Below are 56,581 nucleotides of genomic sequence, written 5' to 3'. Positions count from 1 at the left end.
TACAAGGTCTAATGAGGAGATATTTATGAATGGTTAAAGTATATAGGAATTTAATTCAAAAATAGAGTGGTCTTAAGTTTAATACCTCAATGTGTATCACAATATCCATATTCTTTGTGGGGGAGTCTGGAGATTGAGTAGATATTCTTGTTCAGAATGTATCAGCCGATGGTTCTACGATTCTTAAGCCACGAAGAGTTCAGATAGTACAACGGCATGTCTCTTTTGACTATCTGGCAACCGGCAGTGTGTTCTCTCACGCATCACAAAAGCAGCAGGCATAAAAAAACCCGCTTGCGCGGGCTTTTTCACAAAGCTTCAGCAAATTGGCGATTAAGCCAGTTTGTTGATCTGTGCAGTCAGGTTAGCCTTATGACGTGCAGCTTTGTTTTTGTGGATCAGACCTTTAGCAGCCTGACGGTCCACGATCGGTTGCATTTCGTTAAATGCTTTCTGTGCAGCAGCTTTGTCGCCAGCTTCGATAGCTGCGTATACTTTCTTGATGAAAGTACGCATCATAGAGCGACGGCTTGCGTTGTGCTTACGAGCCTTTTCAGACTGAATGGCGCGCTTCTTAGCTGATTTGATATTAGCCAAGGTCCAACTCCCAAATGTGTTCTATATGGACAATTCAAAGGCCGAGGAATATGCCCTTTTAGCCTTCTTTTGTCAATGGATTTGTGCAAATAAGCGCCGTTAATGTGCCGGCACTCGTTACGTAGTGATGGCGCAGGATTCTACCAGCTTGCGGGGTGTGAATACAGCTTTTCCGCGATAAAAATTGCAGCAGGCGGTCAGTTTCTTCCCGTGATTTGCGCCATGGCAATGAAAAGCCACTTCTTTCTGATTTCGGTACTCAATCGCCGGTTAACCTTGACCGCTGTACAAGGTATACTCGGACGATTTTCACTGTTTTGAGCCAGACATGAAGCTGATACGCGGCATACATAATCTCAGCCAGGCCCCGCAAGAAGGGTGTGTGCTGACTATTGGTAATTTCGACGGCGTGCATCGCGGTCATCGCGCGCTGTTACAGGGCTTGCAGGAAGAAGGGCGCAAGCGCAACTTACCGGTGATGGTGATGCTTTTTGAACCTCAACCACTGGAACTGTTTGCTACCGATAAAGCCCCGGCAAGACTGACCCGGCTGCGGGAAAAACTGCGTTACCTTGCAGAGTGTGGCGTTGATTACGTGCTGTGCGTGCGTTTCGACAGGCGTTTTGCGGCGTTAACCGCGCAAAATTTCATCAGCGATCTTTTGGTGAAGCATTTGCGCGTAAAATTTCTTGCCGTAGGTGATGATTTCCGCTTTGGCGCTGGTCGTGAAGGCGATTTCTTGTTATTACAGAAAGCTGGCATGGAATACGGCTTCGATATCACCAGTACGCAAACTTTTTGCGAAGGTGGTGTGCGTATCAGCAGCACCGCCGTGCGTCAGGCGCTGGCTGATGACAATCTGGCTCTGGCAGAAAGTTTACTGGGGCACCCGTTTGCCATCTCCGGGCGTGTAGTCCACGGTGATGAATTAGGGCGCACTATAGGTTTCCCGACGGCGAATGTACCGCTACGCCGTCAGGTTTCCCCGGTGAAAGGGGTTTATGCGGTAGAAGTGCTGGGCCTCGGTGAAAAGCCGTTACCCGGCGTGGCAAACATCGGAACACGCCCAACGGTTGCCGGTATTCGCCAGCAGCTGGAAGTGCATTTGTTAGATGTTGCAATGGACCTTTACGGTCGCCATATACAAGTAGTGCTGCGTAAAAAAATACGCAATGAGCAGCGATTTGCGTCGCTGGACGAACTGAAAGCGCAGATTGCGCGTGATGAATTAACCGCCCGCGAATTTTTTGGGCTAACAAAACCGGCTTAAGCCTGTTATGTAATCAAACCGAAACACGGAACCGAGAATCTGATGAGTGACTATAAATCAACCCTGAATTTGCCGGAAACAGGGTTCCCGATGCGTGGCGATCTCGCCAAGCGCGAACCGGGAATGCTGGCGCGTTGGACTGATGATGATCTGTACGGCATCATCCGTGCGGCTAAAAAAGGCAAAAAAACCTTCATTCTGCATGATGGCCCTCCTTATGCGAATGGCAGCATTCATATTGGTCACTCGGTTAACAAGATTCTGAAAGACATTATCGTGAAGTCCAAAGGGCTTTCCGGTTATGACTCGCCGTATGTGCCTGGCTGGGACTGCCACGGTCTGCCGATCGAGCTGAAAGTAGAGCAAGAATACGGTAAGCCGGGTGAGAAATTCACCGCCGCCGAGTTCCGCGCCAAGTGCCGCGAATACGCGGCGACCCAGGTTGACGGTCAACGCAAAGACTTTATCCGTCTGGGCGTGCTGGGCGACTGGTCGCACCCGTATCTGACTATGGACTTCAAAACTGAAGCCAACATCATCCGCGCGCTGGGCAAAATCATCGGCAATGGTCACCTGCACAAAGGCGCGAAGCCGGTGCACTGGTGCGTAGACTGCCGTTCTGCACTGGCAGAAGCGGAAGTTGAGTATTACGACAAAACTTCTCCGTCCATTGACGTCGCTTTCCAGGCGGTCGATCAGGATGCGCTGAAAGCGAAATTTGGCGTAAGCAACGTTAACGGCCCAATCTCGCTGGTGATCTGGACCACTACGCCGTGGACTTTGCCTGCGAACCGCGCAATCTCTATTGCACCTGATTTCGACTATGCGCTGGTGCAGATCGACGGTCAGGCCGCGATTCTGGCGAAAGATCTGGTTGAAAGCGTAATGCAGCGTATCGGCGTGACCGATTACACCATTCTCGGCACGGTAAAAGGTGCAGAGCTTGAGCTGCTGCGCTTTACCCATCCGTTTATGGGCTTCGACGTTCCGGCAATCCTCGGCGATCACGTTACCCTGGATGCCGGTACCGGTGCCGTTCACACCGCGCCTGGCCACGGCCCGGACGACTATGTGATCGGTCAGAAATACGGCCTGGAAACCGCTAACCCGGTTGGCCCGGACGGCACTTATCTGCCGGGCACTTATCCGACGCTGGATGGCGTGAACGTCTTCAAAGCGAACGACATCGTCGTTGCGCTGCTGCAGGAAAAAGGCGCGCTGCTGCACGTTGAGAAAATGCAGCACAGCTATCCGTGCTGCTGGCGTCACAAAACGCCGATCATCTTCCGCGCGACACCGCAGTGGTTCGTCAGCATGGATCAGAAAGGTCTGCGTGCGCAGTCACTGAAAGAGATCAAAGGCGTGCAGTGGATCCCGGACTGGGGCCAGGCGCGTATCGAGTCGATGGTTGCTAACCGTCCTGACTGGTGTATCTCCCGTCAGCGCACCTGGGGCGTACCGATGTCACTGTTCGTGCACAAAGACACGGAAGAGCTGCATCCGCGTACCCTCGAACTGATGGAAGAAGTGGCTAAACGCGTTGAAGTTGACGGCATCCAGGCGTGGTGGGATCTCGATGCGAAAGAGATCCTCGGCGACGAAGCTGACCAGTATGTGAAAGTGCCGGATACTCTCGACGTATGGTTTGACTCCGGATCTACCCACTCTTCTGTTGTTGACGTGCGTCCGGAATTTGCCGGTCACGCAGCGGACATGTATCTGGAAGGTTCTGACCAGCACCGTGGTTGGTTCATGTCTTCCCTAATGATCTCCACCGCGATGAAAGGCAAAGCGCCGTATCGTCAGGTACTGACCCACGGCTTTACCGTGGATGGTCAGGGTCGCAAGATGTCTAAATCCATCGGCAACACCGTTTCGCCGCAGGATGTGATGAACAAACTGGGCGCGGATATTCTGCGTCTGTGGGTGGCATCAACCGACTACACCGGTGAAATGGCCGTTTCTGACGAGATCCTGAAACGTGCTGCCGATAGCTATCGTCGTATCCGTAACACCGCGCGCTTCCTGCTGGCAAACCTGAATGGTTTTGATCCAGCAAAAGATATGGTGAAACCGGAAGAGATGGTGGTACTGGATCGCTGGGCCGTAGGTTGTGCGAAAGCGGCACAGGAAGACATCCTCAAGGCGTACGAAGCATACGATTTCCACGAAGTGGTACAGCGTCTGATGCGCTTCTGCTCCGTTGAGATGGGTTCCTTCTACCTCGACATCATCAAAGACCGTCAGTACACCGCCAAAGCGGATAGCGTGGCGCGTCGTAGCTGCCAGACTGCGCTGTATCACATCGCTGAAGCGCTGGTGCGCTGGATGGCACCAATCCTCTCCTTCACCGCTGATGAAGTGTGGGGCTATCTGCCGGGCGAACGTGAAAAATACGTCTTCACCGGTGAGTGGTACGAAGGCCTGTTTGGTCTGGCAGACAGTGAAGCAATGAACGATGCGTTCTGGGACGAGCTGTTGAAAGTGCGTGGCGAAGTGAACAAAGTCATTGAGCAAGCGCGTGCCGACAAGAAAGTGGGTGGCTCGCTGGAAGCGGCAGTAACCTTGTATGCAGAACCGGAACTGGCGGCGAAACTGACCGCGCTGGGCGATGAATTACGATTTGTCCTGTTGACCTCCGGCGCTACCGTTGCAGACTATAACGACGCACCTGCTGATGCTCAGCAGAGCGAAGTACTCAAAGGGCTGAAAGTCGCGTTGAGTAAAGCCGAAGGTGAGAAGTGCCCACGCTGCTGGCACTACACCCAGGATGTCGGCAAGGTGGCGGAACACGCAGAAATCTGCGGCCGCTGTGTCAGCAACGTCGCCGGTGACGGTGAAAAACGTAAGTTTGCCTGATGAGTCAATCGATCTGTTCAACAGGGCTACGCTGGCTGTGGCTGGTGGTAGTCGTGCTGATTATCGATCTGGGCAGCAAATACCTGATCCTCCAGAACTTTGCTCTGGGGGATACGGTCCCGCTGTTCCCGTCGCTTAATCTGCATTATGCGCGTAACTATGGCGCGGCGTTTAGTTTCCTTGCCGATAGCGGCGGCTGGCAGCGTTGGTTCTTTGCCGGTATTGCGATTGGTATTAGCGTGCTCCTGGCAGTGATGATGTATCGCTCGAAGGCCACGCAGAAGCTAAACAATATCGCTTACGCGCTGATTATTGGCGGCGCGCTGGGCAACCTGTTCGACCGCCTGTGGCACGGCTTCGTTGTCGATATGATCGACTTCTACGTCGGCGACTGGCACTTCGCCACCTTCAACCTTGCCGATACTGCCATTTGTGTCGGTGCGGCACTGATCGTGCTGGAAGGGTTTTTACCTTCCAAAGCGAAAAAACAATAATAAACCCTGCCGGATGCGGCCTACAGATTGCTACGAAATCGTAGGCCGCATCCGGCAAAAATCCTCAAAAATAAGAGCAAACCTTCATGTCTGAATCTGTACAGAGCAATAGCGCCGTCCTGGTGCACTTCACGCTAAAACTCGACGATGGCACCACCGCCGAGTCTACTCGCAACAACGGTAAACCGGCGCTGTTCCGCCTGGGCGATGCTTCTCTTTCTGAAGGGCTGGAGCAACACCTGCTGGGGCTGAAAGTGGGCGACAAAACCACCTTCTCGCTGGAGCCAGATGCGGCGTTTGGCGTGCCGTCACCGGACCTGATTCAGTACTTCTCCCGCCGTGAATTTATGGATGCAGGCGAGCCAGAAATTGGCGCAATCATGCTTTTTACCGCAATGGATGGCAGTGAGATGCCTGGTGTGATCCGCGAAATTAACGGCGACTCCATTACCGTTGATTTCAACCATCCGCTGGCCGGGCAGACCGTTCATTTTGATATTGAAGTGCTGGAAATCGATCCGGCACTGGAGGCGTAACATGCAGATCCTGTTGGCCAACCCGCGTGGTTTTTGTGCCGGGGTAGACCGCGCTATCAGCATTGTTGAAAACGCGCTGGCCATTTACGGCGCACCGATATATGTCCGTCACGAAGTGGTGCATAACCGCTACGTGGTCGATAGCTTGCGCGAGCGTGGGGCTATCTTTATTGAGCAGATTAGCGAAGTGCCGGACGGCGCGATCCTGATTTTCTCCGCACACGGTGTTTCTCAGGCGGTTCGTAACGAAGCGAAAAGCCGCGATTTGACGGTGTTTGATGCCACCTGTCCGCTGGTGACCAAAGTGCATATGGAAGTTGCCCGCGCCAGTCGCCGTGGCGAAGAATCTATTCTCATCGGCCACGCCGGGCACCCGGAAGTGGAAGGGACGATGGGGCAGTACAGCAACCCCGAAGGGGGAATGTATCTGGTCGAATCGCCAGACGATGTGTGGAAACTGACGGTCAAAAACGAAGAGAAGCTCTCCTTTATGACCCAAACCACGCTGTCGGTGGATGATACGTCTGATGTGATCGACGCGCTGCGTAAACGCTTCCCGAAAATTGTCGGTCCGCGCAAAGATGACATCTGCTACGCCACGACTAACCGTCAGGAAGCGGTACGCGCCCTGGCAGAACAGGCGGAAGTTGTGTTGGTGGTCGGTTCGAAAAACTCCTCCAACTCCAACCGTCTGGCGGAGCTGGCCCAGCGTATGGGCAAACACGCGTTTTTGATTGACGATGCGAAAGATATCCAGGAAGAGTGGGTGAAAGAGGTTAAATGCGTCGGCGTGACTGCGGGCGCATCGGCTCCGGATATTCTGGTGCAGAATGTGGTGGCACGTTTGCAGCAGTTGGGTGGTGGTGAAGCCATTCCGCTGGAAGGCCGTGAAGAAAATATTGTTTTCGAAGTGCCGAAAGAGCTGCGTGTCGATATTCGTGAAGTCGATTAAGTCATTAGCAGCCTAAGTTATGCGAAAATGCCGGTCTTGTTACCGGCATTTTTTATGAAGAAAACATGCGTTTACCTATCTTCCTCGATACTGACCCCGGCATTGACGATGCCGTCGCCATTGCCGCCGCGATTTTTGCCCCCGAACTCGACCTGCAACTGATGACCACCGTCGCGGGTAATGTCTCGGTTGAGAAAACTACCCGCAATGCCCTGCAACTGCTGCATTTCTGGAATGCGGAGATTCCGCTCGCCCAGGGAGCCGCTGTGCCGCTGGTACGCGCACCGCGTGATGCAGCATCTGTGCACGGCGAATCGGGAATGGCTGGCTACGACTTTGTTGAGCACAACCGAAAGCCACTCGGGATACCGGCGTTTCTGGCGATTCGGGATGCCCTGATGCGTGCACCAGAGCCCGTTACCCTGGTGGCCATCGGCCCGTTAACCAATATTGCGCTGTTACTTTTACAATGCCCGGAATGTAAACCGTATATTCGTCGTCTGGTGATCATGGGCGGTTCTGCTGGTCGCGGCAACTGTACACCAAATGCCGAGTTTAATATCGCTGCCGATCCAGAAGCGGCTGCCTGTGTCTTCCGTAGCGGCATCGAAATTGTCATGTGCGGTCTGGATGTCACCAATCAGGCAATATTAACCCCTGACTATCTCGCTACTTTACCGGAGTTGAATCGCACCGGAAAAATGCTCCACGCCCTGTTTAGCCACTACCGTAGCGGCAGTATGCAAAGCGGTCTGCGAATGCACGATCTCTGCGCCATCGCCTGGCTGGTGCGCCCGGACTTATTCACCCTCAAGCCGTGTTTTGTCGCGGTAGAAACTCAAGGCGAATTTACCTCAGGCACGACGGTGGTTGATATCGACGGTTGCCTGGGCAAACCAGCCAATGTACAGGTGGCATTGGATCTGAATGTAAAAGGCTTCCAACAGTGGGTGGCTGAGGTGCTGGCTCTGGTGCCGTAACCTGTCACATGTTATCGGCATGCAGTCATTCATCGACTCATGCCTTTCACTGATATCCCTCCCTGTTTATCATTAATTTCTAATTATCAGCGTTTTTGGCTGGCGGCGTAGCGATGCGCTGGTTACTCTGAAAACGGTCTATGCAAATTAACAAAAGAGAATAGCTATGCATGATGCAAACATCCGCGTTGCCATCGCGGGAGCCGGGGGGCGTATGGGCCGCCAGTTGATTCAGGCGGCACTGGCATTAGAAGGCGTGCAGCTGGGCGCGGCGCTGGAGCGCGAAGGATCTTCTTTACTGGGCAGCGACGCCGGTGAGCTGGCTGGTGCAGGGAAAACAGGCGTTACCGTGCAAAGCAGTCTTGATGCGATAAAAGATGATTTTGATGTGTTTATCGATTTTACCCGTCCGGAAGGTACGCTGAACCATCTCGCTTTTTGTCGGCAGCATGGCAAAGGGATGGTGATCGGCACTACGGGGTTTGACGAAGCCGGTAAACAGGCAATTCGTGACGCCGCCGCCGATATTGCGATTGTCTTTGCCGCCAATTTTAGCGTTGGCGTTAACGTCATGCTTAAGCTGCTGGAGAAAGCAGCCAAAGTGATGGGTGACTACACCGATATCGAAATTATTGAAGCACATCATAGACATAAAGTTGATGCGCCGTCAGGCACCGCACTGGCAATGGGAGAGGCGATCGCCCACGCCCTTGATAAAGATCTGAAAGATTGCGCGGTCTACAGTCGTGAAGGCCATACCGGTGAACGTGTGCCTGGTACCATTGGTTTTGCCACCGTGCGTGCAGGTGACATCGTTGGCGAACATACCGCGATGTTTGCCGATATTGGCGAGCGTCTGGAGATCACCCATAAGGCGTCCAGCCGCATGACATTTGCTAACGGTGCGGTAAGATCGGCTTTGTGGTTGAGTGGTAAGGAAAGTGGTCTTTTTGATATGCGAGATGTGCTTGATCTCAATAATTTGTAACCACAAAATGTTTATTATGATGCAAAAGTAACACATTTAATTTATTAATTATAAAGGGCTTTAATTTTTAGCCCTTTTATTTTTGGTGTTATGCTTTTAAATTTTCTATAACTGCCAAAAATTACATGTTTCGTCTTCTATTTTTGTTGTTTTAATGTAAATTTTGACCATTTGGTCCACTTTTTCCTGCTCGTTTTTATTTCATGCAATCTTCTTGCTGCGCAAGCGTTTTCCAGAACAGGTTAGATGATGTTTTTGTCGCTTAATGCCTGTAAAACATGCATGAGCCACAAAATAATATAAAAAATCCTGCCATTAAGTTGACTTTTAGCGCCCATATCTCCAGAATGCCGCCGTTTGCCAGAAATTCGTCGGTAAGCAGATTTGCATTGATTTACGTCATCACTGTGAATTAATATGCAAATAAAGTGAGTGAATATTCTATGGAGGTGTTTTGATTAAGTCAGCGCTATTGGTTCTGGAAGACGGAACCCAGTTTCACGGTCGGGCCATAGGGGCAACAGGTTCGGCGGTTGGGGAAGTCGTTTTCAATACTTCAATGACCGGTTATCAAGAAATCCTCACTGATCCTTCCTATTCTCGTCAAATCGTTACTCTTACTTATCCCCATATTGGCAATGTCGGCACTAATGACGCCGATGAAGAATCTTCTCAGGTACATGCACAAGGTCTGGTGATTCGCGACCTGCCGCTGATTGCCAGCAACTTCCGTAATACCGAAGACCTCTCTTCTTACCTGAAGCGCCATAACATCGTGGCGATTGCCGATATCGATACCCGTAAGCTGACGCGTTTACTGCGCGAGAAAGGCGCACAGAATGGCTGCATTATCGCAGGCGATAACCCGGATGCGGCGCTGGCGTTAGAAAAAGCCCGCGCGTTCCCAGGTCTGAACGGCATGGATCTGGCAAAAGAAGTGACCACCGCAGAAGCCTATAGCTGGACACAAGGGAGCTGGACGTTGACCGGCGGCCTGCCAGAAGCGAAAAAAGAAGACGAGCTGCCGTTCCACGTCGTGGCTTATGATTTTGGTGCCAAGCGCAACATCCTGCGGATGCTGGTGGATAGAGGCTGTCGCCTGACCATCGTTCCGGCGCAAACTTCTGCGGAAGATGTGCTGAAAATGAATCCAGACGGCATCTTCCTCTCCAACGGTCCTGGCGACCCGGCCCCGTGCGATTACGCCATTACCGCCATCCAGAAGTTCCTCGAAACCGATATTCCGGTATTCGGCATCTGTCTCGGTCATCAGCTGCTGGCGCTGGCGAGCGGTGCGAAGACTGTCAAAATGAAATTTGGTCACCACGGCGGCAACCATCCGGTTAAAGATGTGGAGAAAAACGTGGTGATGATCACCGCCCAGAACCACGGTTTTGCGGTGGATGAAGCAACATTACCTGCAAACCTGCGTGTCACGCATAAATCCCTGTTCGACGGTACGTTACAGGGCATTCATCGTATCGATAAACCGGCGTTCAGCTTCCAGGGTCACCCTGAAGCCAGCCCTGGTCCACACGACGCCGCGCCGTTGTTCGACCACTTTATCAAGTTAATTGAGCAGTACCGTAAAACCGCTAAGTAATCAGGAGTAAAAGAGCCATGCCAAAACGTACAGATATAAAAAGTATCCTGATTCTGGGTGCGGGCCCGATTGTTATCGGTCAGGCGTGTGAGTTTGACTACTCTGGCGCGCAAGCATGTAAAGCCCTGCGCGAAGAGGGTTACCGCGTCATTCTGGTGAACTCCAACCCGGCGACCATCATGACCGACCCGGAAATGGCCGATGCGACCTACATCGAGCCGATTCACTGGGAAGTGGTACGCAAGATTATTGAAAAAGAGCGCCCGGACGCGGTGCTGCCAACCATGGGCGGTCAGACGGCGCTGAACTGCGCGCTGGAGCTGGAACGTCAGGGCGTGTTGGAAGAGTTCGGTGTCACCATGATTGGTGCCACTGCCGATGCGATTGATAAAGCAGAAGACCGCCGTCGTTTCGACGTAGCGATGAAGAAAATTGGTCTGGAAACCGCGCGTTCCGGTATCGCACACACGATGGAAGAAGCGCTGGCTGTTGCCGCTGACGTGGGCTTCCCGTGCATTATTCGCCCATCCTTTACCATGGGCGGTAGCGGCGGCGGTATCGCTTATAACCGTGAAGAGTTTGAAGAAATTTGCGCCCGCGGTCTGGATCTCTCTCCGACCAAAGAGTTGCTGATTGATGAGTCGCTGATCGGCTGGAAAGAGTACGAGATGGAAGTGGTGCGTGATAAAAACGACAACTGCATCATCGTCTGCTCTATCGAAAACTTTGATGCGATGGGCATCCACACCGGTGACTCCATCACTGTCGCGCCAGCCCAAACGCTGACTGACAAAGAATATCAAATCATGCGTAACGCCTCGATGGCGGTGCTGCGTGAAATCGGCGTTGAAACCGGTGGTTCCAATGTCCAGTTTGCGGTGAACCCGAAAAACGGTCGCCTGATTGTTATCGAAATGAACCCACGCGTGTCCCGTTCTTCGGCGCTGGCGTCGAAAGCGACCGGTTTCCCGATTGCTAAAGTGGCGGCGAAACTGGCGGTGGGTTACACCCTAGACGAACTGATGAACGACATCACTGGCGGACGTACTCCGGCCTCCTTCGAGCCGTCCATCGACTATGTGGTTACTAAAATTCCTCGCTTCAACTTCGAAAAATTCGCCGGTGCTAACGACCGTCTGACCACTCAGATGAAATCGGTTGGCGAAGTGATGGCGATTGGTCGCACGCAGCAGGAATCCCTGCAAAAAGCGCTGCGCGGCCTGGAAGTGGGCGCAACTGGCTTCGACCCGAAAGTGAGCCTGGATGACCCGGAAGCGTTAACCAAAATCCGTCGCGAACTGAAAGACGCAGGCGCAGAGCGTATCTGGTACATCGCCGATGCTTTCCGCGCGGGCCTGTCTGTGGACGGCGTCTTCAACCTGACTAACATTGACCGCTGGTTCCTGGTACAGATTGAAGAACTGGTGCGTCTGGAAGAGAAAGTGGCGGAAGTGGGCATCACTGGCCTGAACGCTGAATTCCTGCGCCAGCTGAAACGCAAAGGCTTTGCCGATGCGCGCTTGGCAAAACTGGCGGGCGTACGCGAAGCGGAAATCCGTAAGCTGCGTGACCAATATGACCTGCACCCGGTCTACAAGCGCGTGGATACCTGTGCGGCAGAGTTTGCCACCGACACCGCTTACATGTACTCCACTTATGAAGAAGAGTGCGAAGCGAATCCGTCTACCGACCGTGAAAAAATCATGGTGCTTGGCGGCGGTCCAAACCGTATCGGTCAGGGTATCGAATTCGACTACTGCTGCGTACACGCCTCGCTGGCGCTGCGTGAAGACGGTTACGAAACCATTATGGTTAACTGTAACCCGGAAACCGTCTCTACCGACTACGACACTTCCGATCGCCTCTACTTCGAGCCGGTAACTCTGGAAGATGTGCTGGAAATCGTGCGTATTGAGAAGCCGAAAGGCGTTATCGTTCAGTACGGCGGTCAAACCCCGCTGAAACTGGCGCGTGCACTGGAAGCCGCTGGCGTACCGGTTATCGGCACCAGCCCGGATGCTATCGACCGTGCGGAAGACCGTGAACGCTTCCAGCATGCGGTTGACCGTCTGAAACTGAAACAACCGGCGAACGCCACCGTTACTGCTATTGAAATGGCAGTTGAGAAGGCAAAAGAGATTGGCTACCCGCTGGTGGTGCGTCCGTCTTACGTTCTCGGCGGTCGGGCGATGGAAATCGTCTATGACGAAGCTGACCTGCGTCGCTACTTCCAGACGGCGGTTAGCGTGTCTAACGATGCGCCAGTGTTGCTGGATCATTTCCTTGATGACGCAGTAGAAGTTGACGTGGATGCCATCTGCGACGGCGAAATGGTGCTGATTGGCGGCATCATGGAGCACATCGAGCAGGCGGGCGTGCACTCCGGTGACTCCGCATGTTCGCTGCCAGCGTACACCTTAAGTCAGGAAATTCAGGATGTGATGCGCCAGCAGGTGCAGAAACTGGCCTTCGAATTGCAGGTGCGCGGTCTGATGAACGTGCAGTTTGCGGTGAAAAACAACGAAGTTTACCTGATTGAAGTAAACCCGCGTGCGGCGCGTACTGTTCCGTTCGTCTCCAAAGCCACCGGCGTACCGCTGGCAAAAGTGGCGGCGCGTGTGATGGCTGGCAAATCGCTGGCTGAGCAGGGCGTAACCAAAGAAGTTATTCCGCCGTACTACTCGGTGAAAGAAGTGGTGCTGCCGTTCAATAAATTCCCAGGCGTTGACCCGCTGTTAGGGCCAGAAATGCGCTCTACCGGGGAAGTCATGGGCGTGGGCCGCACCTTCGCTGAAGCGTTCGCCAAAGCGCAGCTGGGCAGCAACTCCACCATGAAGAAACACGGTCGTGCGCTGCTTTCCGTGCGCGAAGGCGATAAAGAACGCGTGGTGGACCTGGCGGCAAAACTGCTGAAACAGGGCTTCGAGCTGGATGCGACCCACGGCACGGCGATTGTGCTGGGCGAAGCGGGTATCAATCCGCGTCTGGTAAACAAGGTGCATGAAGGCCGTCCGCACATTCAGGACCGTATCAAGAATGGCGAATATACCTACATCATCAACACCACCTCAGGCCGTCGTGCGATTGAAGACTCCCGCGTGATCCGTCGCAGTGCGCTGCAATATAAAGTGCATTATGACACCACCCTGAACGGTGGTTTCGCTACCGCGATGGCGCTGAATGCCGATGCGACTGAAAAAGTAATTTCGGTGCAGGAAATGCACGCACAGATCAAATAATAGCGTGTCGTGGCGGATATTTTTCATCCGCTAATTTGATCGAATAACTAATACGGTTCTCTGATGAGGACCGTTTTTTTTTGCCCATTAAGTAAATCTTTTGGGGAATCGATATTTTTGATGACATAAGCAGGATTTAGCTCACACTTATCGACGGTGAAGTTGCATACTATCGATATATCCACAATTTTAATATGGTCTTGTTTAATTGCTTCAAAACGAGTCATAGCCAGACTTTTAATTTGTGAAACTGGAGTTCGTATGTGTGAAGGATATGTTGAAAAACCACTCTACTTGTTAATCGCCGAATGGATGATGGCTGAAAATCGGTGGGTGATAGCAAGAGAGATCTCTATTCATTTCGATATTGAACACAGCAAGGCGGTTAATACCCTGACTTATATTCTGTCGGAAGTCACAGAAATAAGCTGCGAAGTTAAGATGATCCCTAATAAGCTGGAAGGGCGGGGATGCCAGTGTCAGCGACTGGTTAAAGTGGTCGATATCGATGAGCAAATTTACGCGCGCCTGCGCAATAACAGTCGGGAAAAATTAGTCGGCGTAAGAAAGACACCGCGTATTCCTGCCGTTCCGCTCACGGAACTTAACCGCGAGCAGAAGTGGCAGATGATGTTGTCAAAGAGTATGCGTCGTTAATTTTATCTCGTTGATACCGGGCGTCCTGCTTGCCAGATACGATGTTGTAGCATCTTATCCAGCAACCAGGTCGCATCCGGCAAGATCACCGTTTAGGCGTCACATCCGTCGTCCCCTGCAAACGGGGGCGATTTTCCTCCATTTGCCTCAGTGGCTGCGTTTCATGTAACGATGCATGACAGCGCCCGACAAGATCCTGATACTCTTTGGTATTCAACCGTTTCCAGTGTAACTCGTCGTCACTAACACTGCGTACAGCGCGGGCTGGCGTACCCATCAACAACTGGCGTTTCTCGCCACTAAAGCCTGCTTTGACAAAGCTCATTGCGGCAACAATGCTCTCTTCGCCAATGACCGCGCCATCCATAATTACGCTGTTCATCCCGACCAATGCATCGCGACCAATCACACAACCATGCAGGATCGCTCCATGCCCGATATGGCCGTTTTCCCCAACGATGGTGTCAGTGTCGCAGTAGCCATGCATAATGCAGCCATCCTGAATATTGGCTCCCGCTTGCACGATCAACCGCCCGTAGTCACCACGCAGTGAGGCGAGTGGGCCGATGTAGACACCGGCTCCCACAATCACATCGCCAATCAAGACGGCACTGGGATGGACAAACGCCGTCGGGTGAACCACCGGAATTAACCCCTCAAAGGCGTAATAGCTCACGGTTGTTAACGTCCTTTCCACACCGGATCGCGCTTCTCGGCAAACGCCAGCGGCCCTTCAATGGCATCTTCCGAATGCAGAACCGATGGATAGTGTTTCAACACGCCGCTGCGAATATAGCGATACGCTTCTTCTACCGGCATTTCGCTGGTGGTGCGGTAGATCTCTTTCAGCGCCGCAATCGCCAGCGGGGCGCTGTTAACCAGCTGCTGAGCCAGTTCGCGGGCGTTATCCATCAGTTCCGCCTGGCTAACCACGCGGTTGACTATCCCCCAACGCAGCGCCTCTTCTGCGCCCATTCGTCTGCCGGTCATCACCATTTCATTGACGATGGTAGGCGGCAGGATCTTCGGCAGACGCAGCACACCGCCGCTGTCAGGAACGATGCCCAGTTTGGCTTCCGGCAGGGCGAAGCTGGCGTTATCGGCACAAACAATAAAATCTGCCGCCAGCGCCAGTTCGAAACCGCCGCCAAAGGCGTAGCCGTTCACAGCTGCGATAACTGGTTTGTCGAGATTGAAAATTTCGGTTAATCCCGCAAAACCACCCGGGCCAAAGTCAGCATCCGGTGCTTCGCCTTCTGCTGCCGCTTTTAAATCCCAGCCCGCGGAAAAGAATTTCTCTCCGGCACCGGTAATAATGGCGACACGTAATTGCGGATCGTCACGGAAATTTAGAAATACTTCGCCCATTTCAAAGCTGGTTTTTGCATCAATAGCATTCGCTTTTGGGCGATCAAGGGTAATTTCCAGAATTGATCCATTGCGGGTCAGATGTAATGATTCACTCATTCCTTTTCTCCATTTTTGCTTTTTTAGGGACGACAACATCCCTGCAAAAAATGCATATTGTTTTAGGGCGTGATTATTAGCTGGCAGGGTAGTTCCCTGACGTTTCATTTATTTCAGATTCTTTCTAATTATTTTCCCCGAGCAATTACGTGGCAGATCTTTTCTGATCTCCAGATAAGAGGGCACTTTAAATTTCGCCATATTTTGTTCGCAGAAGCGAAAAAATTCCTCTTCGCTCAATGTTTCACCTTCATTCAGCACCACAAATGCTTTGATGGCTTCATCGCGAATCGAATCTTTAATACCCACAACCACGATGTCCTGAATTTTCGGATGGGTGGCGATGATATTTTCCAGCTCCACGCAGGAGACATTCTCGCCACCGCGTTTGATCATATTGCAGCGGCGATCGACGAAATAAAAAAAGCCTTCTTCGTCGCGGTATCCGGTATCGCCGGTATGTAGCCAGCCGTCGGCTTCCAGCACTTTCGCAGTGGCTTTCGGGTTGAGAAAATACTCTTTGAAGATGGTTTTCCCTGGTACGCCTTTAATACAGATTTCACCGATCTCACCTGCCGGGAGCGGGCGATTGTGATCGTCGCGGATCTCCGCTTCGTAGCAAAACCCCGCCCGACCAATCGACGGCCAGCGTCGTTTATCGCTAGGGCGATCGCCGATAATGCCCACAATGGTTTCCGTCATCCCATAAGACGTCAGCAAGCGAACGCCGAAGCGTTCACAAAATGCGTCTTTTTCCTGCTCCGACAAGTTGAGATAAAACATCACTTCCCGCAGGCGGTGTTGCCGATCGTTCGCTGAAGGCGGCTGCACCATCAACGTACGGATCATCATCGGAATACATTCGGTAATGGTGGCGCGGTACTTCTGCGCCTGTCCCCAGAAGGCGCGGGCGCTGTATTTCTCGACCAGCACAAAGGTGGCCCCGGCAGAAAACGCCGCCATCGCCGCAGTACACTGGCAATCGATATGAAACGCAGGCATTACCGTCATGTAGACGTCATCGTCACGCAGTGCACACTGCCAGGCGGAGTAATATCCAGCGAAGCGCAGGTTGTAATGGGTAATCACCACACCTTTCGGTCGGGAGGTGGTGCCGGAGGTGAAGAGAATTTCCGCCGTATCGTCAGTCGATAGCGGCGGTGCATAGCACAAGGTGGCAGGTTGTTGATTTTTCAGTTGAGTAAATGAACTCACTCCATCATCAGCGGGAAGTGCCACATCTGTCAGGCAAATGTGCCGCAATTGAGTGGCATCTTCCTGCTGAATCTGTTGATACATAGGATAAAATTGCGCACTGGTCACCAGCAGGCACGCCTGGCTATTTTGCAAGATCCACTCGCTTTCCTCGCGTAACAGGCGGGCGTTAATCGGCACCATAATCGCGCCAATTTTTGCCAGCCCGAACCAGCAAAAGATAAATTCCGGGCAGTTGTCGAGATGTAGTGCAACCTTGTTGCCTTTGCGAATCCCCAGCGTATAAAACAGGTTTGCCGTGCGGTTAATCTCCTGATTTAACTCAAGATAACTATACCGGTTAACGACTCCGCCGCTGGATTCACAAATCAGCGCCGTTTTATGACCGTAAACGTCCGCCAGATCGTCCCACATTTGACGTAGATGTTGTCCGCCAATGATATCCATTGCACCTCTATCCATTTTTGTTCGTTTGTTATTGGGCGGGCGCTAGTCAGGCAAGCCGACTGACGCCACGCGTTTAGTCCTCAACTTTGGCCAGACCTTTGCTGACCAACTCCTGAATGTCGTTTTCGCTGTAGCCGATATTTTTCAAAATGGCAGCCGTGTCCATGCCATGTGAGGGCATTCCGCGCCAGATTTGTCCGGGGTTATTTTTGAATTTCGGCATGATGTTCGGCCCTTTGCAGGTGCGACCATCCATCGTTTGCCACTGAGTGATTGATTCACGGGCAACATACTGTGGATTGCTTTCCAGTTCCGGTACGGTCAGTACTTTGGCACAGGCGATATTCAGTTCGGCAAAGCGTTCTTTAACTTCTGCGATGGTATGTGCCGCCAGCCAGGCATCGAGTTTTTCTTCTACCAGTGGGCCGTAAGGGCATTCGATACGGTGGATAAGCTGAGTGCCTTCCGGGATTTCCGGCGTACCGAGTAGATGTGCGAGGCCAATATCTTTAAAGCACTCTTCAATTTGGGTAATGCCCACCAGTTCCATCACGATGTAGCCGTCGGCACATTTATACAGACCGCAACCGGCGTAGTAGGGATCTTTACCTTTGCTCATGCGCGGGCACATTTCGCCGCCGTTGAAGTAATCCATCATGAAGTACTGGCCCATACGCAGCATCACTTCATACATGGCGATGTCGATACTTTCGCCTTTACCGGTTTCACGCACTTTATGCAGTGCTGCCAGCGCCGCCGTGGTGGCGGTCAGGCCAGAAAAGTAATCGGCGGTATACGGGAAGGCAGGCATTGGCTGGTCAACATCACCGTTCTGAATCAGGTAACCACTGAAGGCCTGGGCGATGGTGTTATAGGCCGGAAGATTGGTGTACTCCTCGGTGCCGTACTGACCAAAACCGGACAGGTGAGCGATAACCAGTTTCGGGTTGTGCTGCCACAGTACTTCATCGGTAATGCCACGACGGGCAAAGGCCGGACCTTTACTGGCTTCGATGAAGATATCGGTGGTTTCCATTAATTTCAGAAACGCTTCGCGGCCTTCATCTTTGAAAATATTTAACGACAGCGCGTGCAAATTGCGGCGGGAGAGCTGCGGGTAGTTCGGTTGAACGCGAATGGTGTCGGCCCAGGCGACGTTCTCGATCCAAATAACTTCCGCGCCCCATTCTGCGAACATTTGTCCGGCAAACGGTCCGGCGATTTCGATACCGGAGAAGACAACGCGCAATCCGGCCAGCGGTCCGAATTTCGGCATGGGTAGATGATCCATTATTAGCTCCTGAAAAATTTATGTAGCGCATGACTGCCGGATGCGGCGTAAACGCCTTATCCGGCTTACATTCGTGCTCCCGTAGGCCTGATAAGACGCGTCAGCGTCGCATCAGGCAGCGCACGGACTTAGCGGTATTGCTTCAGCACCGCACGACCCAGCGTCAGGATCTGCATTTCGTCAGATCCTCCGGAAACGCGGTCTACACGCAGGTCACGCCAGAAGCGGCTGATGCGGTGGTTGCCCGCAATCCCGACACCGCCCAGCACCTGCATTGCGCTATCCACCACTTCAAATGCCGCATTGGCGCAGAAGTATTTGCACATCGCTGCATCGCCAGAGGTGATGGTGCCGTTGTCTGCTTTCCACGCTGCTTCATACAGCATGTTTTTCATGGAGTTTAATTTGATCGCCATGTGGGCGAATTTTTCCTGAATCAACTGGAAACGACCAATAGCCTCGCCAAACTGCACGCGCTGGTTGGCGTAGCGCGCCGCATCTTCAAAGGCGCACATCGCCGTACCGTAGTTGGTCAGGGCTACCAGGAAACGTTCATGGTCGAACTCTTCTTTGACGCGGTTAAAGCCGTTACCTTCCCGACCGAACATGTCTTTCTCGTCCAGTTCCACATCGTCAAAGGTGATTTCACAGCAGCTATCCATACGCAGACCGAGCTTCTCAAGTTTGGTCACTTTGATGCCCGGTTTGCTCATATCAACAAACCATTCGGTGTAGACAGGTTTGTCCGGAGAAGCCCCGTCGCGCGCCATCACCACGATGTACGGGGTGTAGGCGCTACTGGTAATAAAACACTTACTACCATTAAGATAAATCTTACCATTTCTACGGGTATAAGTCGTTTTCAGGCTACCCACGTCGGAGCCCGCGCCCGGTTCGGTAATCGCTGAGTTCCACATCTGCTTACCGGTGCCGCGGAAAGCCATAATCTTGTCGATCTGCTCTTGTGTGCCTTCGCGCAGGAAGGTATTGAACCCGCCCGGCAGCTGGTACAGTACATAGGTTGGTGCCCCCAGACGTCCCAGCTCCATCCACACGGCGGCGAGAGTAACAAACCCCGCGTCCAGACCACCGTGCTCTTCAGGGATCAGCAGACTGTCGATACCCATATCCGCCAGTGCTTTGACAAAACGTTCCGGGTAGACGCTGTCACGGTCGCACTCGGCAAAATAGGCCTCCCAGTTTTCGCTGGCCATCAGTTCGCGGATACCGGCGACAAACAGTTCCTGCTCATCATTTAAATTAAAATCCATCTTTCAACCTCTTGATATTTTGGGGGTTAATTAATCTTTCCAGTTCTGTTTCGCGTCTTTAATAAAGGAGAGCGTCACCATAATGTTGACGAAGAACAGCGGGCATCCTCCGGCGATAATGGCGGTTTGAATCGGTTTCAGGCCGCCGAGCGCCAGCAGAACAATACCGATAATGCCAACCAGAATTGACCAACCGATACGCACCAGCAGCGGTGGTTCTTCACCATCGCGTACTTCGCGGCAAGTAGACATCGCCAGGGTATAAGAGCAGGCGTTAACCAGCGTAACGGTGGCAATAAAGCAGAGGATGAAGAAGCCCCACATGGTGGCGGTGCTGAGTGGCAGAGCGGCCCAGGTTTCGATGATGGCGCGCGCCACACCGTACTGTTCGATCAGATTTGGAATGTTGATGATGTTTTTATCCATCAACAGCAGAGTGTTACTACCGAGCACGGTCCACAGGATCCAGGTGGATGCTGTCAGCCCCATCACCATGCCGAAGCACAGTTCACGCACAGTACGACCACGGGAGATGCGGGCGAGGAAGATACTCATCTGGATGGCGTAAATCACCCACCATGCCCAGTAGAACACGGTCCAGCCCTGCGGGAAGCCGCCTTTAGCGATGGGATCGGTATAGAACAACATGCGCGGCAGATACATCAGCAACATCCCCACCGAATCGGTGAAGTAGTTCATGATGAAGCTGGCACCGCTGACGATGAACACCCAACCCAGCATCAGGAAGCTCAGGTAACTACGCACGTCACTGGCGATACGTACCCCTTTTTGCAGACCGCAAGCGACGCAAATGGCGTTGAGGATAATCCAGCAGGTAATGATGATAGCGTCCAGTTGCAGGGTATGCGGAATGTCAAACAACCATTGCATACACTCGGTCACCAGCGGCGTGGCAAGGCCCAGACTGGTACCCATCGCGAAGATCAAGGCGACGAGATAGAAGTTGTCGACGATGGTACCGAACAACCCTTTGGCGTGTTTTTCACCTACCAGCGGCACCAGTGTCGAGCTGGGGCGAATCACTTCCATTTTGCGGACAAAGAAGAAGTAAGCGAAGGCGACTGAAAGGAAGCTGTAAGTGGCCCACGGCAGAGGTCCCCAGTGGAACAAGCTGTAAGCCAGCCCCAACTCTTTCGCTCCTGTCGAGTTCGGTTCTAAGCCAAACGGCGGGGTGGAGATGTAGTAGTAGATCTCAATCGATCCCCAGAACAGTACGGCAGCAGACGTACAGGAGGCGAACATCATAAAGATCCAACTGGCGGTGCTAAATTCTGGCGGTTCGTTACCTAAACGCTTTTTGGCATACGGGCCAAACACCAGCCAGAACCAACCGAAAAGCATCACCACCATATACCATTCAAATGCCCATCCCCATACATTGGTGACGTAACTGAATACAGCATTAATAACGACATTCGCCGCATCCAGATCTCTGACTGTAAGCCAACAAAGTATGCCGACGATTATTAATGGCGGAAAGAAAACCTTCGGTTCTATTCCCGTTTTTCTCTTTTCATTCTTCATGAGTTAATTCCACTGTGAAAACGAATATTTATTTTGTGTTCCCGTTTGTTTTATTTTTGTTAACATTTAATATAATTATTATTAACCTCGTGGACGCGTTAATGGCTAACTCATAATGGGTATTCAATAAGCTGTATTCTGTGATTGGTGTCACATTTTTGTTTCGAGTGAATAGAGGACGTTTTTCGTTAATTTTGGTTATTAATCAGTTTGTTATGTTCTTTTGTGGGTAAAAAATAGCATCTGACTTTCAATATTGGTGATCTATAAAACAATATTGAAAATTTCTTTTTGCTACGCCATGTTTTCAATATTGGTGAGGAACTTAACAATATTGAAAGTTGGATTTATCTGCGTGTGACATTTTCAATATTGGTGATTAAAGTTTTATTTCCAAATTAAAGGGCGTGATATCTGTAATTAACACTACCGATATGAACGACGTTTCCTTCATGATTTCTGGAGATGCAATGAAGATTATTACTTGCTATAAGTGCGTGCCTGATGAACAGGATATTGCGGTCAATAATGCTGATGGTTCATTAGACTTCAGCAAAGCCGATGCCAAAATAAGCCAATACGATCTCAACGCTATTGAAGCGGCTTGCCAGCTAAAGCAACAGGCAGCAGAGGCGCAGGTGACAGCCTTAAGTGTGGGCGGTAAAGCCCTGACCAACGCCAAAGGGCGTAAAGATGTGCTATCGCGCGGCCCGGATGAACTGATTGTGGTGATTGATGACCAGTTCGAGCAGGCACTGCCGCAACAAACGGCGAGCGCACTGGCTGCAGCCGCCCAGAAAGCAGGCTTTGATCTGATCCTCTGTGGCGATGGTTCTTCCGACCTTTATGCCCAGCAGGTTGGTCTGCTGGTGGGCGAAATCCTCAATATTCCGGCAGTTAACGGCGTCAGCAAAATTATCTCCCTGACGGCAGATACCCTCACCGTTGAGCGCGAACTGGAAGATGAAACCGAAACCTTAAGCATTCCGCTGCCTGCGGTTGTTGCTGTTTCCACTGATATCAACTCCCCACAAATTCCTTCGATGAAAGCCATTCTCGGCGCGGCGAAAAAGCCAGTCCAGGTATGGTCGGCGGCGGATATTGGTTTTAACGCCGTGAACGCCTGGTCTGAACAACAGGTTGCCGCGCCGAAACAGCGCGAGCGTCAGCGCATCGTGATTGAAGGCGACGGCGAAGAACAGATCGCCGCATTTGCTGAAAATCTTCGCAAAGTCATTTAATTACAGGGGATGCTATGAACACGTTTTCTCAAGTCTGGGTATTCAGCGATACCCCCTCTCGTCTGCCGGAACTGATGAACGGTGCGCAGGCTTTAGCTAATCAAATCAATGCCTTTGTCCTCAATGATGCCGACGGCGCACAGGCAATCCAGCTCGGCGCTAATCATGTCTGGAAATTAAACGGCAAACCGGACGATCGGATGATCGAAGATTACGCCGGTGTCATGGCTGACACTATTCGCCAGCACGGCGCTGACGGTCTGGTGCTGTTGCCAAACACCCGTCGCGGCAAATTACTGGCGGCAAAACTGGGTTATCGCCTTAAAGCGGCGGTGTCTAACGATGCCAGCACCGTCAGCGTACAGGACGGTAAAGCAACAGTGAAACACATGGTTTACGGCGGTCTGGCGATTGGCGAAGAACGCATTGCCACGCCGTATGCGGTACTGACCATCAGCAGCGGCACGTTCGATGCGGCTCAGCCAGACGCGTCACGCACTGGCGAAACGCACACCGTGGAGTGGCAGGCTCCGGCTGTGGCGATTACCCGCACGGCAACCCAGGCGCGCCAGAGCAACAGCGTCGATCTCGACAAAGCCCGTCTGGTGGTCAGCGTCGGTCGCGGCATTGGCAGCAAAGAGAACATTGCACTGGCAGAACAGCTTTGCAAGGCGATAGGTGCGGAGTTGGCCTGTTCTCGTCCGGTGGCAGAAAACGAAAAATGGATGGAGCACGAACGCTATGTCGGTATCTCCAACCTGATGCTGAAACCTGAACTGTACCTGGCGGTGGGGATCTCCGGGCAGATCCAGCACATGGTTGGCGCTAACGCGTCGCAAACCATTTTCGCCATCAATAAAGATAAAAATGCGCCGATCTTCCAGTACGCGGATTACGGCATTGTTGGCGATGCCGTGAAGATCCTTCCGGCACTGACCGCAGCTTTAGCGCGTTGATCCACTCTGGCAGGGCTGCATTACGGCTCTGCCGCTGACAGGGAGCTCTTATGTCCGAAGATATCTTTGACGCCATCATCGTCGGTGCAGGGCTTGCCGGTTCGGTTGCCGCACTGGTGCTCGCCCGCGAAGGGGCGCAAGTGTTAGTTATCGAGCGTGGCAATTCCGCGGGTGCCAAGAACGTTACTGGCGGGCGTCTCTATGCCCACAGTCTGGAACACATTATTCCAGGTTTCGCCGATTCCGCCCCCGTAGAACGCCTGATCACCCATGAAAAACTCGCGTTTATGACGGAAAAGTCAGCGATGACTATGGACTACTGCAACGGTGACGAAACCTCGCTATCCCAGCGTTCTTACTCCGTTTTGCGCAGTAAATTTGATGCCTGGTTGATGGAGCAGGCCGAAGAAGCGGGCGCGCAGTTAATTACCGGGATCCGCGTCGATAACCTCGTACAGCGCGATGGCAAAGTCGTCGGTGTAGAAGCCGATGGCGATGTGATTGAAGCGAAAACGGTGCTCCTTGCTGATGGGGTGAACTCCATCCTTGCCGAAAAGTTGGGGATGGCAAAACGCGTTAAACCGACGGATGTGGCGGTTGGCGTGAAGGAACTGATCGAGTTACCGAAGTCGGTAATCGAAGACCGTTTTCAGTTGCAGGGTAATCAGGGCGCGGCTTGTCTGTTTGCGGGATCACCCACCGATGGCCTGATGGGCGGCGGCTTCCTTTATACCAATGAAAATACCCTGTCGCTGGGGCTGGTTTGTGGTCTGCATCATCTGCATGACGCGAAAAAATCGGTGCCGCAAATGCTGGAAGATTTCAAACAGCATCCGGCCGTTGCACCGCTGATCGCGGGCGGCAAGCTGGTGGAATATTCCGCTCACGTAGTGCCGGAAGCAGGCATCAACATGCTGCCGGAGCTGGTCGGTGACGGCGTATTGATTGCCGGTGATGCCGCCGGAATGTGTATGAACCTCGGTTTTACCATTCGCGGTATGGATCTGGCGATTGCCGCCGGGGAAGCTGCAGCAAAAACCGTGCTTTCAGCGATGAAAAGCGACGATTTCAGTAAGCAAAAACTCGCGGAATATCGTCAGCATCTGGAGAGCAGCCCGCTGCGCGATATGCGCATGTACCAGAAACTACCGGCGTTCCTTGATAACCCACGCATGTTTAGCGGCTACCCGGAACTGGCGGTGGGCGTGGCGCGTGACCTGTTCACCATTGACGGCAGTGCGCCGGAACTGATGCGCAAGAAAATCCTCCGCCACGGCAAGAAAGTGGGCTTCATCAATCTGATCAAGGATGGCATGAAAGGAGTGACCGTTTTATGACTTCTCCCGTCAATGTGGACGTCAAACTGGGCGTCAATAAATTCAATGTCGATGAAGAGCATCCGCACATTGTTGTGAAGGCCGATGCTGATAAACAGGTGCTGGAGCTGCTGGTGAAAGCGTGCCCCGCAGGTCTGTACAAGAAGCAGGATGACGGCAGTGTGCGCTTCGATTACGCCGGATGTCTGGAGTGCGGCACCTGTCGCATTCTGGGGCTGGGGTCGGCGCTGGAACAGTGGGAATACCCGCGCGGCACCTTTGGTGTGGAGTTCCGTTACGGCTGATGTTGGTTTGATACGTAACGCCGTACTGACTCTCATTGCAAAAAAACAGGAATAACCCATGCAACCGTCCAGAAACTTTGACGATCTCAAATTCTCCTCTATTCACCGCCGCATTTTGCTGTGGGGAAGCGGTGGTCCGTTTCTGGATGGTTATGTACTGGTAATGATTGGCGTGGCGCTGGAGCAACTGACTCCGGCGCTGAAACTGGACGCTGACTGGATTGGCTTGCTGGGCGCGGGAACGCTCGCCGGGCTGTTCGTTGGCACATCGCTGTTTGGCTATATCTCCGATAAAGTCGGACGGCGCAAAATGTTCCTCATTGATATCATCGCCATCGGCGTGATATCGGTGGCGACGATGTGTGTTTCATCCCCCGTCGAACTGTTGGTGATGCGGGTACTCATCGGCATTGTCATCGGTGCAGATTATCCCATCGCCACTTCGATGATCACCGAGTTCTCCAGTACCCGTCAGCGGGCGTTTTCCATCAGCTTTATTGCCGCGATGTGGTATGTCGGCGCGACCTGCGCCGATCTGGTCGGCTACTGGCTTTATGATGTGGAAGGTGGTTGGCGCTGGATGCTGGGTAGCGCGGCGATCCCTTGTTTGTTGATTTTGATTGGTCGATTCGAACTGCCAGAATCTCCCCGCTGGTTATTACGCAAAGGGCGAGTAAAAGAGTGCGAAGAGATGATGATAAAACTGTTTGGCGAACCGGTGGCTTTCGATGAAGAGCAGCCGCAGCAAACCCGTTTTCGCGATCTGTTTAATCGCCGCCATTTTCCTTTTGTTCTGTTTGTTGCCGCCATCTGGACCTGCCAGGTGATCCCAATGTTCGCCATTTACACCTTTGGCCCGCAAATCGTTGGTTCGTTGGGATTGGGGGTTGGCAAAAACGCGGCACTAGGGAATGTGGTGATTAGCCTGTTCTTTATGCTCGGCTGTATTCCGCCGATGCTGTGGCTAAACACTGCCGGACGGCGTCCATTGTTGATTGGCAGCTTTGCCATGATGACGCTGGCGCTGGCGGTTTTGGGGCTAATCCCGGATATGGGGATCTGGCTGGTAGTGATGGCCTTTGCGGTGTATGCCTTTTTCTCTGGCGGGCCGGGTAATTTGCAGTGGCTCTATCCTAATGAACTCTTCCCGACGGATATCCGCGCCTCTGCCGTGGGCGTGATTATGTCCTTAAGTCGTATTGGCACCATTGTTTCGACCTGGGCACTGCCGATATTTATCAATAATTACGGTATCAGTAACACGATGCTAATGGGGGCGGGTATCTCGCTGTTTGGCTTGTTGATTTCCGTAGCGTTTGCCCCGGAGACTCGAGGAATGTCACTGGCGCAGACCAGCAATATGACGATCCGCGGGCAGAGAATGGGATTATTTGTTCAGATTTCTCTCTTTTCTGAATCAATATTATTGACTATAAGCCGCGTGAATATATGACTACACTTTGTGGGAAAACAAAGGCGTAAACACGCGGGCTAATAACTATGATCCTCATCATTTATGCGCATCCGTATCCGCATCATTCCCATGCGAATAAACGGATGCTTGAACAGGCAAGGACGCTGGAAGGCGTCGAAATTCGCTCTCTTTATCAACTCTATCCTGACTTCAATATCGATATTGCCGCCGAGCAGGAGGCGCTCTCTCGCGCCGATCTGATCGTCTGGCAGCACCCGATGCAGTGGTACAGCATTCCTCCGCTTCTTAAACTTTGGATCGATAAAGTTTTGTCGCACGGCTGGGCTTACGGTCACGGCGGCACGGCGCTGCATGGCAAACATTTGCTGTGGGCGGTGACGACCGGCGGCGGGGAAAGCCATTTTGAAATTGGTGCGCATCCGGGCTTTGATGTGCTGTCGCAGCCGCTACAGGCGACGGCAATCTACTGCGGGCTGAACTGGCTGCCACCGTTTGCCATGCACTGCACCTTTATTTGTGACGACGAAACCCTCGAAGGGCAGGCGCGCCACTATAAGCAACGTCTGCTGGAATGGCAGGAGGCCCATCATGGATAGTCATACGCTGGTTCAGGCGCTGATCTACCTCGGATCGGCGGCGCTGATTGTACCCATTGCGGTACGTCTTGGTCTGGGATCGGTACTTGGCTACCTGATCGCCGGCTGCATTATTGGCCCGTGGGGGCTGCGACTGGTGACCGATGCCGAATCTATTCTGCACTTTGCCGAGATTGGGGTGGTGCTGATGCTGTTTATTATCGGCCTCGAACTCGATCCACAAAGGCTGTGGAAGCTGCGTGCGGCAGTGTTCGGCGGTGGCGCATTGCAGATGGTGATTTGCGGTGGCCTGCTGGGGCTGTTCTGTATGTTACTTGGGCTGCGCTGGCAGGTCGCGGAATTGATCGGTATGACGCTGGCGCTCTCATCAACGGCGATTGCCATGCAGGCGATGAATGAACGCAATCTGATGGTGACGCAAATGGGCCGCAGTGCCTTTGCAGTGCTGCTGTTCCAGGATATCGCGGCAATCCCGCTGGTGGCGATGATCCCGCTACTGGCGGCGAGCAGTGCCTCGACGACGATGGGCGCATTTGCTCTCTCGGCGTTAAAAGTGGCGGGTGCGCTGGTACTGGTGGTATTGCTGGGGCGCTATGTTACGCGTCCGGCGCTGCGTTTTGTTGCCCGCTCTGGCTTGCGGGAAGTGTTTAGTGCCGTGGCGTTATTCCTTGTGTTTGGCTTTGGTTTGCTGCTGGAAGAGGTCGGCTTGTCGATGGCGATGGGCGCGTTTCTGGCGGGCGTACTGCTGGCAAGCTCGGAATACCGTCATGCGTTGGAAAGCGATATCGAACCGTTTAAAGGTTTGCTGTTGGGGCTGTTTTTCATCGGTGTTGGCATGTCGATAGACTTTGGCACGCTGATTGAAAACCCATTGCGCATTGTCATTTTGCTGCTCGGTTTCCTCATCATCAAAATCGCCATGCTGTGGCTGATTGCCCGACCGTTGCAGGTGCCAAATAAACAGCGTCGCTGGTTTGCGGTGTTGTTAGGGCAGGGCAGTGAGTTTGCCTTTGTGGTATTTGGTGCGGCGCAGATGGCGAATGTGCTGGAGCCGGAGTGGGCGAAATCGCTGACCCTGGCGGTGGCGCTGTCGATGGCAGCAACGCCGATTCTGCTGGTGATCCTCAATCGCCTTGAGCAATCTTCTACGGAGGAGGCGCGTGAAGCCGATGAGATCGATGAAGAACAGCCGCGCGTGATTATCGCCGGATTCGGTCGTTTTGGACAGATTACCGGACGTTTACTGCTCTCCAGCGGGGTGAAAATGGTGGTGCTCGATCACGATCCGGACCATATCGAAACGCTGCGTAAATTTGGTATGAAAGTGTTTTATGGCGATGCCACGCGGATGGATTTACTGGAATCTGCCGGAGCGGCGAAAGCGGAAGTGCTGATTAACGCTATTGACGATCCGCAAACCAACCTGCAACTGACGGAGATGGTGAAAGAACATTTCCCGCATTTGCAGATTATTGCCCGCGCCCGCGATGTCGATCACTACATTCGTTTGCGTCAGGCAGGCGTTGAAAAGCCGGAGCGTGAAACCTTTGAAGGTGCGCTGAAAACCGGGCGTCTGGCGCTGGAAAGTTTAGGTCTGGGGCCGTATGAAGCGCGAGAACGTGCCGATGTGTTCCGCCGCTTTAATATTCAGATGGTGGAAGAGATGGCAATGGTTGAGAATGACACCAAAGCCCGCGCGGCGGTCTATAAACGCACCAGCGCGATGTTAAGTGAGATCATCACCGAGGACCGCGAACATCTGTCATTAATTCAACGACATGGCTGGCAGGGAACAGAAGAAGGTAAACATACCGGCAACATGGCGGATGAACCGGAAACGAAACCCTCATCTTAATAAAGAGTGACGTAAATCACACTTTACAGCTAACTGTTTGTTTTTGTTTCATTGTAATGCGGCGAGTCCTGGGGGAGAGCGTGGACTCGCCAGCAGAATATAAAATTTTCCTCAACATCATCCTCGCACCAGTCGACGACGGTTTACGCTTTACGTATAGTGGCGACAATTTTTTTATCGGGAAATCTCAATGATCAGTCTGATTGCGGCGTTAGCGGTAGATCGCGTTATCGGCATGGAAAACGCCATGCCGTGGAACCTGCCTGCCGATCTCGCCTGGTTTAAACGCAACACCTTAAATAAACCCGTGATTATGGGCCGCCATACTTGGGAATCAATCGGTCGTCCGTTGCCAGGACGCAAAAATATTATCCTCAGCAGTCAACCGGGTACGGACGATCGCGTAACGTGGGTGAAATCGGTGGATGAAGCCATTGCGGCGTGTGGTGACGTACCAGAAATCATGGTGATTGGCGGCGGTCGCGTTTATGAGCAGTTCCTGCCAAAAGCGCAAAAACTGTATCTGACGCATATCGACGCAGAAGTGGAAGGCGACACCCATTTCCCGGATTACGAGCCGGATGACTGGGAATCGGTATTCAGCGAATTCCACGACGCCGATGCGCAGAACTCTCACAGCTATTGCTTTGAGATTCTGGAGCGGCGGTAAGTTTGTATAGAATTTACGGCTAGTGCCGGATGCGACGCCGGTCGCGTCTTATCCGGCCTTCCTGTATCAGGCTGTGTTTAAGACGCCGCCGCTTCGCCCAAATCCTTATGCCGGTTCGACGGCTGGACAAAATACTGTTTATCTTCCCAGCGCAGGCAGGTTAATGACCCACCCCAGCAGCAGCCGGTATCCAGCGCGTAAATACCTTCCGGCGTACCTTTGCCTTCCAGCGATGCCCAGTGACCAAAGGCGATGCTGTATTCTTCAGCGACAGGGCCAGGAATCGCAAACCACGGTTTCAGTGGGGCAGGGGCTTCTTCCGGCGATTCTTTGCTGTACATATCCAGTTGACCGTTCGGGAAGCAAAAACGCATACGGGTAAAGGCGTTGGTGATAAAACGCAGTCTTCCCAGCCCCCGCAATTCCGGTGACCAGTTATTTGGCATATCGCCGTACATAGCGTCAAGAAAGAAGGGATAGGAGTCACTCGACAGCACCGCTTCTACATCGCGCGCGCACTCTTTGGCGGTCTGCAGATCCCACTGCGGCGTGATCCCTGCGTGGGCCATCACCAGCTTTTTCTCTTCGTCGATTTGCAGCAGAGGCTGGCGACGCAGCCAGTTAAGCAGCTCGTCGGCATCCGGCGCTTCCAGCAGCGGTGTCAGGCGATCTTTCGGTTTATTGCGGCTGATCCCGGCAAATACCGCCAGCAGATGCAGATCGTGATTGCCCAGCACCAGACGTACGCTGTCGCCTAAGGATTTCACATAGCGCAGAACATCCAGCGAACCCGGGCCGCGCGCGACCAGATCGCCCGTCAGCCAGAGGGTATCTTTCCCGGGGGTAAATTCTACTTTATGCAGCAATGCGATCAGTTCATCGTAACAACCATGAACGTCGCCAATAAGGTATGTCGCCATATTCTTTTAATGAATGAGTGTGGGAACGGCGAGTCGGAATACGGGAATGTCGATGCTGAAAGGGACGCCATTTTCATCGATCATTTCGTAGTGACCCTGCATGGTGCCCAGCGGGGTTTCAATGATTGCACCGCTGGTGTACTGGTACTCTTCGCCAGGCGCGATAAGTGGCTGGACGCCAACCACTCCTTCGCCCTGGACTTCGGTTTCACGGCCATTGCCATTGGTGATCAGCCAGTAACGCCCCAACAACTGCACTGGCGCTCGCCCCAGATTGCGTATGGTTACGGTATAAGCAAAAACGTAACGTTCATTATCAGGTGAAGATTGTGCCTCAATGTAGACGCTTTGAACCTGAATACACACTCGGGGCGAATTGATCATCGTTAACTCTCCTGCAAAGGCGCGTTCTCCGCCAGATAGTTCGCCATCTGGCAATATTGCGCGACAGAGATATTTTCCGCTCGCATCGCCGGGTCGATCCCCATTCCGGTTAACACCTCGACGCTAAACAGGTTGCCGAGGCTGTTACGAATGGTTTTACGACGCTGGTTAAAGGCTTCGGTGGTGATGCGGCTCAACACGCGAACATCTTTAACCGGGTGAGGCATCGTTGCATGAGGGACCAGGCGCACGACGGCGGAATCCACTTTGGGTGGTGGTGTAAAGGCTGACGGCGGAACTTCCAGTACCGGGATCACGTTGCAATAGTATTGCGCCATGACGCTTAATCGACCATACGCTTTGCTGTTCGGTCCTGCAACCAGACGATTCACCACCTCTTTTTGCAACATAAAGTGCATGTCGGCAATGGCATCAGTATAGCTAAACAGATGGAACATCAACGGCGTGGAGATGTTATAAGGCAGGTTGCCGAAAACACGCAGCGGCTGACCCATTTTCTCGGCCAGTTCGCCAAAGTTAAAGGTCATCGCATCCTGCTGATAAATCGTCAGTTTCGGGCCTAAGAATGGATGCGTTTGCAGACGTGCCGCCAGATCGCGGTCAAGTTCGATGACCGTCAGCTGGTCCAGACGTTCGCCGACCGGCTCGGTCAATGCCGCAAGACCGGGGCCGATTTCGACCATTGCCTGGCCCTTTTGCGGGTTAATGGCAGAAACAATGCTGTCGATCACGAACTGATCGTTGAGAAAGTTTTGCCCGAAGCGTTTACGGGCTAAGTGGCCCTGGTGGACTCGATTATTCATTGGGTGTTAACAATCATTTTGATGGCGAGATTAAGCGCCGTAATAAAACTGCCGACATCGGCTTCGCCACGTCCCGCCAGTTCAAGCGCGGTGCCGTGGTCCACTGATGTGCGAATAAAGGGCAGGCCCAGCGTAATGTTCACACCGCGCCCGAAGCCCTGGTATTTTAGCACGGGAAGACCCTGATCGTGGTACATCGCCAGCACGGCGTCGGCGTTATCGAGATATTTCGGCTGAAACAGGGTATCGGCAGGCAGCGGCCCGTTGAGTTTCATTCCCTGCGCCCGCAGCTCGTCGAGCACCGGAATAATGGTGTCTATCTCTTCCGTACCCATATGACCGCCTTCGCCCGCGTGCGGATTCAGCCCGCAGACCAGAATGCGCGGTTCGGCAATACCAAATTTTGTACGCAAATCGTGATGCAAAATAGCAATCACTTCGTGCAAAAGTGCAGGGGTGATAGCATCTGCGATATCGCGCAGCGGTAAATGCGTCGTTGCCAGCGCCACGCGAAGTTCTTCGGTCGCCAGCATCATCACCACTTTTTTCGCCTGCGAACGCTCTTCGAAAAACTCGGTATGACCGGTAAACGGAATGCTTGCGTCGTTAATGACGCCTTTATGCACGGGGCCTGTGATCAGCGCAGCAAATTCACCGTTCAGACAGCCATCACACGCTCGCGCCAGCGTCTCCACCACGTAATGCCCATTTTCAATCGCTAACTGCCCCGCAGTGACAGATTCACGTAGCGCGACAGGAAGTAGCGTTAATGTGCCCGTAGTTTGCGGTTGTGCAGGGGAGTTGGGGGAATAAGGGCGGAGGGTGAGCGGCAAACCGAGCATCGCTGCCCGGTCGGTAAGGAGAGTGGCATCGGCACAAACAACCAGTTCGACCGGCCACTCACGCTGTGCAAGCTGGACAACTAAGTCCGGGCCAATCCCGGCGGGCTCGCCGGGAGTGATCACAACACGTTGGGTTTTAACCATTAGTTGCTCAGGATTTTAACGTAGGCGTTGGCACGTTGTTCCTGCATCCAGCTTGCTGCTTCTTCCGAGAACTTACGGTTCATCAGCATGCGGTATGCACGATCTTTCTGCGCAGCGTCGGTTTTATCGACATTACGGGTATCCAGCAGTTCGATTAAATGCCAGCCGAATGAAGAGTGAACCGGTGCACTCATTTGACCTTTGTTCAGGCGGGTCAGGGCGTCACGGAAGGCTGGATCGAAAATATCTGGTGTAGCCCAGCCGAGATCACCGCCCTGGTTAGCAGAACCTGGATCCTGCGAGAACTCTTTCGCTGCGGCAGCAAAAGTCGTTTTACCACTCTTGATATCAGCAGCAATTTGCTCCAGTTTCACGCGGGCCTGTTCGTCAGTCATGATCGGCGACGGTTTCAGCAGAATATGGCGAGCATGAACTTCGGTCACCGAGATATTTTTGCTTTCGCCGCGCAGGTCGTTAACTTTCAGAATATGGAAGCCAACGCCGGAACGAATCGGGCCAACAATGTCGCCTTTCTTCGCGGTGCTTAATGCCTGGGCGAAGATCCCCGGCAACTCCTGAATACGGCCCCACCCCATCTGGCCGCCGTTCAGCGCCTGCTGGTCGGCAGAATGAGCAATCGCCAGCTTACCGAAATCAGCGCCGTTACGCGCCTGATCGACAATGGCGCGCGCCTGGCTTTCCGCTTCGTTCACCTGATCAGAGGTCGGGTTTTCCGGCAGCGGGATCAGGATGTGGCTCAGGTTCAGCTCAGTGCTGGCGTCGTTTTGGTTACCCACCTGCTGCGCCAGGGATTCGACTTCCTGCGGCAGGATGGTGATGCGACGACGCACCTCGTTGTTACGCACTTCAGAGATAATCATCTCTTTGCGGATCTGGTTACGATAAGTGTTGTAGTTCAGACCATCGTAAGCCAGACGGCTGCGCATCTGATCCAGCGTCATGTTGTTCTGTTTCGCGATGTTAGCAATCGCCTGATCCAGCTGCTCATCGGAGATTTTCACTCCCATTTTCTGCCCCATCTGCAGGATGATTTGATCCATGATCAAACGTTCCATGATTTGGTGGCGCAGCGTCGCGTCATCAGGAAGCTGCTGCCTTGCCTGCGCAGCGTTCAGTTTTACCGACTGCATTAATCCATCAACGTCGCTTTCCAGCACGACGCCGTTATTGACGACGGCTGCGACTTTATCGACTACCTGGGGGGCAGCGAAACTGGTATTCGCGATCATGGCGATACCGAGAAGCAGCGTTTTCCAGTTCTTCATACTTTTTCCATTTCAATTAACCGCACTGCGGATTACGTGGTAAATCAACAAATCACAAAGTGTTTTGATACGGCAGAATGTTCGAACGCAGCATCTCTTGCGTACCCAGACCGTAGTTGGAGCTCAGGCCGCGAAGTTCGATGTTAAAGCCGATTGCGTTGTCATATACCGCATGTTGTTTATCGTTATCCCAACCGTTCAGCTTCCGCTCGTAACCGACGCGAATTGCATAGCAGCAGGAGCTGTATTGCACACCTAACATAGAGTCGGCTTGCTTGTTCGCATTGGTGTCGTAGTAGTAGGCCCCAACAATGGACCAACGATCGGCAATTGGCCTGCTGGCGACAGCACCTACCTGCGAAATACCATTCTTATATTGCTCAGCAGTGGAATAGTACTTAGGCAGCGTAGCCTGAATATATTCCGGGCTGGCGTAATGGTAATTCAGCTGTACCAGACGGTCTTCATCCCGACGGTATTCAATGCTGGAGTTACTGGTCGCTACGTTATCCAGACGTGTATCGTACTGAATCCCGCCACGCAATCCCCAACGCTCGGAGATACGCCAGTAGGTGTCGCCTGCCCACACCAGTGAGCCCGTTTTGTCGTCATTCTCCCATGTTATGTTGTCATCGCCAGTGCGAGACTCCGTGAAATAGTAGATTTGACCAACGGAAATATTAAAACGTTCAACGGCAGCATCATCATATATGCGAGATGTGACACCGGTCGTCACCTGGTTAGCGGAGGCAATACGGTCAAGACCGCCGTAAGTCCGGTCCCGGAACAGGCCAGAGTAGTCAGATTGCAGCAGAGACGAGTCGTAGTTATAGATGTCGCTCTGATCGCGATACGGCACGTACAAATACTGCGCGCGCGGTTCCAGCGTTTGGGTATAACCCGGAGCCAGCATTTCCATATCGCGTTCAAAGACCATTTTGCCGTCAACTTTGAATTGCGGCATTACGCGGTTAACGGATTCGTCCAGCTTGGTCGTGTTTCTGGAGTTATACCAGTCAAGATTGGTTTGCTGATAATGGGTTGCCAGAAACTTCGCTTCGGTATTGATGCTGCCCCAGTTATTAGAGAGCGGCAAATTGATGGTCGGTTCCAGGTGAACACGGGTTGCTTCAGGCATGTCGTCTCTGGTGTTAACAAAGTGCACTGCCTGGCCGTAAATACGCGTATCAAACGGACCAACATCATTCTGGTAGTAATTAACGTCTAACTGCGGCTCTGCCGAGTAGCTACTGGTGTTCTGTTCGCTGAAAACCTGGAACTGCTTGGTTGAAACGGTGGCATTGAAGTTTTGCACCGCATAGCCAACGCTGAATTTTTGCGTTGCGTAGCCGTCAGTACTGGAACCGTACTTGTTATCGAAATCATTGAAGTAGCTAGGATCGCTGACCTTGGTGTAGTCGACGTTGAAACGCCACACCTGATCCATGACCCCGGAGTGGTTCCAGTAGAATAACCAACGACGTGAACTGTCATCGTTCGGGTGTTCATCTTCATAGACTTTATCTGAAGGCAGATAGTCCAGTTCCATCAAGCCAGCGCCCGCCTGGGAGAGGTAGCGGAATTCGTTCTCCCACATGATGTTGCCACGACGATGCATATAATGCGGCGTGATGGTGGCATCCATATTTGGCGCGATGTTCCAGTAATATGGCAGGTAGAACTCAAAGTAGTTGGTGGTGGTGTACTTGGCGTTCGGGATCAAGAAACCAGAGCGACGTTTGTCACCCACCGGCAACTGCAAATAGGGGCTATAAAAGATCGGTACCGGACCCACCTTAAAGCGGGCGTTCCAGATCTCCGCAACTTGTTCTTCGCGGTCATGAATAATTTCGCTACCTACCACGCTCCAGGTGTCAGAACCCGGCAGACAGGAGGTAAAGCTACCGTTATCCAGAATGGTATAGCGGTTTTCGCCACGTTGTTTCATCAGGTCCGCTTTACCGCGACCCTGGCGACCCACCATCTGGTAATCACCTTCCCAGACGTTGGTATCTTTGGTGTTCAGATTCGCCCAGCCTTTCGGCCCTTTGAGGATCACCTGGTTATCGTCGTAATGGACATTACCGAGCGCATCAACGGTACGTACCGGCTCCGGTTGTCCTGGTGCCTCTTTTTGATGGAGCTGCACTTCGTCGGCCTGCAGACGGCTGTTACCCTGCATGATATCCACGCTGCCAGTAAACACGGCGTCATCCGGGTAGTCCCCTTTCGCGTGGTCAGCATTGATAGTCACGGGTAAGTCATTGGTATCGCCCTGTACCAGAGGACGGTCATAGCTTGGCACGCCCAACATGCACTGTGAGGCGAGGTCGGCTGCCAGTCCCTGTTGACTATAAAGGGCGGTGGCAATCATGGTGGCCAGGAGAGTGGGGATACGTTTTTTCATACGTTGATTTTATTGTTCCATCATCGGTAACGTTGCGCGTGACAAACGGTCAGAGACTAACGTACTTGTCATCTCTACGCTAGTGTTAATCCTGTCCGAATAGCGTCAGTGGTGTTAGGCACGGCATTGAATGACAGGTATGATAATGCAAATTATAGGCGATGTCCCACAATTGACCGCAGCCGGAAAACGGTAAAAGCACCTTTATATTGTGGGAGATAGCCCTGATATCCGTGTGTCGATTTGGGGAATATATGCAGTATTGGGGAAAAATCATTGGCGTGGCCGTGGCCTTACTGATGGGCGGCGGCTTTTGGGGCGTAGTGTTAGGCCTGTTAATTGGCCATATGTTTGATAAAGCCCGTAGCCGTAAAATGGCGTGGTTCGCCAACCAGCGTGAGCGTCAGGCGCTGTTTTTTGCCACCACTTTTGAAGTGATGGGGCATTTAACCAAATCCAAAGGTCGCGTCACGGAGGCTGATATTCATATCGCCAGCCAGTTGATGGACCGAATGAACCTTCATGGCGCTTCCCGTACTGCGGCGCAAAACGCGTTCCGGGTGGGAAAATCAGATAATTACCCGCTGCGCGAAAAGATGCGCCAGTTTCGCAGTGTCTGCTTTGGTCGTTTTGACTTAATTCGTATGTTTCTGGAGATCCAGATTCAGGCGGCGTTTGCTGATGGTTCACTGCACCCGAATGAACGGGCGGTGCTGTATGTCATTGCTGAAGAATTAGGGATCTCCCGCGCCCAGTTTGACCAGTTTTTGCGCATGATGCAGGGCGGTGCACAGTTTGGCGGCGGTTATCAGCAGCAATCTGGCGGTGGTAACTGGCAGCAAGCGCAGCGTGGCCCGACGCTGGAAGATGCCTGTAATGTGCTGGGCGTGAAGCCGACGGATGATGCGACCACCATCAAACGTGCCTACCGTAAGCTGATGAGTGAACACCATCCCGATAAGCTGGTGGCGAAAGGTTTGCCGCCTGAGATGATGGAGATGGCGAAGCAGAAAGCGCAGGAAATTCAGCAGGCATATGAGCTGATAAAGCAGCAGAAAGGGTTTAAATAAGTTTTAAACTGTAGGCCTGATAAGACGCGGCCCGCGTCGCATCAGGCAATCGGCGCACAATTGCCGGATGCGGCGTGAACGCCTTATCCGCCTACCGAACTGCGCCAGCGTGACGATTAAAAATCCGCTGGCGCTTTAAACGTCATACTATTGCCATACGCCGGATGGGTAATCGTCAACATCTCTGCATGTAGCAACAAACGCGGTGCCATCGCTCTCGCTTCTGGTGATGCATAAAAACGATCGCCGAGAATCGGATGCCCCAGCGCCAGCATATGCACACGCAATTGATGCGAACGCCCGGTAATCGGTTTTAACACCGCTCTTGCCGTGTTATCCGCCGCATACTCCACCACTTCATATTCCGTCTGCGCAGGTTTACCCGTTTCGTAACAGACTTTCTGTTTCGGGCGGTTTGGCCAGTCGCAAATCAGCGGCAGATCCACCAGACCTTCTGCGGGGGATGGATGCCCCCAGACGCGGGCCACATACTGCTTTTTCGGCTCGCGCTCGCGGAACTGGCGTTTTAACTCCCGCTCCGCGGCTTTGGTCAGCGCCACTACAATCACGCCGCTGGTAGCCATATCCAGACGATGCACCGATTCTGCCTGCGGATAATCACGCTGAATGCGCGTCATCACGCTGTCTTTGTGCTCTTCCAGACGACCCGGCACTGACAACAAACCGCTCGGCTTGTTGACCACCATAATATGGTCATCCTGATACAGGATAACCAACCAGGGTTCCTGCGGTGGATTGTAGTTTTCCATCCCCATTTTCGGCTCCGTTACTGATGCGTTACAACGATCAAACGCAGGGCATCCAGACGCCAACCTGCCTGATCCAGGCTTTCCATTACCTGCTGACGGTTGCTCTCAATGGCGGTCAGTTCGTCGTCACGAATGTTCGGGTTCACTGCACGCAGAGCTTCCAGACGAGACAGCTCGGCAGACAGTTTTTCGTCGGCTTCGTTACGCGCTGCATCAATCAATGCACGGGCAGATTTCTCGATCTGCGCTTCACCCAGTTGAAGGATAGCGTGAACATCCTGCTGCACGGTGTTAACCAGTTTGCTGCCGGTGTGACGGTTAACCGCGTTAAGCTGGCGGTTAAAGGTTTCAAACTCTACCTGCGCCGCCAGGTTGTTGCCGTTTTTATCCAGCAGCATACGTACCGGCGTCGGTGGCAGGAAGCGGTTGAGCTGCAACTGCTTCGGAGCCTGGGCTTCAACCACATAAATCAGTTCCACCAACAGCGTACCTACCGGCAACGCTTTGTTTTTTAACAGTGAAATCGTGCTGCTACCGGTATCGCCAGAAAGGATCAGATCCAGACCGTTGCGGATCAGCGGATGCTCCCAGGTAATAAACTGTGCATCTTCACGCGCCAGCGCCACTTCACGATCAAAGGTGATGGTGATGCCATCTTCCGACAGGCCAGGGAAGTCCGGCACCAGCATATGATCGGACGGCGTCAGCACGATCATGTTGTCGCCGCGATCGTCCTGATTGATACCGATAATATCGAACAGGTTCATGGCGAAGGCGATCAGGTTGGTATCGTCATCCTGCTCTTCAATGCTTTCTGCCAGTGCCTGGGCTTTTTCGCCACCGTTGGAGTGGATTTCCAGCAGGCGGTCACGACCCTGTTCCAGCTGTGCTTTCAGCGCTTCATGTTGCTCGCGGCAGCTTTTGATCAGATCGTCAAAGCCTTCGGTTTGATCCGGTGAAGCCAGATAGTTAATCAGATCGTTGTATACGCTATCGTAAATAGTGCGTCCGGTCGGGCAGGTGTGCTCAAATGCATCCAGACCTTCGTGATACCAGCGCACCAGCACCGACTGAGCGGTTTTCTCCAGATAAGGCACATGGATCTGAATATCGTGCGCCTGGCCGATACGATCCAGACGACCAATACGCTGCTCCAGTAGATCCGGGTTGAATGGCAGGTCAAACATCACCATGTGGCTGGCGAACTGAAAGTTACGTCCTTCAGAACCGATTTCTGAGCACAGCAGTACCTGTGCGCCGGTGTCTTCTTCGGCAAACCAGGCGGCAGCGCGGTCACGTTCGATAATCGACATACCTTCGTGGAACACCGCAGCGCGAATACCTTCACGTTCGCGCAGTACCTGCTCCAGTTGCAGCGCAGTGGCAGCTTTGGCGCAGATCACCAGCACTTTCTGAGAGCGATGGCTGGTCAGGTAGCCCATCAGCCACTCAACGCGCGGATCGAAGTTCCACCAGGTGGCGTTATCACCTTCAAATTCCTGATAAATACGCTCCGGGTAGAGCATATCGCGAGCACGATCTTCCGCACTTTTACGTGCGCCCATAATGCCGGAGACTTTAATAGCCGTCTGATACTGCGTCGGTAGCGGCAGCTTAATGGTGTGCAGCTCGCGTTTCGGGAATCCTTTCACACCGTTACGCGTGTTACGGAACAGCACGCGGCTGGTGCCGTGGCGATCCATCAGCATCGAAACCAGCTCCTGACGGGCGCTCTGGGCATCTTCGCTGTCGCTGTTTGCTGCCTGCAACAGCGGCTCGATATCCTGCTCGCCGATCATCTCGCCGAGCATGTTCAGTTCGTCATTGCTCAGTTTGTTACCTGCCAGCAGAATGGCAACGGCGTCCGCAACCGGACGATAATTTTTCTGCTCTTCAACGAACTGCGCAAAATCGTGGAAACGGTTCGGGTCCAGCAGACGCAGACGGGCGAAGTGGCTTTCCATCCCCAGCTGTTCCGGGGTCGCGGTCAGCAGCAGAACGCCCGGCACGTGCTCTGCCAGTTGTTCAATGGCCTGATATTCACGGCTTGGCGCATCTTCGCTCCACACCAGGTGATGCGCTTCATCGACCACCAGCAGGTCCCATTCGGCTTCACAGAGATGTTCCAGGCGCTGTTTGCTACGACGGGCAAAATCCAGCGAGCAAATCACCAGCTGTTCGGTGTCAAACGGGTTGTAAGCATCGTGCTGAGCTTCGGCATAACGCTCATCATCAAACAGAGCAAAGCGCAGGTTGAAACGGCGCAGCATTTCTACCAGCCACTGATGCTGTAAGGTTTCCGGGACGATAATCAGCACACGTTCAGCAGCGCCAGAGAGCAGTTGCTGATGCAGGATCATCCCGGCTTCAATGGTTTTCCCTAAACCCACTTCGTCAGCCAGCAGGACGCGCGGCGCGTGGCGGCGACCAACATCATGAGCGATGTTGAGCTGATGCGGGATCAGGCTGGTACGCTGACCGCGCAGGCCGCTGTACGGCATACGGAACTGTTCGCTGGAATACTTACGCGCGCGATAACGCAGCGCAAAGCGGTCCATACGGTCAATCTGCCCGGCAAACAGACGGTCCTGCGGTTTGCTGAACACCAGTTTGCTATCAAGGAAAACTTCACGCAGGGCTACGCCGGACTCTTCAGTATCCAGGCGAGTACCGATATAGGTCAGCAAGCCATTTTCTTCTTTTACTTCTTCGACTTGCATCTGCCAGCCGTCATGGCTGGTAATGGTATCACCAGGGTTGAACATCACGCGGGTCACGGGGGAATCACTGCGTGCGTACAGACGGTTTTCACCAGTAGATGGGAAAAGTAAAGTGACAGTTCGCGCATCCACCGCGACAACGGTTCCAAGTCCCAATTCGCTTTCTGTATCGCTGATCCAGCGTTGACCAAGTGTAAAAGGCATATGTGTTCGGCTCTATATCTTTAATTGCAGGCAATAACCACCCGCTACCGTGCTTATGAGGTAGTGGTGTTATTCAGGTCCAGGAATGGAAAGGGCGCTATGGTACTGGATGGCAAAGCATTCGTCACGCATCAAAATGGTATCTGGCGAACTCTTTTTTTGCTCAAAATAGCCCAAGTTGCCCGGTCATAAGTGTAGCAAAATTATCCTCAATAAAAGGGAGTATTCCCTCCGCCACGGGTTGTAGCTGGCGGGTCAGATAGTGTTCGTAATCCAGTGGTGAACGTTGGTAGTCCAGCGGCTCCGGGCCGTTGGTGGTCCATACGTACTTAATGGTGCCGCGATTCTGATATTGCAAGGGGCGACCGCGCTTTTGATTTTCTTCATCGGCAAGGCGAGCGGCGCGTACATGAGGCGGAACATTACGCTGATATTCGCTCAGCGGACGGCGAAGGCGTTTACGGTAAACCAGCCGCGCATCCAGTTCACCCGCCATCAGTTTGTCGATGGTTTGGCGGACGTACTCCTGATATGGCTCGTTGCGGAAGATACGCAGGTACAGCTCCTGCTGAAACTGCTGGGCCAGCGGCGTCCAGTCGGTGCGCACGGTTTCCAGCCCTTTAAACACCATCCGCTGCTTGTCGCCCTCCTGAATCAGCCCGGCGTAGCGCTTTTTACTGCCGGTATCAGCTCCGCGAATGGTTGGCATAAGAAAACGGCAGAAATGAGTTTCATACTCCAGTTCTAATGCGCTGGTCAGCCGTTGTTTTTGCAGCGTTTCCGCCCACCAGGCGTTAACGTGCTGCACCAGTGCACGACCGATTTTCGCCGCCTCTTCTTCCGAATGTGCACCTTTTAGCCAGACAAAAGTCGAGTCGGTATCTCCGTAGATAACGTCGTAGCCCTGCGCTTCAATCAATGCTTTGGTCTGCCGCATGATCTGATGACCACGCATGGTGATCGACGATGCCAGGCGCGGATCGAAGAAGCGGCAGGCGGTGGTGCCGAGCACGCCATAAAAGGCATTCATAATGATCTTCAGCGCCTGCGAAAGCGGCTTATTACCCTGACGTTTGGCTTCATCGCGCCCGTGCCAGATGTTAGTCACAATCTCCGGCAGGCAATGTTTCTCCCGTGAGAACCAGGCATCGAGAAAACCTTCGGTACTGTGCTCTGGATCAGGTTGCGCCATGCCTTCAACCAGCCCGACGGGATCAATCAGAAAGGTGCGGATGATCGACGGGTACAGGCTTTTATAGTCCAGCACCAGCACTGAATCATAAAGCCCTGGCCGTGAATCCATCACGTAGCCGCCAGGGCTGGCGTGCGGCGGCACTTCGCCGAGATTAGGCGCGACATAACCAGCGCGATGCATTCGCGGAAAATAGAGATGACCAAACGCTGCCACCGAACCGCCGTGCCGATCCACCGGCAGGCCGTTCACCGTTGCTCGTTCGAGTAAAAATGGCATGATTTCAGTTTTGTGGAAGATCTGCGTCACCAGCTCGCAATCTTTCAGGTTATAAGTTGCCAGCGCAGGTTTATCTTCGGCGAAACGGCGGTCAATTTCGTCCATTCGAACCCACGGGTTATCGATAGATTTTCCTTCGCCTAATAGCTCCTGAGCGACAGTTTCCAGCGAGAATGAAGAGAAATTCCAGAACGCGGATTTCAGCGCCTCGATACCGTCGATAATTAGCCGACCTTTAGCCTGGGCAAAAAAGACGCCGTTTTTAAAGCCGTGCTCGCGCCACTCCAGCTCGCTATTATCGCGCCCAAGACGCAGCGGAAGACGGTAACGCTCGGCATGTTTTTGCAGCATTCGCAGATCGAACTGCACCACGTTCCAGCCGATGATCACATCGGGATTGTGGTTTGCAAACCAGGCGTTGAGTTTTTCCAGCAGCAGCGGGCGGCTGGCGACGTATTCCAGTTCGAAATCAAGCGAGGAGGCGTCGCCATTCTCCGGCCCCAGCATATAAACGATGCGCTGCCCGCAGCCTTCCAGGCCGATGCAGTACAGCTCACCGTGGCGGGTGGTTTCAATATCTATAGAAACCCACTTGAGCGGCGGACGATAGTCGGGATGCGGTTTCAGACGGGCATTAACGATAGTGCCATTGTGCATATCACCCTCGACCCACACCGGTGAGGTGATAAACCGCTCCATCAGATAGCGTTCTGGCGGGCGCACATCGGCCTCGTAGACGGTAACGCCACCTTCACGCAGGCGCTTTTCGTAATTCATCAATTGGCGATGGGCGCGACAGTAAAGGCCATACACCGGCTGGCGGTGAAAATCCTTTAACGCCAGCGGTGTCAGACGAAAGCCTTGTTCACCCTGCAAAATATGCTGAGCGCGGGGAACCTGATCGGCGTGAATAAACGCCACGGACTCTTGCGGTGCAAGCGTAACCTGCAACGGCCCGTTGTCCGTCGCCAGCCAGAAGGAGACTTCTGTCCCTTGCGGGGTGTCCCGCCAGTGTCGGGTTAAGATAAAACCTGCCTGCGCCACGCTGAAAATCCATCAAAAAACCAGGCTTGAGTATAGCCTGGTTTCGTTTGATTGGCTGTGGTTTTATACAGTCATTACTGCCCGTAATATGCCTTCGCGCCATGCTTACGCAGATAGTGTTTATCCAGCAGCGTTTGCTGCATATCCGGTAACTGCGGCGCTAACTGACGGCAGAATATCCCCATATAAGCGACCTCTTCCAGCACGATGGCGTTATGCACCGCATCTTCGGCATTTTTGCCCCATGCAAACGGGCCGTGGGAATGGACCAGAACGCCGGGCATTTGCGCTGCATCGATACCCTGTTTTTCAAAGGTTTCTACGATGACGTTACCGGTTTCCCACTCATATTCGCCGTTGATTTCTGCGTCGGTCATTTTGCGGGTGCAGGGAATGGTGCCGTAGAAATAGTCGGCGTGGGTGGTGCCGGTTGCTGGAATCGACTGACCCGCCTGCGCCCAGATGGTGGCGTGGCGCGAGTGCGTATGCACAATGCCGCCAATGGAGGGGAATGCCTGATAGAGCAGCCGGTGAGTTGGCGTGTCGGAGGAGGGCTTTTTCGTACCTTCAACCACTTCACCGGTTTCGATGCTAACCACGACCATATCGTCAGCGGTCATGACGCTGTAATCGACGCCGGAAGGTTTGATCACAAAGACGCCGCGCTCGCGATCAACGGCGCTGACGTTGCCCCATGTGAGCGTGACCAGGTTGTGTTTTGGCAGCGCCAGGTTGGCTTCTAATACCTGGCGTTTGAGATCTTCTAACATGTTGACTCCTTCGTGCCGGATGCGCTTCGCTTATCCGGTCTACAAAATCGCAGCGCGTAGGCCTGATAAGACGCGCCAGCGTCGCATCAGGCGTTGAATGCCGGATGCGCTTTGCTTATCCGGCCTACAAAATCGCAGCGTGTAGGCCAGATAAGACGAGTCAGCGTCGCATCAGGCGTTACATACCTGATGTGGCTACTTAGCGACGAAATCCGTAATACACTTCGTTCCAGCGCAGTGCGTCTTTAAACGCTGGCAGGCGGGTGTCGTTATCAATCACCGTGATTTCAATGTCGTGCATCTCGGCGAACTGGCGCATATCGTTGAGGTTCAGCGCATGGCTGAAGACGGTATGGTGCGCGCCACCAGCGAGGATCCACGCTTCGGAAGCAGTTGGCAGATCCGGTTGCGCTTTCCACAGTGCATTAGCCACCGGCAGTTTCGGCAGGGAGTGCGGTGTTTTCACCGTGTCGATACAGTTAACCAGCAGACGGTAACGATCGCCGAGATCAATCAGGCTGGCGACAATCGCTGGACCGGTTTGGGTATTGAAGATCAGTCGGGCAGGATCGTCCTTACCACCAATACCGAGATGCTGAACGTCGAGGATCGGTTTCTCTTCTACGGCAATCGACGGGCAGACTTCCAGCATATGGGAGCCGAGCACCAGGTCATTACCTTTCTCGAAGTGATAGGTGTAGTCCTCCATAAAGGAGGTGCCGCCCTGCAGACCGGTTGACATCACCTTCATGATGCGAAGCAGGGCGGCGGTTTTCCAGTCGCCTTCGCCCGCAAAGCCGTAACCCTGCTGCATCAGACGCTGTACGGGCAGACCTGGAAGCTGTTTCAGACCGTGCAAATCTTCAAAGGTGGTGGTGAACGCGTGGAAGCCACCTTGTTCCAGGAAACGCTTCATCCCCAGCTCAATACGCGCCGCTTCCAGCACGTTCTGTCGTTTTTCGCCGTGGATTTGTGTGGCAGGCGTCATGGTGTAGCAGCTTTCGTACTCATCGACCAGCGCGTTAACATCGCCGTCGCTGATGGAGTTCACCACCTGCACCAGATCGCCAACCGCCCAGGTATTGACGGAGAAACCGAACTTGATCTGTGCGGCAACTTTATCGCCATCGGTGACCGCCACTTCACGCATGTTATCGCCAAATCGGCAGACTTTCAGATGACGGGTATCCTGTTTAGAGACCGCCTGACGCATCCAGGAGCCGATACGCTCATGGGCTTGTTTATCCTGCCAGTGACCGGTAACGACGGCATGTTGCTGACGCATACGCGCGCCAATGAAGCCGAACTCGCGACCGCCATGTGCAGTCTGGTTCAGGTTCATAAAGTCCATATCGATACTGTCCCACGGCAGCGCCGCGTTGAACTGGGTGTGGAATTGCAGCAACGGTTTGTTGAGCATGGTCAGGCCGTTGATCCACATTTTGGCCGGGGAGAAGGTGTGCAGCCACACCACCAGACCAGCGCAACGATCGTCGTAATTCGCGTCGCGGCAAATAGCGGTGATTTCATCCGGCGTGGTGCCCAGCGGTTTCAACACCAGTTTGCAGGGCAGTTTCGCTTCCGTATTCAGCGCATTAACAACGTGCTCGGCATGTTGGGTGACCTGACGCAGGGTTTCCGGGCCATACAGATGCTGGCTGCCAATGACAAACCACACTTCATAATTATCAAAAATCGTCATTATCGTGTCCTTATAGAGTCGCAACGGCCTGGGCAGCCTGTGCCGGGGCGGAAGTTGGAAGATAGTGTTGTTCGGCGCTCATCGCCCATTGCTGATAGCGGCGATAAAGCTGTTCAAAGCGTTGTGCCTGTTCGCTGCGCGGTTGCAGGGTTTTCTCTACCGCACTGGCCATTTTTTGCTGGGCTGATGGGATGTCTGCGTGCACTTTCGCGGCGACGGCAGCAAAAATCGCCGCACCGAGCGCACAGCACTGGTCAGAGGCAACAATTTGCAGCGGGCGATTCAGCACGTCGCAGCAGGCCTGCATAATGACCTGGTTTTTCCGCGCGATGCCGCCCAGCGCCATCACGTTATTGACGGCGATCCCCTGATCGGTAAAGCACTCCATGATTGCGCGTGCGCCAAAGGCGGTGGCAGCAATCAAACCGCCGAACAGCAGCGGAGTGTCGGTAGCGAGGTTAAGATCGGTAATCACCCCTTTCAGGCGTTGGTTAGCGTTTGGCGTGCGACGACCGTTAAACCAGTCGAGCACCACCGGCAGGTGATCCAGAGACGGATTTTTGGCCCATGCTTCGGTCAGCGCCGGAAGCAGTTGTTTCTGGCTGGCGTTGATTTGCGCTTTCAGTTCCGCATGCTGGGCGGCAAGCTGTTCCAGCGGCCAGCCGAGTACGCGACCAAACCAGGCGTAGATATCACCAAACGCCGATTGGCCTGCTTCCAGACCGATAAATCCAGGCACCACGCTGCCATCAACCTGACCGCAAATACCTTTAACTGCCCGCTCGCCAACGCTCTGTTTGTCGGCAATCAGAATGTCGCAGGTGGAAGTACCGATAACTTTTACCAGTGCGTTAGGCTGTGCGCCTGCGCCAACTGCGCCCATTCCGGGCATAAGGTGCCCACCGGAATATCGGCAGTCCAGGTGTCAGTGAACAGCGGGGAAGGCAAATGGCGATTGAGGATCGGGTCCAGCTCATCAAAGAAACTGGCTGGCGGCAAGCCGCCCCAGCTTTCGTGCCACAGAGATTTATGCCCGGCGCTGCAACGTCCGCGACGAATATCCTGCGGGCGGGTGGTACCGGAAAGCAGAGCTGGCACCCAGTCGCACAGCTCAATCCACGATGCGGCAGATTGCGCCACGGCGCTGTCCTGGCGAGTCACATGCAGGATTTTTGCCCAGAACCATTCGCTGGAATAAATACCGCCAATATAGCGGGAGTAGTCAACGTTGCCCGGCGCGTGGCACAAACGGGTAATCTCTTCCGCTTCTTCAACCGCAGTGTGGTCTTTCCACAATACGAACATCGCGTTCGGGTTTTCGGCAAACTCCGGGCGCAGCGCCAGCACGTTACCGTCGGCATCAATCGGTGCGGGCGTCGAGCCGGTACTGTCAACGCCAATCCCGACCACAGCTGCGCGCTGTTCGACGCTAAGCTCTGCAAGCACGGTTTTCAGTGCCGCTTCCATTGACTCAATGTAGTCACGCGGATGATGACGGAACTGGTTATTCGGGGCATCACAAAATTGCCCTTTTTGCCAACGGGGATACCACTCTACGCTGGTGGCGATCTCTTCACCGCTGGCGCAGTCCACCGCCAAAGCTCGCACAGAATCACTGCCAAAATCGAGGCCAATTGCAATCGCCATCGTTTCACTCCATCCAAAAAAACGGGTATGGAGAAACAGTAGAGAGTTGCGATAAAAAGCGTCAGGTAGGATCCGCTAATCTTATGGATAAAAATGCTATGGCATAGCAAAGTGTGACGCCGTGCAAATAATCAATGTGGACTTTTCTGCCGTGATTATAGACACTTTTGTTACGCGTTTTTGTCATGGCTTTGGTCCCGCTTTGTTACAGAATGCTTTTAATAAGCGGGGTTACCGGTTGGGTTAGCGAGAAGAGCCAGTAAAAGACGCAGTGACGGCAATGTCTGATGCAATATGGACAATTGGTTTCTTCTCTGAATGGCGGGAGTATGAAAAGTATGGCTGAAGCGCAAAATGATCCCCTGCTGCCGGGATACTCGTTTAATGCCCATCTGGTGGCGGGTTTAACGCCGATTGAGGCCAACGGTTATCTCGATTTTTTTATCGACCGACCGCTGGGAATGAAAGGTTATATTCTCAATCTCACCATTCGCGGTCAGGGGGTGGTGAAAAATCAGGGACGAGAATTTGTCTGCCGACCGGGTGATATTTTGCTGTTCCCGCCAGGAGAGATTCATCACTACGGTTGTCATCCGGAGGCTCGCGAATGGTATCACCAGTGGGTTTACTTTCGTCCGCGCGCCTACTGGCATGAATGGCTTAACTGGCCGTCAATATTTGCCAATACGGGTTTCTTTCGCCCGGATGAAGCGCACCAGCCGTATTTCAGCGACCTGTTTGGGCAAATCATTAACGCCGGGCAAGGGGAAGGGCGCTATTCGGAGCTGCTGGCGATAAATCTGCTTGAGCAATTGTTACTGCGGCGCATGGAAGCGATTAACGAGTCGCTCCATCCACCGATGGATAATCGTGTACGCGAGGCTTGTCAGTACATCAGCGATCACCTGGCAGACAGCAATTTTGATATCGCCAGCGTCGCACAGCATGTTTGCTTGTCGCCGTCGCGTCTGTCACATCTTTTCCGCCAGCAGTTAGGGATTAGCGTCTTAAGCTGGCGCGAGGACCAACGTATCAGCCAGGCGAAGCTGCTTTTGAGCACCACCCGGATGCCTATCGCCACCGTCGGTCGCAATGTTGGTTTTGACGATCAACTCTATTTCTCGCGGGTATTTAAAAAATGCACCGGGGCCAGCCCGAGCGAGTTCCGTGCCGGTTGTGAAGAAAAAGTGAATGATGTAGCCGTCAAGTTGTCATAATTGGTAACGAATCAGACAATTGACGGCTTGACGGAGTAGCATAGGGTTTGCAGAATCCCTGCTTCGTCCATTTGACAGGCACATTATGCAAGCATTGCTGGAACACTTTATTACCCAATCTACCGTGTATTCATTGATGGCGGTGGTGTTGGTGGCCTTTCTGGAGTCGCTGGCGCTGGTCGGTTTGATTCTACCCGGTACGGTGCTGATGGCGGGGCTGGGAGCGCTGATTGGCAGCGGCGAGTTAAGTTTCTGGCACGCTTGGCTGGCAGGGATTGTCGGTTGTCTGCTGGGCGACTGGATCTCCTTCTGGCTGGGCTGGCGTTTTAAAAAGCCGTTGCATCGCTGGTCATTTCTGAAGAAAAACAAAGCATTACTCGATAAAACTGAACATGCGTTGCATCAACACAGCATGTTCACCATTCTGGTCGGTCGCTTTGTTGGCCCGACGCGTCCGCTGGTGCCAATGGTGGCGGGAATGCTGGATCTGCCGGTGGCAAAATTCATTACGCCGAATATTATCGGCTGCCTGCTGTGGCCACCGTTTTACTTCCTGCCTGGGATTCTGGCGGGCGCGGCGATCGATATTCCAGCCGGAATGCAGAGCGGCGAGTTTAAATGGTTGCTGCTGGCGACGGCGGTATTTTTGTGGGTTGGTGGCTGGCTGTGCTGGCGGTTATGGCGCAGCGGTAAAGCAACCGATCGTTTAAGTCATTATTTGTCGCGCGGCCGTTTGTTGTGGCTGACGCCGTTGATTTCTGCCATCGGCGTGGTGGCGCTGGTGGTGTTAATTCGCCACCCGTTGATGCCGGTGTATATCGATATTTTGCGTAAAGTGGTTGGGGTTTAGGGGATTGTCTTGTGCGGGTTGCCTCATGCGACGCTGACCGCGTCTTATCAGGCCTACAAAACGCACTGTCCGTAGGTCGGATAAGGTGTTCACGCCGCATCTGACAGTGCATACTAACCCGTAATCCCCAATATTGCCGAAGCACTCGCCTTACCGCTCAACAATTCTTCAGTCTTACCCTGCCAGGCGATGCGCCCGTCGGCGACCACCACCGAGCGTGTGGCGATCCGCGCCGCATCTTCCACACTGTGCGACACCATCAATAGCGTCATTTTTTGCTGCTGGCAGCTCGTGCTCACCAGCGTCAGCATCTCCTGACGTAACGCCGGATCGAGCGCAGAGAACGGTTCATCGAGCAATAAAATCGGCTGTTCGCGCACCAGACAACGCGCTAACGCCACGCGCTGTCGCTGACCGCCGGAAAGCTCGCCCGGTAACCGCGCCATTAAATTATCAATCCCCATCTGACGGGCAATCGCGTGCATTTTCTCCTGCTGTGCCGCGTTCAGTTTCAACCCCGGATTTAGCCCCAGCCCGATGTTCTGCGCGACCGTCAGGTGGCTGAACAGGTTGTTCTCCTGAAACAGCATCGACACCGGACGGCGTGACGGCGGCGTCGTGGTGTGATCAACGCCATCGATAGTCAGCGAACCGCTGGCTGGCGTCAGAAAACCGGCAATCAAATTCAGCAGGGTACTTTTACCCGCGCCGCTTGGCCCGAGGATTGCCACCTGCTCGCCGCGTTCTACCGTTAAGCTAAAACGCATCGGCAAATGGTGATAAAGCCAGGTGATATCAGTCAGTTTTAACATTTCGCCCCGGTAGTTTTTCAATCACGGTAAACAGCAGAAAACAGAGTAGTAGCAGAATTAACGCGGTGACCGCGCCGTCCTGGCTGCGATAGGAGCCAATTTGCTGGTAGAGATAAAACGGCAGGGTACGGAAATCATCGTTACCGAACAACGCCACTACGCCAAAATCACCAATCGACAGCACGCAGGCAAAAGCCAGCGCCTGCGCCAGTGGACGTTTCAGGGCGCGCAGCTCGACCACTTTTAAGCGCGACCAGCCTTCAATGCCCAGCGACTGACACAACATACTGTAGCGGGCGGTGATATCGCGCATCGGGTTTTCCAGTACTTTCAGCGCATAAGGGATCGCCATTAACGCATTGGTGAAAATCACAATGCCGTCAGCAGATTGTGGCAGGCCGATAGTGTTGTTGAGCAGTAAAAAGAAGCCGGTAGCCAGCACAATCCCCGGCATGGCGAGGATCAACATGCCGCTCATCTCCAGCGCCTGACCCGCCAGCATTTTCTGCCGCGCCCGCAGTTCGCGACTGCTCCATAGCAGCATCATGGTCAGCACTACGCACAATACACCTGCCGCCAGCGCAATACGCAACGAGGTCCACAGCGCCTGCCACAGCACCGGTTGTGCCAGCACTTCCGGCAACTGGCGATTTACCCCATCGACGATCACCGCCAGCAACGGTGGCAGCAACAGCAGCAGCGCCAGCACTATTAACACCGTGTCGCAAATGCGGCTATGCAGACGATCGTCCGGATCGCGCCAGCCTTGCAGCAGCGTGGTGCCGGGCGCAATGGCCTTACTTAGTCGCTGACTCAACAGCACCAGCCCAAGGCAACACACCATCTGGAGCAGCGCCAGCATCGCCGCGCGGGCAGGATCGTAGTCGTAACTCAGCGCCTGATAAATAGCCAGCTCGATAGTGGTTGCCTGCGGACCGCCGCCCAGCGATAGCACGGTGGCGAAGCTGGCGAAACAGAGCATAAAGATAAGCGCGGCAACCGGCGGGATTTGTCGCCGTAGCCACGGCCATTCGACGAAGCGGAAAAAATGCCAGCCGCGCATCCCAAGCTGGGCGGCAAGCTGACGTTGTTCGCCGGGAATGTTTTCCAGTGCCTGGAGTAATAAGCGGCTCGCCATCGGCAGATTAAAAAATACGTGCGCCAGCAAAATGCCTTGCAGGCCGTAGGGCGAAAAGGTCCACTCCAGACCGAGCGATTGGCAGAGCGATGCCAGCCAGCCCTGACGACCATAGACGCTAAGAATGCCGAAAACAGCAACTAGCACCGGGAGGATCAAGGTCATTGCGCACAGACGCAACAGCGCCAGCCGACCCGGAAAGCGCCTGCGATAGAGGGCGCGGGCGAGGAATATCGCGGGTACGACAGAGAGTAGCGCCGAGAGAAACGCCTGCCAGAAGGAGAAGCGCACCACATGCCACAGGTAGCTGTCCTGCCAGACTGCCACCCAGTTACCCTGCGGCGCGTTCCACCACAGGGCGAGAAACGCCGCGAGCGCAACCGCTACCACCAGCGTGGCGGCGCTTACACCTGGAATTAACCAGCCGGGAATTAACGGCTGACGGCGCGTTGCCATTCGCTAATCCATGCCTGACGTTGTGCCGCCACTTCAGCTGGTGTGAACTCCAGCGTGGTGGCCGGTTTGGTCAATTGTTCAAACCCGGCAGGCAGCGTGACATTTGCCACCGGATACATCCAGTTACCGGTTGGGATCGCATTCTGAAAAGCCGGAGAAACCATAAACTGGAGGAATTTTTGCGCCAGCTCCGGCTGCTTGCTGGCAGCGGTGCGGGCGGCGACTTCCACCTGCAGATAGTGACCTTCGCTAAAGTTCGCGGCGGCGTAGTTATCTTTTTTCTCTTCGAGAATGTGATAAGCCGGAGAGGTGGTGTAACTCAGTACCAGATCGCTTTCACCTTTTAAAAACAGGCCGTAGGCTTCGCTCCAGCCTTTGGTGACCGTGACGGTTTTCTTCGCCAGTTTTTGCCAGGCTTGTGGGGCGTCATCGCCATAGACTTTTTGCATCCACAACAGCAGACCCAGCCCCGGCGTGCTGGTACGCGGATCCTGATAAATCACCCGCCAGTTCTGATCGCTCTCAACCAATTCTTTCAGGCTTTGCGGCGGGTTTTTCAGTTTGTTCTTGTCATAGACGAAGGCGAAATAGCCGTAATCAAACGGGACGAAAGTGTCATTATTCCAGCCGCTGGGAACGTTAACGGCATCCGCTGCCACACCGCTTTTGGCAAATAGTCCGGTTTTACTGGCGGCGTCTAACAGATTGTTATCCAGCCCCAGCACCACATCGGCTTTACTATTTTTGCCTTCCATCCGTAGACGGTTGAGAAGCGAAACGCCATCTTCCAGCGCCACCAGTTTCAGTTCGCAGTTACAGTCGGCTTCAAAAGCTTTTTTGATCTTTGGACCAGGCCCCCAGTCGGCGGCGAAGGAATCGTAGGTATAAACAGTCAGAACGGGTTTAGCGAAAACGGGCGCTGTGCACAGCAACAGCAGGGGAAGACATTTTTTTAACACTTTGCACCTCAAAAAAGAGTGGCAAAGGACTTGAGAAGGAGCCTCAAATCCCTTCGCCGGCGTTATCCGGATCAGGTTCGACGGGTATTTTCTCAGCGCACGCGTTTGCGTGGCACCCCGTTGAGAACGGCGTTAGTGTAGTGATTTTGTTATCTACCAGCAATCATGGATCCGGTGGCGCAAACCACGCTGATTTAAAATCGAACCAGCCGAGGGTATTCATACGCAGGCCGCGCATACTGCGTTGTCCCTGAATGATCAGCCAGTGGTGGATAAGCGGCACCATTGCTTTACTGGCGACCAGTTGCTGGCACCAGTTCGCCAGGTTCATTTCGCCATTGCGCCAGCGGGCGGCGTCGGCTTGCCAGTCGATCGGAATACAGTGTTGGAGCAGCGGCACCTCGCACAAGTGCGCGAACAGCGAAAAATCCAGCGGCAGCGTAAAGTTGGCGCTATTAAGCCAGATATCGCTCTCGATCTCTCCTTCATGCCACTGATCGTAGCTGATCTCTTTGATTTCCAGCGTGACCTGGTGACTTGCCAGAATCTGCTGCATGATCCCGGCAATCACCCGATGCTCACTGTGATCCTGATAAAAGGTCAGGGTGAGGCTTTCCAGGCCAGCCGGTTTTTCGCTCTTTATGGTGCGGGCATGGTGCCAACGGGGGAGCAGTCCATAAGCCGGGAACCACAGTTGCTGGTACTGTTCCTCAGCGAAATAGACCAGATTAGTTGGAGAAAGCACATAGCTTACCCAGTCCCTGACTTGCTGATTCGCCCCGCGATGGGTGCGGCTGTCGAACAGTAAATAGTAGCAACCTTCCTCCAGGCGGCTTTCAATCTCTTTTTCCTCGCCCTGTGGACCTTTTAGCATCAGATCACCGGCTGGCTCGTCGGCAATTTCCGGCAGAACCCAGACGTTAACTTCGTCGATTAATGCCCGGTAACCGAAGAAGTCATCGAATGCCTGAATTTTCAGTTGATTGGTGCTGTTGCGAATCACCGCATACGGACCGGTGCCAATAGGATGGCTGGCAAAGTTACTGAGGGTTTCCCATTCGCACGGCAGGATCATCGCCGGAACTTGCCCCAGCAGTAACGGCAACCAGCGGTCCGGCTGCGTGAGATGGATATCCAGCGTCCAGGGCGTCGGCGACACAATGTCCGTAATATGCGAATAGAGCGGCAGCGTATTGATTCGTTTTAAAGAGGCGATCACGTCGTCCATTTCCAGTTCACGACCATGATGAAAATGGACTCCTGGACGCAAAAAGAAACGCCAGTGAAGCGGTGATATTTGCTGCCAGTGGTGGGCGATGTCTGCTTCCAGTTCCCCATTTTCCTCATTTATGCGCGTTAGCGAACTGAAGATTTGCCGGGCAATATGGGTTTCGGAACGGCGCAATGCGCTGCCAGGTAGCAGATTACGCAACGGACGATAGTAGAGCACGCGCAGGATGTGCCGCCCCTGGCGGAAGCTGCGGCCCAGATGAGAAACCAGCATTTGCCGCACAGTCGCTTTGTCGCCAACCAACTGCACTAGTTGGTCGATACGATCCTGCTCCAGCAGGTCTTCCGCCCGCTGTTGCTGAAGCGCCAGCCCGGTATAGAGGAATGTCAGACGCGAGCGTTTACCGCGCCCGACTTCCGCTTCCCACGTCAGCCAGCCGCGATCCTGCATGGTGTTGAGCAGGGTACGCATATGACGACGCGAGCAGCTCAATAACGCTGCCAGTTCGTTGAGCGTTGTGTCCTGCGATTTACCCTCGCAGCATTGCCACAGGCGGATGAACTGTTGTTGCAGACGAGCAGATGGCATAAAAGGGGAACTCCTGCGCAAAAGACAGCAATTTTATTTTCCCTATATTAAGTCAATAATTCCTAACGATGAAGCAAGGAGATGCCCCATGCGTCAGTTTTATCAGCACTATTTTACCGCGACAGCGAAGTTGTGCTGGTTGCGTTGGTTAAGCGTCCCACAACGATTAACCATGCTTGAAGGACTGATGCAGTGGGATGACCGCAATTCTGAAAGTTGACTTGCCTGCATCATGTGTGACTGAGTATTGGTGTAAAATCACCCGCCAGCAGATTATACCTGCTGGTTTTTTTTATTCTCGCCGCGCTAAAAAGGGAACGTATGATCTGGATAATGACGATGGCTCGCCGTATGAACGGTGTTTACGCGGCATTTATGCTGGTCGCTTTTATGATGGGGGTGGCCGGGGCGCTACAGGCTCCTACATTGAGCTTATTTCTGAGTCGTGAGGTTGGCGCGCAACCTTTCTGGATCGGACTCTTTTATACGGTGAATGCTATTGCTGGGATCGGCGTAAGCCTCTGGTTGGCAAAACGTTCTGACAGTCAGGGCGATCGGCGAAAACTGATTATATTTTGCTGTTTGATGGCTATTGGCAATGCGCTACTGTTTGCATTTAATCGTCATTATCTGACGCTTATCACCTGTGGTGTGCTTCTGGCATCTCTGGCCAATACGGCAATGCCACAGTTATTTGCTCTGGCGCGGGAATACGCGGATAACTCGGCGCGAGAAGTGGTGATGTTTAGCTCGGTGATGCGTGCGCAGCTTTCTCTGGCATGGGTAATCGGTCCACCGCTGGCCTTTATGCTGGCGTTGAATTACGGCTTTACAGTGATGTTTTCGATTGCCGCCGGGATATTCACACTCAGTCTGGTATTGATTGCATTTATGCTTCCGTCTGTGGCGCGGGTAGAACTGCCGTCGGAAAATGCTTTATCAATGCAAGGTGACTGGCAGGATAGTAACGTACGGATGTTATTTGTCGCCTCGACGTTAATGTGGACCTGCAACACTATGTACATTATTGATATGCCGTTGTGGATCAGTAGCGATTTAGGATTGCCAGACAAACTGGCGGGTTTCCTGATGGGGACGGCAGCTGGACTGGAAATACCAGCAATGATTCTGGCTGGCTACTATGTCAAACGTTATGGTAAGCGGCGAATGATGGTCATTGCAGTGGTGGCAGGAGTGCTGTTTTACACTGGATTGATTTTCTTTCATAGCCGTATGGCGTTGATGACGCTGCAACTTTTTAACGCTGTATTTATCGGCATTGTTGCGGGTATTGGGATGCTATGGTTTCAGGATTTAATGCCTGGAAGAGCGGGGGCAGC

The 56,581-nt window shown here is 53.3% G+C and carries 46 protein-coding genes, 1 pseudogene and 1 riboswitch; of the genes and pseudogenes, 24 read left to right on the top strand and 23 right to left on the bottom strand.

Annotated features, from left to right (window positions below):
* Window positions 1-333: 333 nt before the first annotated feature.
* Window positions 334-597 carry a 30S ribosomal protein S20 gene (rpsT, locus tag ACUU1I_RS04610; RefSeq protein ID WP_001274021.1) on the bottom strand — a complete coding sequence of 88 codons (264 nt, stop codon included), beginning with the start codon at window positions 595-597 and terminating at the stop codon, window positions 334-336.
* A 102-nt stretch (window positions 598-699) separates the two neighbouring features.
* Here rpsT and ACUU1I_RS04605 point away from each other — a divergent pair, with 102 nt between their 5' ends.
* From ACUU1I_RS04605 to caiF, 11 genes are all read left to right on the top strand, one after another.
* A complete protein-coding gene (locus ACUU1I_RS04605) occupies window positions 700-918 on the top strand; it encodes a DUF2575 family protein (protein WP_001300728.1) in 219 nt (72 codons plus the stop codon).
* Between the two features lie 7 nt (window positions 919-925).
* A complete protein-coding gene (gene ribF, locus ACUU1I_RS04600; protein ID WP_000767329.1) occupies window positions 926-1,867 on the top strand; it encodes a bifunctional riboflavin kinase/FAD synthetase in 942 nt (313 codons plus the stop codon).
* 42 nt (window positions 1,868-1,909) lie between these two features.
* The gene (gene ileS / locus ACUU1I_RS04595; protein WP_001286882.1) at window positions 1,910-4,726 is read left to right on the top strand and encodes an isoleucine--tRNA ligase; all 2,817 of its coding nucleotides are present in this window, start codon (window positions 1,910-1,912) and stop codon (window positions 4,724-4,726) included.
* On the top strand, window positions 4,726-5,220 hold the full coding sequence (gene lspA / locus ACUU1I_RS04590) for a signal peptidase II (RefSeq protein ID WP_000083382.1): 495 nt from the start codon (window positions 4,726-4,728) through the stop codon (window positions 5,218-5,220). The genes ileS and lspA overlap by 1 nt, the downstream gene beginning before the upstream one ends.
* A gap of 86 nt (window positions 5,221-5,306) precedes the next feature.
* Entirely contained in the window at window positions 5,307-5,756 is a 450-nt protein-coding gene (fkpB, locus tag ACUU1I_RS04585) for an FKBP-type peptidyl-prolyl cis-trans isomerase (RefSeq protein ID WP_000004655.1), read from the top strand.
* A gap of 1 nt (window position 5,757) precedes the next feature.
* The gene (ispH, locus tag ACUU1I_RS04580; protein WP_001166389.1) at window positions 5,758-6,708 is read left to right on the top strand and encodes a 4-hydroxy-3-methylbut-2-enyl diphosphate reductase; all 951 of its coding nucleotides are present in this window, start codon (window positions 5,758-5,760) and stop codon (window positions 6,706-6,708) included.
* Between the two features lie 65 nt (window positions 6,709-6,773).
* Complete coding sequence (rihC, locus tag ACUU1I_RS04575) at window positions 6,774-7,688, top strand: ribonucleoside hydrolase RihC (RefSeq protein ID WP_001239124.1); 915 nt, start codon at window positions 6,774-6,776, stop codon at window positions 7,686-7,688.
* Window positions 7,689-7,854: 166 nt separating this feature from the next.
* Complete coding sequence (dapB, locus tag ACUU1I_RS04570; protein ID WP_000543585.1) at window positions 7,855-8,676, top strand: 4-hydroxy-tetrahydrodipicolinate reductase; 822 nt, start codon at window positions 7,855-7,857, stop codon at window positions 8,674-8,676.
* Between the two features lie 454 nt (window positions 8,677-9,130).
* Entirely contained in the window at window positions 9,131-10,279 is a 1,149-nt protein-coding gene (carA, locus tag ACUU1I_RS04565) for a glutamine-hydrolyzing carbamoyl-phosphate synthase small subunit (RefSeq protein WP_005086795.1), read from the top strand.
* A gap of 17 nt (window positions 10,280-10,296) precedes the next feature.
* Complete coding sequence (gene carB, locus ACUU1I_RS04560) at window positions 10,297-13,518, top strand: carbamoyl-phosphate synthase large subunit (RefSeq protein WP_001126371.1); 3,222 nt, start codon at window positions 10,297-10,299, stop codon at window positions 13,516-13,518.
* 261 nt (window positions 13,519-13,779) lie between these two features.
* Window positions 13,780-14,175: a carnitine metabolism transcriptional regulator CaiF gene (gene caiF, locus ACUU1I_RS04555; RefSeq protein ID WP_000333125.1), complete on the top strand. Its 396-nt coding sequence runs from the start codon at window positions 13,780-13,782 to the stop codon at window positions 14,173-14,175.
* 85 nt (window positions 14,176-14,260) lie between these two features.
* Here the strand turns inward: caiF and caiE are convergent, their stop codons facing one another.
* The 6 genes from caiE to caiT form a co-directional block, all read right to left on the bottom strand.
* Entirely contained in the window at window positions 14,261-14,851 is a 591-nt protein-coding gene (caiE, locus tag ACUU1I_RS04550) for a carnitine operon protein CaiE (protein WP_000122884.1), read from the bottom strand.
* A gap of 5 nt (window positions 14,852-14,856) precedes the next feature.
* Window positions 14,857-15,642, bottom strand: a complete 786-nt coding sequence (gene caiD, locus ACUU1I_RS04545; protein WP_005053639.1) for a crotonobetainyl-CoA hydratase — start codon at window positions 15,640-15,642, stop codon at window positions 14,857-14,859.
* A gap of 108 nt (window positions 15,643-15,750) precedes the next feature.
* Complete coding sequence (gene caiC / locus ACUU1I_RS04540; RefSeq protein WP_005053636.1) at window positions 15,751-17,304, bottom strand: crotonobetaine/carnitine-CoA ligase; 1,554 nt, start codon at window positions 17,302-17,304, stop codon at window positions 15,751-15,753.
* 73 nt (window positions 17,305-17,377) lie between these two features.
* Window positions 17,378-18,595, bottom strand: coding sequence for an L-carnitine CoA-transferase (gene caiB, locus ACUU1I_RS04535; protein ID WP_000349932.1), 1,218 nt, complete (start codon window positions 18,593-18,595; stop codon window positions 17,378-17,380).
* 128 nt (window positions 18,596-18,723) lie between these two features.
* On the bottom strand, window positions 18,724-19,866 hold the full coding sequence (caiA, locus tag ACUU1I_RS04530) for a crotonobetainyl-CoA dehydrogenase (RefSeq protein ID WP_000347117.1): 1,143 nt from the start codon (window positions 19,864-19,866) through the stop codon (window positions 18,724-18,726).
* A 30-nt stretch (window positions 19,867-19,896) separates the two neighbouring features.
* Window positions 19,897-21,411, bottom strand: coding sequence for an L-carnitine/gamma-butyrobetaine antiporter (caiT, locus tag ACUU1I_RS04525; protein WP_000787094.1), 1,515 nt, complete (start codon window positions 21,409-21,411; stop codon window positions 19,897-19,899).
* 470 nt (window positions 21,412-21,881) lie between these two features.
* Here caiT and ACUU1I_RS04520 point away from each other — a divergent pair, with 470 nt between their 5' ends.
* The 8 genes from ACUU1I_RS04520 to folA all read left to right on the top strand — a co-directional run bounded on the left by ACUU1I_RS04520 (window position 21,882) and on the right by folA (window position 29,785).
* Entirely contained in the window at window positions 21,882-22,652 is a 771-nt protein-coding gene (locus ACUU1I_RS04520; protein WP_000692208.1) for an electron transfer flavoprotein FixA, read from the top strand.
* 14 nt (window positions 22,653-22,666) lie between these two features.
* Window positions 22,667-23,608, top strand: a complete 942-nt coding sequence (locus tag ACUU1I_RS04515; RefSeq protein WP_001091480.1) for an electron transfer flavoprotein subunit alpha/FixB family protein — start codon at window positions 22,667-22,669, stop codon at window positions 23,606-23,608.
* A gap of 50 nt (window positions 23,609-23,658) precedes the next feature.
* Window positions 23,659-24,945, top strand: a complete 1,287-nt coding sequence (locus ACUU1I_RS04510; RefSeq protein ID WP_001287703.1) for an FAD-dependent oxidoreductase — start codon at window positions 23,659-23,661, stop codon at window positions 24,943-24,945.
* Entirely contained in the window at window positions 24,942-25,229 is a 288-nt protein-coding gene (fixX, locus tag ACUU1I_RS04505; protein ID WP_000203747.1) for a ferredoxin-like protein FixX, read from the top strand. Before ACUU1I_RS04510 ends, fixX begins: the two co-directional genes overlap by 4 nt.
* A gap of 58 nt (window positions 25,230-25,287) precedes the next feature.
* Complete coding sequence (locus tag ACUU1I_RS04500) at window positions 25,288-26,682, top strand: MFS transporter (protein ID WP_001183183.1); 1,395 nt, start codon at window positions 25,288-25,290, stop codon at window positions 26,680-26,682.
* A 47-nt stretch (window positions 26,683-26,729) separates the two neighbouring features.
* Window positions 26,730-27,260: a glutathione-regulated potassium-efflux system oxidoreductase KefF gene (kefF, locus tag ACUU1I_RS04495; protein ID WP_000600737.1), complete on the top strand. Its 531-nt coding sequence runs from the start codon at window positions 26,730-26,732 to the stop codon at window positions 27,258-27,260.
* A complete protein-coding gene (gene kefC, locus ACUU1I_RS04490; protein ID WP_000377186.1) occupies window positions 27,253-29,115 on the top strand; it encodes a glutathione-regulated potassium-efflux system protein KefC in 1,863 nt (620 codons plus the stop codon). Before kefF ends, kefC begins: the two co-directional genes overlap by 8 nt.
* A gap of 190 nt (window positions 29,116-29,305) precedes the next feature.
* Window positions 29,306-29,785: a type 3 dihydrofolate reductase gene (gene folA, locus ACUU1I_RS04485; protein ID WP_000624375.1), complete on the top strand. Its 480-nt coding sequence runs from the start codon at window positions 29,306-29,308 to the stop codon at window positions 29,783-29,785.
* A 77-nt stretch (window positions 29,786-29,862) separates the two neighbouring features.
* Here folA and apaH read toward each other — a convergent pair whose 3' ends face one another.
* The 6 genes from apaH to lptD are packed head-to-tail and all read right to left on the bottom strand — an operon-like array spanning window position 29,863 to window position 36,592.
* Window positions 29,863-30,705, bottom strand: a complete 843-nt coding sequence (apaH, locus tag ACUU1I_RS04480; protein ID WP_000257186.1) for a bis(5'-nucleosyl)-tetraphosphatase (symmetrical) ApaH — start codon at window positions 30,703-30,705, stop codon at window positions 29,863-29,865.
* Window positions 30,706-30,711: 6 nt separating this feature from the next.
* A complete protein-coding gene (apaG, locus tag ACUU1I_RS04475; RefSeq protein ID WP_000610901.1) occupies window positions 30,712-31,089 on the bottom strand; it encodes a Co2+/Mg2+ efflux protein ApaG in 378 nt (125 codons plus the stop codon).
* A 2-nt stretch (window positions 31,090-31,091) separates the two neighbouring features.
* Window positions 31,092-31,913 carry a 16S rRNA (adenine(1518)-N(6)/adenine(1519)-N(6))-dimethyltransferase RsmA gene (gene rsmA, locus ACUU1I_RS04470; RefSeq protein ID WP_001065381.1) on the bottom strand — a complete coding sequence of 274 codons (822 nt, stop codon included), beginning with the start codon at window positions 31,911-31,913 and terminating at the stop codon, window positions 31,092-31,094.
* Window positions 31,910-32,899: a 4-hydroxythreonine-4-phosphate dehydrogenase PdxA gene (pdxA, locus tag ACUU1I_RS04465; RefSeq protein ID WP_000241261.1), complete on the bottom strand. Its 990-nt coding sequence runs from the start codon at window positions 32,897-32,899 to the stop codon at window positions 31,910-31,912. Before pdxA ends, rsmA begins: the two co-directional genes overlap by 4 nt.
* Complete coding sequence (surA, locus tag ACUU1I_RS04460) at window positions 32,899-34,185, bottom strand: peptidylprolyl isomerase SurA (RefSeq protein WP_000800456.1); 1,287 nt, start codon at window positions 34,183-34,185, stop codon at window positions 32,899-32,901. Before surA ends, pdxA begins: the two co-directional genes overlap by 1 nt.
* A gap of 52 nt (window positions 34,186-34,237) precedes the next feature.
* Complete coding sequence (gene lptD / locus ACUU1I_RS04455) at window positions 34,238-36,592, bottom strand: LPS assembly protein LptD (protein WP_000746145.1); 2,355 nt, start codon at window positions 36,590-36,592, stop codon at window positions 34,238-34,240.
* A 254-nt stretch (window positions 36,593-36,846) separates the two neighbouring features.
* On the opposite strand from lptD, the gene djlA reads away from it, so the two are divergent.
* Window positions 36,847-37,662 carry a co-chaperone DjlA gene (gene djlA, locus ACUU1I_RS04450; RefSeq protein WP_001200573.1) on the top strand — a complete coding sequence of 272 codons (816 nt, stop codon included), beginning with the start codon at window positions 36,847-36,849 and terminating at the stop codon, window positions 37,660-37,662.
* Window positions 37,663-37,778: 116 nt separating this feature from the next.
* Here the strand turns inward: djlA and rluA are convergent, their stop codons facing one another.
* The 6 genes and pseudogenes from rluA to araB form a co-directional block, all read right to left on the bottom strand.
* On the bottom strand, window positions 37,779-38,438 hold the full coding sequence (gene rluA, locus ACUU1I_RS04445; protein ID WP_000525171.1) for a bifunctional tRNA pseudouridine(32) synthase/23S rRNA pseudouridine(746) synthase RluA: 660 nt from the start codon (window positions 38,436-38,438) through the stop codon (window positions 37,779-37,781).
* An 11-nt stretch (window positions 38,439-38,449) separates the two neighbouring features.
* Window positions 38,450-41,356 carry an RNA polymerase-associated protein RapA gene (gene rapA, locus ACUU1I_RS04440; RefSeq protein ID WP_001116992.1) on the bottom strand — a complete coding sequence of 969 codons (2,907 nt, stop codon included), beginning with the start codon at window positions 41,354-41,356 and terminating at the stop codon, window positions 38,450-38,452.
* A 163-nt stretch (window positions 41,357-41,519) separates the two neighbouring features.
* Window positions 41,520-43,871: a DNA polymerase II gene (gene polB / locus ACUU1I_RS04435; RefSeq protein WP_000035614.1), complete on the bottom strand. Its 2,352-nt coding sequence runs from the start codon at window positions 43,869-43,871 to the stop codon at window positions 41,520-41,522.
* Between the two features lie 74 nt (window positions 43,872-43,945).
* Window positions 43,946-44,641: an L-ribulose-5-phosphate 4-epimerase gene (gene araD, locus ACUU1I_RS04430; protein ID WP_000888666.1), complete on the bottom strand. Its 696-nt coding sequence runs from the start codon at window positions 44,639-44,641 to the stop codon at window positions 43,946-43,948.
* Window positions 44,642-44,840: 199 nt separating this feature from the next.
* Window positions 44,841-46,343, bottom strand: a complete 1,503-nt coding sequence (gene araA / locus ACUU1I_RS04425) for an L-arabinose isomerase (RefSeq protein ID WP_000151746.1) — start codon at window positions 46,341-46,343, stop codon at window positions 44,841-44,843.
* A 10-nt stretch (window positions 46,344-46,353) separates the two neighbouring features.
* Window positions 46,354-47,990: pseudogene (gene araB / locus ACUU1I_RS04420) on the bottom strand (ribulokinase).
* Window positions 47,991-48,328: 338 nt separating this feature from the next.
* On the opposite strand from araB, the gene araC reads away from it, so the two are divergent.
* Window positions 48,329-49,207 carry an arabinose operon transcriptional regulator AraC gene (gene araC / locus ACUU1I_RS04415; RefSeq protein WP_005065955.1) on the top strand — a complete coding sequence of 293 codons (879 nt, stop codon included), beginning with the start codon at window positions 48,329-48,331 and terminating at the stop codon, window positions 49,205-49,207.
* An 85-nt stretch (window positions 49,208-49,292) separates the two neighbouring features.
* Entirely contained in the window at window positions 49,293-50,057 is a 765-nt protein-coding gene (locus tag ACUU1I_RS04410; protein WP_001148403.1) for a DedA family protein, read from the top strand.
* Window positions 50,058-50,170: 113 nt separating this feature from the next.
* On the opposite strand, the gene thiQ is transcribed toward ACUU1I_RS04410, so the two are convergent.
* The 4 genes from thiQ to sgrR all read right to left on the bottom strand — a co-directional run bounded on the left by thiQ (window position 50,171) and on the right by sgrR (window position 55,241).
* Entirely contained in the window at window positions 50,171-50,869 is a 699-nt protein-coding gene (gene thiQ / locus ACUU1I_RS04405; RefSeq protein ID WP_000916288.1) for a thiamine ABC transporter ATP-binding protein ThiQ, read from the bottom strand.
* Window positions 50,853-52,463 (bottom strand): thiamine/thiamine pyrophosphate ABC transporter permease ThiP, encoded by a 1,611-nt coding sequence (thiP, locus tag ACUU1I_RS04400; protein ID WP_000235706.1) that lies wholly within the window; start codon window positions 52,461-52,463, stop codon window positions 50,853-50,855. The genes thiQ and thiP overlap by 17 nt, the downstream gene beginning before the upstream one ends.
* Complete coding sequence (gene thiB, locus ACUU1I_RS04395) at window positions 52,439-53,422, bottom strand: thiamine ABC transporter substrate binding subunit (RefSeq protein ID WP_005065963.1); 984 nt, start codon at window positions 53,420-53,422, stop codon at window positions 52,439-52,441. The genes thiP and thiB overlap by 25 nt, the downstream gene beginning before the upstream one ends.
* 30 nt (window positions 53,423-53,452) lie before the next feature.
* Window positions 53,453-53,552, bottom strand: a riboswitch (TPP riboswitch).
* A gap of 33 nt (window positions 53,553-53,585) precedes the next feature.
* Window positions 53,586-55,241 carry a DNA-binding transcriptional regulator SgrR gene (gene sgrR / locus ACUU1I_RS04390; RefSeq protein WP_005065968.1) on the bottom strand — a complete coding sequence of 552 codons (1,656 nt, stop codon included), beginning with the start codon at window positions 55,239-55,241 and terminating at the stop codon, window positions 53,586-53,588.
* 88 nt (window positions 55,242-55,329) lie between these two features.
* On the opposite strand from sgrR, the gene sgrT reads away from it, so the two are divergent.
* Window positions 55,330-55,461, top strand: a complete 132-nt coding sequence (gene sgrT / locus ACUU1I_RS04385; protein WP_001248770.1) for a glucose uptake inhibitor SgrT — start codon at window positions 55,330-55,332, stop codon at window positions 55,459-55,461.
* Between the two features lie 101 nt (window positions 55,462-55,562).
* On the top strand, window positions 55,563-56,581 hold a 1,019-nt coding region (gene setA, locus ACUU1I_RS04380), incomplete at its 3' end, for a sugar efflux transporter SetA (RefSeq protein ID WP_032156898.1).

Source organism: Shigella sp. SIG3, assembly GCF_053555855.1.
This window is presented reverse-complemented; position numbering and strand designations above follow the sequence as displayed.

What these genes read in the sequence shown, in the direction of transcription:
- caiF (WP_000333125.1), top strand. Translation starts at nt 13,780, where the DNA reads ATGTGTGAAGGATATGTTGAAAAACCACTCTACTTGTTAATCGCCGAA.
- dapB (WP_000543585.1), top strand. Translation starts at nt 7,855, where the DNA reads ATGCATGATGCAAACATCCGCGTTGCCATCGCGGGAGCCGGGGGGCGT.
- rihC (WP_001239124.1), top strand. Translation starts at nt 6,774, where the DNA reads ATGCGTTTACCTATCTTCCTCGATACTGACCCCGGCATTGACGATGCC.
- sgrT (WP_001248770.1), top strand. Translation starts at nt 55,330, where the DNA reads ATGCGTCAGTTTTATCAGCACTATTTTACCGCGACAGCGAAGTTGTGC.
- djlA (WP_001200573.1), top strand. Translation starts at nt 36,847, where the DNA reads ATGCAGTATTGGGGAAAAATCATTGGCGTGGCCGTGGCCTTACTGATG.
- ACUU1I_RS04515 (WP_001091480.1), top strand. Translation starts at nt 22,667, where the DNA reads ATGAACACGTTTTCTCAAGTCTGGGTATTCAGCGATACCCCCTCTCGT.
- lptD (WP_000746145.1), bottom strand. Translation starts at nt 36,592, where the DNA reads ATGAAAAAACGTATCCCCACTCTCCTGGCCACCATGATTGCCACCGCC.
- rsmA (WP_001065381.1), bottom strand. Translation starts at nt 31,913, where the DNA reads ATGAATAATCGAGTCCACCAGGGCCACTTAGCCCGTAAACGCTTCGGG.
- ileS (WP_001286882.1), top strand. Translation starts at nt 1,910, where the DNA reads ATGAGTGACTATAAATCAACCCTGAATTTGCCGGAAACAGGGTTCCCG.
- ispH (WP_001166389.1), top strand. Translation starts at nt 5,758, where the DNA reads ATGCAGATCCTGTTGGCCAACCCGCGTGGTTTTTGTGCCGGGGTAGAC.
- araC (WP_005065955.1), top strand. Translation starts at nt 48,329, where the DNA reads ATGGCTGAAGCGCAAAATGATCCCCTGCTGCCGGGATACTCGTTTAAT.
- thiQ (WP_000916288.1), bottom strand. Translation starts at nt 50,869, where the DNA reads ATGTTAAAACTGACTGATATCACCTGGCTTTATCACCATTTGCCGATG.
- folA (WP_000624375.1), top strand. Translation starts at nt 29,306, where the DNA reads ATGATCAGTCTGATTGCGGCGTTAGCGGTAGATCGCGTTATCGGCATG.
- pdxA (WP_000241261.1), bottom strand. Translation starts at nt 32,899, where the DNA reads ATGGTTAAAACCCAACGTGTTGTGATCACTCCCGGCGAGCCCGCCGGG.
- caiA (WP_000347117.1), bottom strand. Translation starts at nt 19,866, where the DNA reads ATGGATTTTAATTTAAATGATGAGCAGGAACTGTTTGTCGCCGGTATC.
- sgrR (WP_005065968.1), bottom strand. Translation starts at nt 55,241, where the DNA reads ATGCCATCTGCTCGTCTGCAACAACAGTTCATCCGCCTGTGGCAATGC.
- ACUU1I_RS04500 (WP_001183183.1), top strand. Translation starts at nt 25,288, where the DNA reads ATGCAACCGTCCAGAAACTTTGACGATCTCAAATTCTCCTCTATTCAC.
- caiT (WP_000787094.1), bottom strand. Translation starts at nt 21,411, where the DNA reads ATGAAGAATGAAAAGAGAAAAACGGGAATAGAACCGAAGGTTTTCTTT.
- ACUU1I_RS04520 (WP_000692208.1), top strand. Translation starts at nt 21,882, where the DNA reads ATGAAGATTATTACTTGCTATAAGTGCGTGCCTGATGAACAGGATATT.
- caiC (WP_005053636.1), bottom strand. Translation starts at nt 17,304, where the DNA reads ATGGATATCATTGGCGGACAACATCTACGTCAAATGTGGGACGATCTG.
- kefC (WP_000377186.1), top strand. Translation starts at nt 27,253, where the DNA reads ATGGATAGTCATACGCTGGTTCAGGCGCTGATCTACCTCGGATCGGCG.
- apaG (WP_000610901.1), bottom strand. Translation starts at nt 31,089, where the DNA reads ATGATCAATTCGCCCCGAGTGTGTATTCAGGTTCAAAGCGTCTACATT.
- surA (WP_000800456.1), bottom strand. Translation starts at nt 34,185, where the DNA reads ATGAAGAACTGGAAAACGCTGCTTCTCGGTATCGCCATGATCGCGAAT.
- araD (WP_000888666.1), bottom strand. Translation starts at nt 44,641, where the DNA reads ATGTTAGAAGATCTCAAACGCCAGGTATTAGAAGCCAACCTGGCGCTG.
- ribF (WP_000767329.1), top strand. Translation starts at nt 926, where the DNA reads ATGAAGCTGATACGCGGCATACATAATCTCAGCCAGGCCCCGCAAGAA.
- lspA (WP_000083382.1), top strand. Translation starts at nt 4,726, where the DNA reads ATGAGTCAATCGATCTGTTCAACAGGGCTACGCTGGCTGTGGCTGGTG.
- caiD (WP_005053639.1), bottom strand. Translation starts at nt 15,642, where the DNA reads ATGAGTGAATCATTACATCTGACCCGCAATGGATCAATTCTGGAAATT.
- araA (WP_000151746.1), bottom strand. Translation starts at nt 46,343, where the DNA reads ATGACGATTTTTGATAATTATGAAGTGTGGTTTGTCATTGGCAGCCAG.
- fixX (WP_000203747.1), top strand. Translation starts at nt 24,942, where the DNA reads ATGACTTCTCCCGTCAATGTGGACGTCAAACTGGGCGTCAATAAATTC.
- ACUU1I_RS04510 (WP_001287703.1), top strand. Translation starts at nt 23,659, where the DNA reads ATGTCCGAAGATATCTTTGACGCCATCATCGTCGGTGCAGGGCTTGCC.
- apaH (WP_000257186.1), bottom strand. Translation starts at nt 30,705, where the DNA reads ATGGCGACATACCTTATTGGCGACGTTCATGGTTGTTACGATGAACTG.
- rapA (WP_001116992.1), bottom strand. Translation starts at nt 41,356, where the DNA reads ATGCCTTTTACACTTGGTCAACGCTGGATCAGCGATACAGAAAGCGAA.
- ACUU1I_RS04605 (WP_001300728.1), top strand. Translation starts at nt 700, where the DNA reads ATGTGCCGGCACTCGTTACGTAGTGATGGCGCAGGATTCTACCAGCTT.
- caiB (WP_000349932.1), bottom strand. Translation starts at nt 18,595, where the DNA reads ATGGATCATCTACCCATGCCGAAATTCGGACCGCTGGCCGGATTGCGC.
- fkpB (WP_000004655.1), top strand. Translation starts at nt 5,307, where the DNA reads ATGTCTGAATCTGTACAGAGCAATAGCGCCGTCCTGGTGCACTTCACG.
- kefF (WP_000600737.1), top strand. Translation starts at nt 26,730, where the DNA reads ATGATCCTCATCATTTATGCGCATCCGTATCCGCATCATTCCCATGCG.
- carB (WP_001126371.1), top strand. Translation starts at nt 10,297, where the DNA reads ATGCCAAAACGTACAGATATAAAAAGTATCCTGATTCTGGGTGCGGGC.
- ACUU1I_RS04410 (WP_001148403.1), top strand. Translation starts at nt 49,293, where the DNA reads ATGCAAGCATTGCTGGAACACTTTATTACCCAATCTACCGTGTATTCA.
- rluA (WP_000525171.1), bottom strand. Translation starts at nt 38,438, where the DNA reads ATGGGGATGGAAAACTACAATCCACCGCAGGAACCCTGGTTGGTTATC.
- thiP (WP_000235706.1), bottom strand. Translation starts at nt 52,463, where the DNA reads ATGGCAACGCGCCGTCAGCCGTTAATTCCCGGCTGGTTAATTCCAGGT.